The organism is Aureimonas sp. Leaf324, assembly GCF_001423245.1.
GTDB lineage: Bacteria > Pseudomonadota > Alphaproteobacteria > Rhizobiales > Rhizobiaceae > Aureimonas.
Genome location: NZ_LMOH01000027.1, coordinates 1 through 54,843, shown reverse-complemented (window position 1 = coordinate 54,843; position 54,843 = coordinate 1). Strand labels below are relative to the sequence as shown.

The 54,843-nt window shown below is 70.0% G+C and carries 55 protein-coding genes and 1 tRNA gene (1 of these 56 only partly in view); 32 read left to right on the top strand and 24 right to left on the bottom strand.

What is annotated here, in order from left to right:
• The 3 genes from ASF65_RS17170 to ASF65_RS17160 form a co-directional block, all read right to left on the bottom strand.
• Positions 1-197, bottom strand: partial view of an ammonium transporter gene (locus tag ASF65_RS17170; protein ID WP_055891864.1) — the start only. Its footprint begins 1,192 nt before the window's first position; 197 of the gene's 1,389 nt are visible here — the first part of the coding sequence; its start codon is at positions 195-197; the stop codon falls past the left edge of the window.
• 17 nt (positions 198-214) lie between these two features.
• Positions 215-553: a P-II family nitrogen regulator gene (locus tag ASF65_RS17165; protein ID WP_055891859.1), complete on the bottom strand. Its 339-nt coding sequence runs from the start codon at positions 551-553 to the stop codon at positions 215-217.
• Positions 554-804: 251 nt separating this feature from the next.
• Positions 805-1,674 (bottom strand): acyl-CoA thioesterase II, encoded by an 870-nt coding sequence (locus ASF65_RS17160; protein ID WP_055891857.1) that lies wholly within the window; start codon positions 1,672-1,674, stop codon positions 805-807.
• A gap of 167 nt (positions 1,675-1,841) precedes the next feature.
• Between ASF65_RS17160 and ASF65_RS17155 the strand changes: the two genes are divergently transcribed.
• The 8 genes from ASF65_RS17155 to ASF65_RS17120 all read left to right on the top strand — a co-directional run bounded on the left by ASF65_RS17155 (position 1,842) and on the right by ASF65_RS17120 (position 9,794).
• The gene (locus ASF65_RS17155; protein ID WP_055891854.1) at positions 1,842-3,092 is read left to right on the top strand and encodes a ubiquinone biosynthesis hydroxylase; all 1,251 of its coding nucleotides are present in this window, start codon (positions 1,842-1,844) and stop codon (positions 3,090-3,092) included.
• A 177-nt stretch (positions 3,093-3,269) separates the two neighbouring features.
• Positions 3,270-3,608, top strand: coding sequence for a DUF2849 domain-containing protein (locus tag ASF65_RS17150; protein ID WP_055891851.1), 339 nt, complete (start codon positions 3,270-3,272; stop codon positions 3,606-3,608).
• Positions 3,609-3,704: 96 nt separating this feature from the next.
• Positions 3,705-5,390 (top strand): nitrite/sulfite reductase, encoded by a 1,686-nt coding sequence (locus ASF65_RS17145; RefSeq protein ID WP_055891848.1) that lies wholly within the window; start codon positions 3,705-3,707, stop codon positions 5,388-5,390.
• Positions 5,387-5,902 carry a DUF934 domain-containing protein gene (locus tag ASF65_RS17140; RefSeq protein ID WP_055891844.1) on the top strand — a complete coding sequence of 172 codons (516 nt, stop codon included), beginning with the start codon at positions 5,387-5,389 and terminating at the stop codon, positions 5,900-5,902. Before ASF65_RS17145 ends, ASF65_RS17140 begins: the two co-directional genes overlap by 4 nt.
• The gene (locus ASF65_RS17135) at positions 5,899-6,675 is read left to right on the top strand and encodes a phosphoadenylyl-sulfate reductase (RefSeq protein ID WP_055891841.1); all 777 of its coding nucleotides are present in this window, start codon (positions 5,899-5,901) and stop codon (positions 6,673-6,675) included. Before ASF65_RS17140 ends, ASF65_RS17135 begins: the two co-directional genes overlap by 4 nt.
• 71 nt (positions 6,676-6,746) lie before the next feature.
• Complete coding sequence (cysD, locus tag ASF65_RS17130) at positions 6,747-7,649, top strand: sulfate adenylyltransferase subunit CysD (protein WP_055891838.1); 903 nt, start codon at positions 6,747-6,749, stop codon at positions 7,647-7,649.
• On the top strand, positions 7,649-9,421 hold the full coding sequence (cysN, locus tag ASF65_RS17125; RefSeq protein ID WP_055891835.1) for a sulfate adenylyltransferase subunit CysN: 1,773 nt from the start codon (positions 7,649-7,651) through the stop codon (positions 9,419-9,421). The genes cysD and cysN overlap by 1 nt, the downstream gene beginning before the upstream one ends.
• A 109-nt stretch (positions 9,422-9,530) precedes the next feature.
• Positions 9,531-9,794, top strand: coding sequence for a hypothetical protein (locus ASF65_RS17120; RefSeq protein WP_156369365.1), 264 nt, complete (start codon positions 9,531-9,533; stop codon positions 9,792-9,794).
• A 38-nt stretch (positions 9,795-9,832) separates the two neighbouring features.
• On the opposite strand, the gene ASF65_RS17115 is transcribed toward ASF65_RS17120, so the two are convergent.
• Genes ASF65_RS17115 through trxA form a run of 3 tightly spaced genes read right to left on the bottom strand, consistent with a single transcriptional unit; the run spans position 9,833 to position 11,783 of the window.
• Positions 9,833-10,024 (bottom strand): Trm112 family protein, encoded by a 192-nt coding sequence (locus ASF65_RS17115; RefSeq protein ID WP_055891830.1) that lies wholly within the window; start codon positions 10,022-10,024, stop codon positions 9,833-9,835.
• 34 nt (positions 10,025-10,058) lie between these two features.
• Entirely contained in the window at positions 10,059-10,748 is a 690-nt protein-coding gene (locus ASF65_RS17110; RefSeq protein WP_055891826.1) for an LON peptidase substrate-binding domain-containing protein, read from the bottom strand.
• A 60-nt stretch (positions 10,749-10,808) separates the two neighbouring features.
• Positions 10,809-11,783, bottom strand: coding sequence for a thioredoxin (gene trxA / locus ASF65_RS17105; protein ID WP_055891822.1), 975 nt, complete (start codon positions 11,781-11,783; stop codon positions 10,809-10,811).
• Between the two features lie 350 nt (positions 11,784-12,133).
• Here trxA and ASF65_RS17100 point away from each other — a divergent pair.
• A tRNA-Gly gene (locus tag ASF65_RS17100) sits at positions 12,134-12,208 on the top strand.
• A 77-nt stretch (positions 12,209-12,285) separates the two neighbouring features.
• On the opposite strand, the gene ASF65_RS17095 is transcribed toward ASF65_RS17100, so the two are convergent.
• Genes ASF65_RS17095 through ASF65_RS17085 form a run of 3 tightly spaced genes read right to left on the bottom strand, consistent with a single transcriptional unit; the run spans position 12,286 to position 14,108 of the window.
• Positions 12,286-12,987, bottom strand: coding sequence for a TIGR02117 family protein (locus ASF65_RS17095; protein ID WP_055891819.1), 702 nt, complete (start codon positions 12,985-12,987; stop codon positions 12,286-12,288).
• 15 nt (positions 12,988-13,002) lie between these two features.
• A complete protein-coding gene (locus tag ASF65_RS17090; RefSeq protein ID WP_055891816.1) occupies positions 13,003-13,209 on the bottom strand; it encodes a DUF1737 domain-containing protein in 207 nt (68 codons plus the stop codon).
• The gene (locus tag ASF65_RS17085) at positions 13,206-14,108 is read right to left on the bottom strand and encodes a CoA ester lyase (protein ID WP_055892306.1); all 903 of its coding nucleotides are present in this window, start codon (positions 14,106-14,108) and stop codon (positions 13,206-13,208) included. The genes ASF65_RS17090 and ASF65_RS17085 overlap by 4 nt, the downstream gene beginning before the upstream one ends.
• A 120-nt stretch (positions 14,109-14,228) precedes the next feature.
• On the opposite strand from ASF65_RS17085, the gene leuD reads away from it, so the two are divergent.
• Together leuD and leuB are read left to right on the top strand one after the other, a co-directional pair.
• Entirely contained in the window at positions 14,229-14,834 is a 606-nt protein-coding gene (leuD, locus tag ASF65_RS17080) for a 3-isopropylmalate dehydratase small subunit (protein WP_055891813.1), read from the top strand.
• A 43-nt stretch (positions 14,835-14,877) separates the two neighbouring features.
• Positions 14,878-15,993 (top strand): 3-isopropylmalate dehydrogenase, encoded by a 1,116-nt coding sequence (gene leuB / locus ASF65_RS17075; RefSeq protein ID WP_055891811.1) that lies wholly within the window; start codon positions 14,878-14,880, stop codon positions 15,991-15,993.
• 73 nt (positions 15,994-16,066) lie between these two features.
• On the opposite strand, the gene ASF65_RS17070 is transcribed toward leuB, so the two are convergent.
• Positions 16,067-17,722, bottom strand: coding sequence for an MFS transporter (locus ASF65_RS17070; protein WP_055891808.1), 1,656 nt, complete (start codon positions 17,720-17,722; stop codon positions 16,067-16,069).
• Between the two features lie 248 nt (positions 17,723-17,970).
• On the opposite strand from ASF65_RS17070, the gene ASF65_RS22305 reads away from it, so the two are divergent.
• The 4 genes from ASF65_RS22305 (at position 17,971) to ASF65_RS17055 (ending at position 21,358) form a co-directional block, all read left to right on the top strand.
• Positions 17,971-18,096, top strand: coding sequence for a hypothetical protein (locus ASF65_RS22305; RefSeq protein ID WP_280137645.1), 126 nt, complete (start codon positions 17,971-17,973; stop codon positions 18,094-18,096).
• Positions 18,097-18,351: 255 nt separating this feature from the next.
• Positions 18,352-19,383, top strand: a complete 1,032-nt coding sequence (locus tag ASF65_RS17065) for an aspartate-semialdehyde dehydrogenase (RefSeq protein ID WP_055891805.1) — start codon at positions 18,352-18,354, stop codon at positions 19,381-19,383.
• A gap of 157 nt (positions 19,384-19,540) precedes the next feature.
• A complete protein-coding gene (locus tag ASF65_RS17060) occupies positions 19,541-20,542 on the top strand; it encodes an SDR family oxidoreductase (protein WP_055891803.1) in 1,002 nt (333 codons plus the stop codon).
• Positions 20,543-20,692: 150 nt separating this feature from the next.
• A complete protein-coding gene (locus ASF65_RS17055; protein WP_055891802.1) occupies positions 20,693-21,358 on the top strand; it encodes an OmpA family protein in 666 nt (221 codons plus the stop codon).
• A 184-nt stretch (positions 21,359-21,542) separates the two neighbouring features.
• On the opposite strand, the gene ASF65_RS17050 is transcribed toward ASF65_RS17055, so the two are convergent.
• The gene (locus ASF65_RS17050; RefSeq protein WP_082505797.1) at positions 21,543-22,775 is read right to left on the bottom strand and encodes an MFS transporter; all 1,233 of its coding nucleotides are present in this window, start codon (positions 22,773-22,775) and stop codon (positions 21,543-21,545) included.
• A gap of 247 nt (positions 22,776-23,022) precedes the next feature.
• Here ASF65_RS17050 and ASF65_RS17045 point away from each other — a divergent pair, with 247 nt between their 5' ends.
• The 3 genes from ASF65_RS17045 to ASF65_RS17035 all read left to right on the top strand — a co-directional run bounded on the left by ASF65_RS17045 (position 23,023) and on the right by ASF65_RS17035 (position 28,035).
• A complete protein-coding gene (locus tag ASF65_RS17045; RefSeq protein ID WP_055891800.1) occupies positions 23,023-23,535 on the top strand; it encodes a MucR family transcriptional regulator in 513 nt (170 codons plus the stop codon).
• Between the two features lie 195 nt (positions 23,536-23,730).
• Positions 23,731-24,903 carry an efflux RND transporter periplasmic adaptor subunit gene (locus ASF65_RS17040; RefSeq protein ID WP_055891796.1) on the top strand — a complete coding sequence of 391 codons (1,173 nt, stop codon included), beginning with the start codon at positions 23,731-23,733 and terminating at the stop codon, positions 24,901-24,903.
• A gap of 6 nt (positions 24,904-24,909) precedes the next feature.
• Positions 24,910-28,035, top strand: a complete 3,126-nt coding sequence (locus ASF65_RS17035) for an efflux RND transporter permease subunit (protein WP_055891795.1) — start codon at positions 24,910-24,912, stop codon at positions 28,033-28,035.
• Positions 28,036-28,081: 46 nt separating this feature from the next.
• On the opposite strand, the gene ASF65_RS17030 is transcribed toward ASF65_RS17035, so the two are convergent.
• From ASF65_RS17030 to ASF65_RS17015, 4 genes are all read right to left on the bottom strand, one after another.
• Positions 28,082-28,534, bottom strand: coding sequence for a YbaN family protein (locus ASF65_RS17030; protein WP_082505816.1), 453 nt, complete (start codon positions 28,532-28,534; stop codon positions 28,082-28,084).
• 17 nt (positions 28,535-28,551) lie between these two features.
• On the bottom strand, positions 28,552-28,947 hold the full coding sequence (locus tag ASF65_RS17025) for a helix-turn-helix transcriptional regulator (protein WP_156369364.1): 396 nt from the start codon (positions 28,945-28,947) through the stop codon (positions 28,552-28,554).
• A gap of 168 nt (positions 28,948-29,115) precedes the next feature.
• Complete coding sequence (locus ASF65_RS17020) at positions 29,116-29,907, bottom strand: SDR family NAD(P)-dependent oxidoreductase (protein ID WP_055891790.1); 792 nt, start codon at positions 29,905-29,907, stop codon at positions 29,116-29,118.
• Complete coding sequence (locus ASF65_RS17015; protein ID WP_055891787.1) at positions 29,904-31,073, bottom strand: zinc-dependent alcohol dehydrogenase; 1,170 nt, start codon at positions 31,071-31,073, stop codon at positions 29,904-29,906. Before ASF65_RS17015 ends, ASF65_RS17020 begins: the two co-directional genes overlap by 4 nt.
• A 172-nt stretch (positions 31,074-31,245) precedes the next feature.
• On the opposite strand from ASF65_RS17015, the gene ASF65_RS17010 reads away from it, so the two are divergent.
• The 4 genes from ASF65_RS17010 to ASF65_RS16995 all read left to right on the top strand — a co-directional run bounded on the left by ASF65_RS17010 (position 31,246) and on the right by ASF65_RS16995 (position 36,186).
• A complete protein-coding gene (locus ASF65_RS17010) occupies positions 31,246-32,412 on the top strand; it encodes a YihY/virulence factor BrkB family protein (RefSeq protein ID WP_200940074.1) in 1,167 nt (388 codons plus the stop codon).
• An 80-nt stretch (positions 32,413-32,492) separates the two neighbouring features.
• Positions 32,493-33,380 (top strand): ABC transporter substrate-binding protein, encoded by an 888-nt coding sequence (locus ASF65_RS17005; protein WP_055891785.1) that lies wholly within the window; start codon positions 32,493-32,495, stop codon positions 33,378-33,380.
• Positions 33,377-35,386, top strand: a complete 2,010-nt coding sequence (gene fhuB, locus ASF65_RS17000) for a Fe(3+)-hydroxamate ABC transporter permease FhuB (protein WP_055891782.1) — start codon at positions 33,377-33,379, stop codon at positions 35,384-35,386. Before ASF65_RS17005 ends, fhuB begins: the two co-directional genes overlap by 4 nt.
• Positions 35,383-36,186: an ATP-binding cassette domain-containing protein gene (locus tag ASF65_RS16995; protein ID WP_055891779.1), complete on the top strand. Its 804-nt coding sequence runs from the start codon at positions 35,383-35,385 to the stop codon at positions 36,184-36,186. Before fhuB ends, ASF65_RS16995 begins: the two co-directional genes overlap by 4 nt.
• A gap of 11 nt (positions 36,187-36,197) precedes the next feature.
• On the opposite strand, the gene ASF65_RS22165 is transcribed toward ASF65_RS16995, so the two are convergent.
• Positions 36,198-37,040 carry a hypothetical protein gene (locus ASF65_RS22165; protein WP_244486798.1) on the bottom strand — a complete coding sequence of 281 codons (843 nt, stop codon included), beginning with the start codon at positions 37,038-37,040 and terminating at the stop codon, positions 36,198-36,200.
• On the opposite strand from ASF65_RS22165, the gene ASF65_RS16985 reads away from it, so the two are divergent.
• The 6 genes from ASF65_RS16985 (at position 37,030) to eutC (ending at position 42,218) form a co-directional block, all read left to right on the top strand.
• Positions 37,030-37,332: a helix-turn-helix transcriptional regulator gene (locus ASF65_RS16985; RefSeq protein WP_055891774.1), complete on the top strand. Its 303-nt coding sequence runs from the start codon at positions 37,030-37,032 to the stop codon at positions 37,330-37,332. The genes ASF65_RS22165 and ASF65_RS16985 overlap by 11 nt on opposite strands.
• Before the next feature lie 38 nt (positions 37,333-37,370).
• Entirely contained in the window at positions 37,371-37,907 is a 537-nt protein-coding gene (locus tag ASF65_RS16980; RefSeq protein WP_055891771.1) for a metallophosphoesterase family protein, read from the top strand.
• 61 nt (positions 37,908-37,968) lie between these two features.
• On the top strand, positions 37,969-38,976 hold the full coding sequence (locus tag ASF65_RS16975) for an NAD(P)-dependent alcohol dehydrogenase (RefSeq protein ID WP_055891768.1): 1,008 nt from the start codon (positions 37,969-37,971) through the stop codon (positions 38,974-38,976).
• Between the two features lie 128 nt (positions 38,977-39,104).
• Entirely contained in the window at positions 39,105-39,953 is an 849-nt protein-coding gene (locus tag ASF65_RS16970; RefSeq protein ID WP_055891765.1) for a formate/nitrite transporter family protein, read from the top strand.
• Positions 39,954-40,053: 100 nt separating this feature from the next.
• Positions 40,054-41,454 (top strand): ethanolamine ammonia-lyase subunit EutB, encoded by a 1,401-nt coding sequence (locus ASF65_RS16965; protein ID WP_055891763.1) that lies wholly within the window; start codon positions 40,054-40,056, stop codon positions 41,452-41,454.
• A complete protein-coding gene (gene eutC / locus ASF65_RS16960) occupies positions 41,451-42,218 on the top strand; it encodes an ethanolamine ammonia-lyase subunit EutC (protein ID WP_055891760.1) in 768 nt (255 codons plus the stop codon). The genes ASF65_RS16965 and eutC overlap by 4 nt, the downstream gene beginning before the upstream one ends.
• 440 nt (positions 42,219-42,658) lie before the next feature.
• Here eutC and ASF65_RS16955 read toward each other — a convergent pair whose 3' ends face one another.
• Complete coding sequence (locus ASF65_RS16955) at positions 42,659-43,831, bottom strand: acetyl-CoA acetyltransferase (RefSeq protein ID WP_055891757.1); 1,173 nt, start codon at positions 43,829-43,831, stop codon at positions 42,659-42,661.
• Between the two features lie 206 nt (positions 43,832-44,037).
• Here ASF65_RS16955 and ASF65_RS16950 point away from each other — a divergent pair, with 206 nt between their 5' ends.
• On the top strand, positions 44,038-44,277 hold the full coding sequence (locus tag ASF65_RS16950; RefSeq protein WP_055891754.1) for a hypothetical protein: 240 nt from the start codon (positions 44,038-44,040) through the stop codon (positions 44,275-44,277).
• Positions 44,278-44,293: 16 nt separating this feature from the next.
• On the opposite strand, the gene choV is transcribed toward ASF65_RS16950, so the two are convergent.
• The 3 genes from choV to ASF65_RS16935 form a co-directional block, all read right to left on the bottom strand.
• The gene (gene choV / locus ASF65_RS16945; protein WP_055891751.1) at positions 44,294-45,490 is read right to left on the bottom strand and encodes a choline ABC transporter ATP-binding protein; all 1,197 of its coding nucleotides are present in this window, start codon (positions 45,488-45,490) and stop codon (positions 44,294-44,296) included.
• Complete coding sequence (choW, locus tag ASF65_RS16940) at positions 45,487-46,347, bottom strand: choline ABC transporter permease subunit (protein ID WP_055891748.1); 861 nt, start codon at positions 46,345-46,347, stop codon at positions 45,487-45,489. The genes choV and choW overlap by 4 nt, the downstream gene beginning before the upstream one ends.
• 91 nt (positions 46,348-46,438) lie before the next feature.
• The gene (locus ASF65_RS16935; RefSeq protein WP_055891746.1) at positions 46,439-47,386 is read right to left on the bottom strand and encodes a choline ABC transporter substrate-binding protein; all 948 of its coding nucleotides are present in this window, start codon (positions 47,384-47,386) and stop codon (positions 46,439-46,441) included.
• A gap of 362 nt (positions 47,387-47,748) precedes the next feature.
• Between ASF65_RS16935 and betB the strand changes: the two genes are divergently transcribed.
• On the top strand, positions 47,749-49,860 hold the full coding sequence (gene betB / locus ASF65_RS16930; RefSeq protein WP_244486797.1) for a betaine-aldehyde dehydrogenase: 2,112 nt from the start codon (positions 47,749-47,751) through the stop codon (positions 49,858-49,860).
• Positions 49,861-49,876: 16 nt separating this feature from the next.
• Positions 49,877-51,547, top strand: a complete 1,671-nt coding sequence (betA, locus tag ASF65_RS16925) for a choline dehydrogenase (RefSeq protein WP_055891741.1) — start codon at positions 49,877-49,879, stop codon at positions 51,545-51,547.
• A gap of 6 nt (positions 51,548-51,553) precedes the next feature.
• On the opposite strand, the gene ASF65_RS16920 is transcribed toward betA, so the two are convergent.
• On the bottom strand, positions 51,554-51,994 hold the full coding sequence (locus ASF65_RS16920; protein WP_055891740.1) for a DUF1810 domain-containing protein: 441 nt from the start codon (positions 51,992-51,994) through the stop codon (positions 51,554-51,556).
• Positions 51,995-52,019: 25 nt separating this feature from the next.
• Entirely contained in the window at positions 52,020-53,063 is a 1,044-nt protein-coding gene (ftrA, locus tag ASF65_RS16915) for a transcriptional regulator FtrA (RefSeq protein WP_055892298.1), read from the bottom strand.
• Positions 53,064-53,128: 65 nt separating this feature from the next.
• Between ftrA and ASF65_RS16910 the strand changes: the two genes are divergently transcribed.
• Positions 53,129-53,524, top strand: coding sequence for a rhodanese-like domain-containing protein (locus ASF65_RS16910; protein WP_055891738.1), 396 nt, complete (start codon positions 53,129-53,131; stop codon positions 53,522-53,524).
• Between the two features lie 6 nt (positions 53,525-53,530).
• Here the strand turns inward: ASF65_RS16910 and ASF65_RS16905 are convergent, their stop codons facing one another.
• Positions 53,531-54,595 (bottom strand): dipeptidase, encoded by a 1,065-nt coding sequence (locus ASF65_RS16905; RefSeq protein WP_055891736.1) that lies wholly within the window; start codon positions 54,593-54,595, stop codon positions 53,531-53,533.
• A gap of 127 nt (positions 54,596-54,722) precedes the next feature.
• On the bottom strand, positions 54,723-54,843 hold a 121-nt coding region (locus tag ASF65_RS16900; protein ID WP_156369359.1), incomplete at its 5' end, for an SDR family oxidoreductase.

Below are 54,843 nucleotides of genomic sequence, written 5' to 3'. Positions count from 1 at the left end.
ATCATGAAGAGGACGAGGAGCGTCGACACCAGCATCCAGGCGACGTCGCCCTTGTCCATGGCGTCGACGACGGCGGCCGCGGCGTCCGCCGGCACGGTCTCGGGCGCCGGCGCGATGCCGGTCTCCTGCGCGAGGGCGGCGACCGTCGTGAGGCCGGTGAGGGCCAGGGTCGCCAGGGAGGTTTTCAGAAAGCGCATGGTCTCGTCGTCTCCCCTCAGAGCGCGTTCGTGTCGGTTTCGCCGGTGCGGATGCGGACCGCCTGGTCGATGCCGTAGACGAAGATCTTGCCGTCGCCGATCTGGCCGGTCTTGGCGGCGGCCGCGATCACCTCGACCGCGCGGTCCACCATGTCGGTGGGCACCGCCATCTCGATCTTCAGCTTGGGCAGGAAGCTCACGGCGTATTCGGTGCCGCGGTAGATCTCGGTATGGCCCTTCTGCCGACCGTAGCCCTTCACCTCGGTCACCGTGAGGCCCTGGATCCCGACAGCCGTCAGGGCCTCGCGCACCTCGTCGAGCTTGAATGGCTTGATGATCGCCATCACGATTTTCATGTGCACCTCGAATCGTCACGCGGTGGCACGCCCCCGGGCGCTCCGCTGGATTGGGCGGCCCCGAGGCCGGTCGGCCACAGGGTCACGTGAGAGGTGGAAACAAGATGCGTGCCAGATGACCACCGGCCGCGATTTCGCCGCGATTGTGCAGCGCGAAAGGCCGCGGTGCCGCCGGATTGGTCAGCGGCACCGACGGCGTGATCGCTGGATTGCCGCTTGTCGCGGCAGGTGGCGAAACTTTCAGCAGATCGTCAGGCACTCAGGCGGCGGGGCCGGATCAGCCCCTCCTGGGCGACCGAGGCGACGAGCGTGCCGTCCAGCGCGAACAGCGACCCGCGCGTCAGGCCCCGCCCGCCCGACGAGGACGGCGAATCCTGCGAGTAGAGGTGCCAGGCGCCGACATCGACCGGCCGGTGGAACCACATGGCATGGTCGAGGCTCGCCGCCTGGATGCGCTCGTCGAAGACCGACAGGCCGTGCGCGAAGAGCGCGGTGTCGAGAAGCGTCATGTCGGAGAGATAGGCGAGGGCCGCGGCGTTCAGCGCGGGATCGTCGCCGAGCGGCGCGACCGTGCGCACCCAGACCTGTTGGCGCGGCGGCAGCGGCTCGCGCGTCAGATAATGATCGAACGAGACCGGACGGAACTCGATCGGTCGCGGCCGGCTCCAGTAGCGGCGGATCGGCTCGGGCGCGCGGGCGAGGATCTCGGCCGTCAGCTCGGCGGCGGAGGGAAGCTCGTCCGGGCGCGGCACGTCGGGCATCGGCATCTGGTGGTCGAGCCCCTCCTCCACGCGCTGGAACGAGGCCGACAGCGTAAAGATCGCCTCGCCGTGCTGGATGCCGTGGACGATGCGGGTCGTGAACGAGCCGCCGTCGCGGATGCGCGACACCTCGTAGATCACCGGCGCCTTCGGGTTGCCGGGGCGCAGGAAGTAGCCGTGCAGGGAGTGGACGGGGCGCTCGGGCCCCACGGTGCGCTGCGCGGCAACGAGCGCCTGCGCGATCACCTCGCCGCCGAAGGTGCGCTGCCAGCCGACCGAGGAACTGACGCCGCGATAGAGGTTCTCCTCCAGCTTCTCGAGGTCGAGCGCCCGGATCAGCCGGTCCATCGTCTCGTCCATGCCTTCGGCTCCCCTTCGCGCGTCGATCCTTCGCGCGCCTTGTCCGGCATATCGGTCGCGCCCGCAAGGCAGGGCCGCTCGGTTGCCCCGAGGGGGCCGGGCGCCTAGATCAGGGCTCGAGAAAGGGCCGCGCGGCGGCCCCGAGAGATCGAGGGGGCGCCCGTTCCATGTCCGAGACCCAAGCCGCGCCGTCCGCGCCGTCCGCCCACGTCGACATCGTGGTGGCGGGTGCCGGCTATGTCGGCCTCGTCACCGCCGTCGCGATCAAGCAGGCCGCGCCCGAACTCGATGTCCTCGTGGTCGATGCGGCGCCCGCCGGCGTCTGGGAGCGCGACACGCGCGCCTCGGCGATCGCGGCCGCCGCGATCCGCATGCTGACGCGCCTCGGGGCATGGGACGCGATCGCACCCGAGGCCGAGCCGATCCGCGAGATGATCGTGACGGATTCGCGCACGAGCGATCCGGTGCGCCCGGTCTTCCTGACCTTCGGCGGCGAGGCGGAGCCCGGCGAGCCCTTCGCCCACATGGTGCCGAACGTCGCACTGAACGGGGCGCTGCGCGCGCGCGCCGAAGCGCTCGGCATCGCGATCCGCGCCGGCGCGCCGGTCACCGGCATCACGGACCGCCCCGCCTCGATCGCGGTCGAGCTGGGCGCCGAGACCGTCGAGGCGCGGCTTCTGGTGGCGGCCGACGGCGTGCGCTCCAAGATCCGCGACATGGCCGGCATCCGCACGATCCACACCGACTACGGCCAGAGCGGCATCGTCGCGACGGTCGCCCACGAGCGCCCGCACGAGGGCCGCGCCGAGGAGCACTTCCTGCCCGCCGGCCCCTTCGCCATCCTGCCGCTGAAGGGCAACCGCTCCTCGCTGGTCTGGACCGAATCGACCGCCGAGGCCGAGCGTCTCCTGCGCGCCGACGACATGGTGTTCGAGCTGGAGCTGGAGCAGCGCTTCGGCCTGAAGCTCGGGGCCCTCACCGTCGAGGGGCGCCCGCGTGCCTTTCCGCTCGGCCTGACGCTCGCGCGCGACTTCGTGAAGCCCCGCATCGCGCTCGCCGGGGACGCCGCGCACGGCATCCACCCGATCGCCGGCCAGGGGTTGAACCTCGGCTTCAAGGACGCGGCTGCGCTGGCCGAAGTGGTGGTGGATGCCGCCCGGCTCGGCCGCGACATCGGCGCCCTCGACACGCTGGAGCTCTACCAGCGCTGGCGCCGCTTCGACACGGTGCAGATGGGCGTGACCACCGACATCCTGAACCGCCTGTTCTCCAACGACAGCGCGCTGGTGCGCGCGGTGCGCTCCTTCGGCCTGTCGCTCGTCGACCGCGCGCCCTTCGCCAAGCGGCATTTCATCGCGCAGGCGTCGGGCATCACGAGCGGCCCGTCGCCACGCCTCCTGCAGGGGCTGCCGATCTGAACCGACGCCGCACGGGGGACGGCGCGCAAAATCCTTCCCCTCGCGGCCTCCGGATTGGAACGGGCGACGGCGCAACCGCTTGCGCCTTGGCCTATTTAGAACGATGACAGCCTCGCCGCGGCGGATTTCGATCCGCCCGCGGACGGCGTGCGTGGATCGGGCAGCGGGGCGAGGAACATGGCGGGCGACGTCAAGGCGGGCGCGAAGGCGAAGGGGCCGAAGCTTCCGGTCATCATGACCGCCAACGACCTTCTCGAGGGCGAGGTCGTGTTCCTGACCAGGGACGGCTGGAGCCTCGACCCGAAGGCGGCGCTGATCGCCGACGATGCCGACACCGCCGCCTGGATGGAAGCGGAAGGACGCCGGGGCTTTGCCGAGAACCGGATCGTCGACCCCTATCTCGTCGAGGTCACGCGCGATGAAGCCGGGCGGCCGGTCGCCAACCACTTCCGCGAGGCGATCCGCCAGAAGGGCCCGACCATGCTCACGCAGTACGGCAAGCAGGCGGAATTCTAGAAGGTTTTCGGCCGAACGGGGCGGACGCGCCCCGACCAGTCGGATCGGGCGGGGGACCGGGGAGGCTCCCGCGGCAGGACACGAAGGACCAGCGGCATGTATCGTTACGACGAATTCGACGAGCGCTTCGTGCGCGAGCGCGTCGCCCAGTTCCGCCACCAGGTGGAGCGCCGGCTCGACGGCTCCTTGTCGGACGACGAGTTCAAGCCGCTGCGCCTGAAGAACGGGCTCTATCTCCAGCTCCACGCCTACATGCTGCGCGTCGCCGTGCCCTACGGCACGCTGAACTCGAAGCAGATGCGCCAGCTCGCCCTGATCGCCGAGAAGTACGACAAGGGCTACGCGCATTTCACGACGCGCCAGAACCTTCAGTACAACTGGCCGAAGCTGAAGGATGTGCCGGATATTCTCGACCTCCTGGCCGATGTCGAGATGCACTGCATCCAGACCTCCGGCAACTGCATCCGCAATGTGACGGCGGACCAGTTCGCGGGCGTCGCCGCAGACGAGGTCGAGGACCCGCGCCCGACCGCCGAGTTGATCCGGCAGTGGTCGAGCCTCCATCCGGAGTTCTCGTGGCTGCCGCGCAAGTTCAAGATCGCCGTCACCGGCGCGGAACACGACCGCGCGGCGATCAAGGTCCACGACATCGGCATCCGCGTGCTGCGCCACCCGGAAACCCGGGAGATCGGCTACGAGATCATCGTGGGCGGCGGTCTCGGGCGCACGCCGATGATCGGCAAGGTGATCCGCGACTTCCTGCCCAAAGACGAGCTTCTCGCCTATCTGGAAGCCGTGATGCGCGTCTACAACGCGGAAGGACGGCGCGACAACAAGTACAAGGCGCGCGTGAAGATCCTCGTCCACGAGATCGGCACGGACGAGTTCAAGGCGCGCGTCGAGGCCGAGTACGCTGAGCTGAACGGCCCGACGATCAACGCGCCGGAGGAGGAAGTCGAGCGGATCGCCCGCTACTTCGCGCCGCCGGCCTACGAGACGCTGCCCGCGACGTCGCAAGTGCTCGACGCCGCCCGTGCGGCCGATCCCGAGCTCGACCGCTTCGTCGAGCAAAACGGCTTCCCGCACCGCCAGCCCGGCTACATCGCGCTGACCGTGTCGCTGAAGCCGATCGGCGGCGTGCCGGGCGACATGTCGGACGCCGAGATGCGCGCCTTCGCCGACATCGCCGAGCGCTGGTCGTTCGACGAGTTCCGCGTGACGCACATCCAGAACCTCGTGCTGCCGCACGTGAAGCTCGACGACGTGCCGGCGGTCCATGCGGCGCTGAAGGCGGCGGGGCTCGCGACGGCCAATGCCGGCCTCGTGACCGACATCATCGCCTGCCCCGGCCTCGACTACTGCGCGCTGGCGACCGCCCGCTCGATCCCGATCGCGCAGGACATCTCGAACCTCTTCGCGAGCGACGAGCGCCAGAAGGATTTGGGCCCGCTCCAGATCAAGATCTCGGGCTGCATCAACGCCTGCGGCCACCACCATGTCGGCCATATCGGCATTCTCGGCCTCGAGAAGTCGGGCCGCGAGAACTACCAGATCACGGTGGGCGGCGACGCCTCGGAGAACGCGGCGCTCGGCGAGCGCGTCGGCCCCGGCATCGACGGCGACCAGGTGCCCGGAGCGATCGAGGCGCTGGTAGAGGTCTACAAGCGCGAGCGGCAGGGATCGGAGACCTTCATCGACACGGTGAAGCGCGCAGGCCTCGAGCCCTTCAAGGAGGGCTTCACCGCCTATGTCGCCCGCGAGACCGCGGGAGAGCCGGCATGAGCCTTCTTCTCGACGAGACCGGCGCCAAGGCTGAAACCTTCTCGCGCGTCGAGGACGGCGCCGACCTGTCGCTTCATGAGGGCGCGGTGATCGTGCCGCTCACCGCGATCGACCAGGCGATCGCCGACCGGCGCAACACGCCGCTCGGCCTCCATGTCGGCGGCGAGACGCCGGTCTGCGCTCTGGAAGGCTATCTTGGGACGGTCGACCTCATCTCGATCGGCTTCCCGTCCTTCTCGGACGGGCGCGGCCTGTCGCTGGCGAGGCGCCTGCGCCGCGCCGGGTTCAAGGGGACGCTGCGCGCCTCCGGCCCGCTGATCGCCGACCAGTTCCGCGAGGCGCTGGACTGCGGCTTCGACGAGATCGAACTGCCCGACGCCATAGTCGCGCGCCAGCCGGTGGAGCAGTGGATGGCGGCGAAAGACATCGTGCGCGATCACTACCAGACCGGCTACGGCGAGGAGATGAGCATCCTCCAGAAGCGTCTGGCCGCGCAGCGGGAACGGGCATGAGCGCCGCGCTCGACGCCTCGGTCGAGGCGCTGAACGCCGCGTTCCCGGCGATGAGCCCGCTGGAGCGTCTCCAGCACCTGCGCGAGACCGTGACGGGCCGCATCGTCTTCACCACCTCGCTCGGGATCGAGGACCAGATGCTGACGCACCTGATCTTCACCGAGAAGCTCAAGATCGAGGTCGTGACCCTCGACACCGGCCGTCTCTTCCCCGAGACCTACACGCTCTGGCAGGAGACGGAAGACAAGTACGGCCGCCGCATCAAGGCCAAGTACCCGGAAGGAGAGGCGCTCGAGGCGCTGATCGACGATCAGGGCATCAACGGGTTCTACTTCGCGCCGGAAATGCGCAAGGCCTGCTGCGGCGTGCGCAAGGTCGAGCCGCTGAACCGCGCGCTCCAAGGCGCCAGCGCCTGGATCGCGGGCCTGCGCCGCGACCAGTCGGCCAACCGCGAGAGCATGGAATTCGTGAGCGCCGACCACGGGCGCGGGCTGATCAAGGCGAACCCTCTCTTCGACTGGACGCGGGCCGAGATCGCGGCCTTCGCGGCGCGCCACGGTGTTCCCATCAACGCCCTGCACGGCCGCGGCTTCCTGTCGATCGGCTGCGCCCCCTGCACCCGCGCCATCCGGCCCGGCGAGGTGGAGCGCGCCGGACGCTGGTGGTGGGAGGACGAGACCCGGCGCGAATGCGGCCTGCACGTCGATGACCCTGCGGCTGTCAGCGACACGGAGGAGGCAAAGGCCGCCCTCTTCGAGCGGGCCGACATCTGACCTGAGCCGCGATCGATCGGGCAGACCGGTCGATGGATTGTCGGGCTTCGGCCCCTAGGAAAGCCCATGCCATGAAGCACATGACGCATCTGCAGCGCCTGGAAGCGGAATCGATCTTCATCATCCGGGAGGTCGCGGCGACCGCCGAGAACCCGGTGATGCTCTATTCGATCGGCAAGGACTCGGCCGTGATGCTGCATCTGGCCATGAAGGCCTTCGCGCCCGGCAAGCCGCCCTTCCCGCTCCTCCACGTCGACACGACCTGGAAGTTCCGCGAGATGATCGAGTTCCGCGACAGGATCGCACGCGACCTCGGCCTCGACCTCATCGTCCACATCAACGAGGAGGGCGTGAAGGCGGGCGTCAATCCGTTCGATTCGGGCAGCCGCGTCCACACCGACGTGATGAAGACGGAAGGGCTCAAGCAGGCGCTGGCGAAGTACAAGTTCGACGCGGCCTTCGGCGGCGCGCGGCGCGACGAGGAGAAATCACGCGCCAAGGAGCGCATCTTCTCGTTCCGCTCGGCCGAGCACCGCTGGGAGCCGAAGAACCAGCGCCCCGAGCCCTGGCGCCTCTTCAACACCCGCAAGCGGCAGGGCGAGAGCTTCCGCGTGTTCCCCCTGTCGAACTGGACGGAAGCCGACGTCTGGGACTACATCGCGCTCGAAAACATCCCCGTCGTGCCGCTGTATTTTGCCAAGAAGCGGCCGGTCGTGGTGCGTGACGGCATGATCATCATGCGCGACGACGAGCGCATGAAACTCCTGCCCGGCGAGAGCGTCGAGGAGATGACCGTCCGCTTCCGCACGCTCGGCTGCTACCCGCTGACGGGGGCCGTGCGCTCGGAGGCCTCCGACCTCCAGGGAATCATCTCCGAGATGCGCGGCTCGCGCTCGTCGGAGCGCGAGGGCCGGCTGATCGACAAGGACGGCGGCGCCTCGATGGAAGAAAAGAAGCAGGAAGGCTACTTCTGATGAGCGGTGCGCTGAAGACCCAAGACGCCGCCGCCGGCGACGAGATCCTGGCGGCCACCGCCAACGGGCGCGTGCTGGCCGAGGACGAGACCTTCGCGGGCCCCGCGCCCGACGGCGCGGTGGCCGACGCGGCCTCGGGCGAGATCGTCGACCCGCAAGCCGACATGCCGCTTCTCGCCTCGCCCGCCGAATCGCTCCTGCGCTTCATCACCTGCGGCTCGGTCGACGACGGCAAGTCGACCCTGATCGGCCGCCTCCTCTTTGATACGAACTCGGTCTTCGACGACCAGCTCGACACCCTGAAGCGCGACTCCAAGAAGTTCGGCACCACCGGCGAGGATCTCGACTTCGCGCTTCTCGTCGACGGCCTGTCGGCCGAGCGCGAGCAGGGCATCACGATCGACGTCGCCTACCGCTACTTCTCGACCGGCAAGCGCGCCTTCATCATCGCCGACACGCCGGGGCACGAGCAGTACACCCGCAACATGGCGACCGGCGCGAGCCAAGCCGAGCTTGCGGTGATCCTCGTCGACGCGCGCAAGGGCATCCTGCCCCAGACGCGGCGCCACTCGTTCATCACCTCGATGGTCGGCATCAAGTCGGTGATCGTCGCGATCAACAAGATGGACCTCGTCGACTTCGACGAGGCGACCTTCCGGGAGATCGTGAAAGGCTACGAGGCGATCCGCCCGAGTCTGGGCTTCACCAGCGTCACCTACATCCCGCTCTCGGCCAAGAACGGCGACAACCTCGCCTCGCGCTCTGAGCGCGCCCCCTGGTACGAGGGGCCGACGCTGCTGGAAGCCCTGGAGCGCGCCGAGCCCGAGACGCTCCAAGCCGGCTCGCCGCTGTTCCGCCTGCCGGTGCAGTGGGTGAACCGTCCCAACCTCGATTTCCGCGGCTTCTGCGGCACGGTCGCGGGCGGCCGCGTGCGCAAGGGCGACGCCGTCCTTTCGCTGCCGAGCCGCCAGCGCAGCCATGTGCGAGGCATCTTCGGGCCGAACGGCGAGGTCGAGGAGGCCGAGGACGGCGAGGCGATCACGCTGACCCTGACCGACGAGATCGACGCCTCGCGTGGCGACGTGATCGTGCGCGAGGGCGATGCGATCGCGCCGCAGACGCGGCTCGAGGCCGAAATCCTCTGGATGGTGGACCGGCCGCTGATCGCCGGTGCGCGCGTCATCGCCAAGCTCGCCTCGGCGCAGGCACCTGCCACCGTGCGTGCGCTGCGCGAGGCGATCGACATCCATTCCTACCAGCCGCGCGCCGCCAACGCGCTCCTGATGAACGAGATCGGCCGCGTCACCCTCGCCTTCGACAAGCCGCTGGTGGCGACGACCTATGGGGAGAGCCGCGAGCTCGGCGCCTTCATCCTCATCGACCAGCTGACCAACGAGACGGTGGCGCTCGGCATCGTGACCGCGCTGCCCGAGGCGCAGACGACGCTTCTCGGCATGCCGGCCGCCGCTCCCGCGGCCAAGGGCCAGCCGGCCGCGCCGCGCTCCGCCCTCGACCGCGCCAAGGCGGAATGGCTCGGCCCCTCGCTCGCCAGCGACGCCCGGCGCGCACGCGGCGTGACGCTGTTCCGCGGCGCGGCGGCGGTGATGATGGCGGTCATCGCCCTCCTTCTCGGCCTCGCCGTCTGGCAGGCCCTGATCCTCGGCGTCCTCGACTTCGTGCTGCGCCCGTATCTCCGGCGCCTCATGGTGCCGGCCGAGACGGAGGCGCTGCCGGTCGACCCGACCGACGTGCGCGACGGCGCGGGCATCTGAACGAGAAAAGGGCGGGATCACGAGATCCCGCCCTTTTCTACAAAAACTGCCGATGGCACGACCGCGGAACGTCAGGTCAGCTCGCCTCCAGATGAACCGACAGGCGACGATGGACGATTTTCGCAACGGTCCCCAGGTTCGGGTCGCGCGCTTCTATTTGCGATGGGTCATGCTTCCCGCCGCCGCGGGTATCGCGTCGGCCGTCATCATCCAATCGAACTTTTTCGAAGCCCAACAACGTTCCGGTCTTCTGGGTTTTTTCCTAACCGCCCTGCCGGGAACGATCCTGACGGTCATCGCGCTCAGGAAATTCCGCGATGGACAAGCCAAGTCACGTGAGGAATTTCGAAGATACCTCAACAGGAAGCGATAACTCGGTCGGAGCCTCACCGCGTCGGAGGGCAGGCCGCCTCAGTCCAGCGGCCGCGCCTCCGACGGCAGCATGATCGGGATGCCGTTGCGGATGGGATAGGCGAGGCGCGCCGCGCGCGAGACGAGTTCGCCCCGCTCCGCGTCGTAGCTCAGCTGCGCCTTGGTGAGCGGGCAGACCAGAAGCTCCAGAAGCTTCGGGTCCGGCCGGTTGCGTTCGGCCTCGTCCGGCATGCGGCGTCCTTTCCCGTATAAGTGCAGCCGTCGGCTATTGCAGGATCTGCCCGCCGCCGTCGCCCGAATTCTCGCGTGCCAACGAGATTTCGGTGATCGCCACCAGCGTCTCGGCGCGCGTCTTGAGGTCGGGCGCCTCGAGCAGCGCCTGCTTCTCGGCCGCGCCATAGGGCGACATCATCGAGAGCGCGTTGACCAGCGTCTCGTTGGAGGCTTTCGACACCGAGTCCCAGTCGGCCTGCAGCTGGTTCGCCTCGAGATACATCCGGAAGGCCTTCAGGAGACCCTCGCGATCCACCTCGTCGGCGCCCTCGCCAGGATCGAGATCGGCCGAGAACGGCGCGATGCGGCAGAGGCGGAACGGCTCGCGGCCGGCCATCTCCTCCAGAACGCGGAACCGCGCGATGCCCTGCAGGCTGATGACGTAGCGACCGTCGCCGCTTTCGGAGAACGAGGTGAGGCGGCCGAGACAGCCGACGGCGCACAGCTCCGGCTCGCCGTCGGAGCGCAACGCCCCGTCGAGGCGCGGCTGGATCATCCCGATCACCCGGTCGCCCGCGATCGCATGGTCGAGCATGGCGAGGTAGCGCGGCTCGAAGATGTTGAGCGGCATCTGCCCGCCCGGCAGAAGCAGGGCGCCCGTCAGCGGAAACACGGGCACGATCTCGGGCAGATCCTGCTCGGTGCGATAATTGACGTTTCCGACCTGAACCACGGCTGGCATCCTTCTTCGCGTCCTCGCCCAAGTGGCGCAGCGCCGGGCTGCGCCAAGTGCGGCGGTTGGTCAGCGGAACAGGAGCGAGGACAGCTTGCGCCGACCGTCCTTGGTCGCCGGGTCCGTCGGCCCCCAGGCCTCGAAGAATTCGAGGAGCTTGCGGCGCGCCCCGTCGTCCTCGAACGTCCGGTCCCGCTTCACGATCTCGAGAAGCTGGTCGGCCGCGCCCGCCCGGTCGCCCTTGGCCTGCGCGATGAGGGCGAGGTCGTAGCGCGCCTGATGGTCGTCCGGGTTCGCGGCCAGACGGCTTTCGAGCGCCGCCGCGTCGCCGAGCCCCGCGATTTCCTCCTGAAGCTTCAGCCGCGCACGCACGGTCGCGAAGGCCGGATCGTCGAGAACCGACGGCGGCATCGCGTCGGCGAGCGACTGCGCGCGCGCCGTGTCGCCGGCCGCGAGATAGCATTCGGCAAGCCCGGCGGCGGCCTTGGCGTTCTCCGGGTCGTGCTGGAGCACGGCGCCGAAGAGCTGCGAGGCCTGCGCCGCATTGCCGGCGGCGAGGAACCCGGCCGCCTGCTCCAGCGCCTCTGCGAGCGGATCGCTGCCCGGCGCCGCCCGGCCGGCCGTCAGGCGGTCGATGAAGGCCTTCACCTCGCTCTCGGGCAGCGCGCCCATGAAGCCGTCCACCGGCTGGCCGTCGACGAAGGCGAAGACCGCGGGGATCGACTGGACGCCGAGCTGCCCGGCGATCGAGGGGTGCTCGTCGATGTTCATCTTCACGAGCTTGACGCGGCCGCCCGCCGCCTGCACCGCGCGCTCCAGAACCGGCGTCAGCTGCTTGCACGGCCCGCACCAGGGCGCCCAGAAGTCGACGAGGACCGGCTGGTTGCGCGATTCGCGCACCACGTCGGCCGAGAACGCGGCGGTGGTCGTGTCCTTCACGAGCTCGCCGACCGGCGCCGCGTTCCGCCCGCTGTCGCCAAGGCCTGCGGCGGTGGTCTGGGCGCCATATCCGCCGAGCTGCGAGGCGTAGGGGTTGTTGCTCATCGAGACCGTCCGCGTGGCTTGCGGTCCGCCACCGGCCGGGCGTTCGCGCGCCGCCGGCTGGGACCCACTTTGAAAACGTCGTTCCCGGACGATCCCTGAGGCCGTCCGGTCCCGTTCGGGATGACAGGTCGCAATATCGTGCGCAAGCGCCGCCCCATCAAGGCGCGCGCGGCAACGCGCATCGCGGGTCCGGCGGGGCTTTCGGCCCCACGCGGCAGGCGCCCGGCCGGGCCGTCTCGCAGGCCGTCGCATCCTCGTCATTTTCCCTGTTGCAATCCTCCGCCGGTTGGGCCATAAGCCGCTCACCGCAGACGCCGAGGCGACAGTCCAACGGCGGAAGCGAGGAGCGGGCGGGCGTAGCTCAGGGGTAGAGCACAACCTTGCCAAGGTTGGGGTCGTGGGTTCGAATCCCATCGCCCGCTCCATTTATCTTCCATCACAGTCCGAGTTACGATCGCAGACAGGCGAATGGTCTATTGGCGGTTTGTCGAGGCTGCACGCGTCAGGGCGCGGCGGTCGGCTCGTGCAGCGTCAAGCTCCACAGGAGAAGCGGCGGAAGGGGCGTCCAGAGGCCTGTGCGCACGCCGGCGGCGCGCAAGGCGGCGGCGGTCCAGGTGTTGCAGCCGAGAAGAAGGTTGAACGGCCCCCGCGCCTCGTAGAAATGGTCGAACGCGCCGTAGGCGGCATCTGGGATCGGCTGCGGCGTGCCGTCCGGGCCGGGTTCGAAGCTGTCGGCGACGGCCTCGAGGAGCGCGGCGAAGGCGGCGTCCCCGAGGTCGAGACGGACAAGACCGGGCCGGTCGCCCTCGACACGGCCGCCGAGCGCGACGTGCAGGACGGATCGGTCGATCGTTGCCGAGCGCCAGACGGCATTGGCGGTCAGGTCGCCCCAGGTCGGCGTCTGCGTGTAGAAGGCGCGGCCGCCCCATCCGACGGCGATGGTGCCGAGCGCGGGATGGCCGAGGTCGAGCCCGTCGCGCGCGAGGAAGGCGAAGCGCTCCAACACCTCCGGCGTCGCCGGCAGGAGGATGTCGGTGTGGATCGGGTTGGCCGCGAGATAGATCGCATGACGCCCCGCGGACCCGCCGGGCGGAGGGAACGACACCGCGGCCGGCCGGGGCACGACGAGCCCCAGCACCATCAGCCCAAGGACCACGGTGACGAAGGCGGTCAGCGCGGCGAAGGCGCTCCGCAGCGCGGCCACGCCCGCTCCCAAGATTTACTGCTCGCCGAGCTTCATCGACGGATCGTAGTCCTTGCCCTCGACGACCTTGGTTATCGGCTGCGCGCATTTCATCACGCCCTCCTTGGCGTCGAAGGCATAGGCCGGGCTGCCCGCCAGTTCCCAGCCCTTGGACAGGGCGAGGCTGACGCGGTGGCAGAAGGCCGAATCGTCGGGACCGGTCAGGAGACGGTAGAGTTTCATCGGGTCGGGCCTTTTCGGGTTCGGATGGCGGCGACGCGGGCGAGCAGCGCCTCCGCCTGCAGGAGATGAAGACGCTCCACCATCCGGCCATCGAGGCGGATGACGCCGCGCCCGCGATGGGCCGGCTCGGCGAAGGCCGCGACGATCGCCTCGGCCGCCGCGATCTCGTCCGGCGTCGGCCCGAAGGCCGCGTCCGCCGGGCCGATCTGCGACGGGTGGATCAGCGTCTTGCCGCAGAAGCCGAGGCGTCGGCCGGCCGAGCATTCGGCCGAAAAGCCGTCGAGGTCGGCGAAATCGTTGTAGACCCCGTCGAGGACCGGCACCCTGTGCGCATGGCCGGCGACGAGGATCGGACCGATCCAGGGCATCAGCTCGGGCCGCCCCGGCGAAAGGAGAAGCCCGGCCGCCGAGACGAGGTCGTTCGGCCCGACCACCAGCGCGCCGAGCGGACGCGACAGCGCGGCGCCCGCGATCGCGCCGGCCTTCAGAACACCCATCGGTGTCTCGACCATCGCCCAAAGGGCGAGCGTCGGCGGCGCGTCGCAATGCTGGAGCGCGATGTCCGCCTGTTCCAGCGCCTCGGGGCCTTCGACCTTGGGCAGGAGGATCGCGTCCGCCCGCACCGCGCAGGCCATCAGGAGGTCCTCCGTGCCGGCCGGCGTGTCGAGCGGGTTGATCCGGACGACGCGGAGGGGACCGCCGGCGGTCTGACGGCCTCGGCTCGCCAGATGGCCCCGCAGACGCTCGCGCGCCTCGCCCTTCTCGCCCTCGGCGGCCGAATCCTCAAGGTCGAAGATCAGCGCGTCGACGGCGAGCGAGGCCGACTTCTCGAGCGCGCGCGCATGGGCGGCCGGCACGAAGAGGGCGGAGCGCAGGAGCGCGGCGGGGGCGCGGGTCATCGACCCTCCCTGCCCGATCGCACGCGCGCGTTCAAGCGGGCGCGACGAGGCTTTTGCCTCGGCGTCGAAGGGTGTATCGAGGCCCGACCGCCAGCCTGACGAGGAAAGGACGCGTTTCCCATGCAGAAGTTCGACCATCTGACGGGCGTCGCCGCGCCGCTTCCGATCCTCAATGTCGACACCGACATGATCATCCCAAAGGACTATCTGAAGACGATCAAGCGCACCGGGCTCGGCGTCGGCCTCTTCGCCAACATCCGCTACAAGGAGGACGGCTCGGAGGACGAGACCTTCGTTCTCAACAAGCCGGCCTACCGCCAGGCCGAGATTCTGGTGGCCGGCGACAATTTCGGCTGCGGGTCGAGCCGCGAGCACGCCCCGTGGGCGCTCCTCGACTTTGGCATCCGCTGCGTGATCTCCACGTCGTTCGCCGACATCTTCTACAACAACTGCTTCAAGAACGGCATCCTGCCGATCCGCGTCTCCCAAGACGAGCTCGACGCCCTGATGGGCGACGCCGGCAAGGGCGCGAACGCGAAGCTAACGGTGGACCTCGAAGCCCAGGAAATCCGCCGCCCGGACGGCGGGGTCGTCCGCTTCGACATCGATCCGTTCCGCAAGCACTGCCTCCTCAACGGGCTCGACGACATCGGCCTGACGCTGGAGCAGGAGGGCGGCATCACCTCGTTCGAGACGAAGCTCGCCGAAACGCGCCCCTGGGCCTGACGCACCTTCGAGCCCGCTCCCTGCCCGATCGAAAGGACCCTTCATGACGACGCACAAGCTCCTCCTCCTGCCCGGCGACGGCATCGGACCCGAAGCCATGGCCGAGGTCGGCAAGATCGTCGCCGTCCTGAACGGGGCCGGCGGCGACCGCTTCGAGACGGAGGAGGCGCTCGTCGGGGGCGCGGCGATCGACGCGCACGGCGTGCCGATCACGGATGCCGACATGGACCGTGCGCTCGCGGCGGACGCCGTGCTCTTCGGCGCCGTCGGCGGCCCGAAATGGGACGGCGTTCCTTACGAGATCCGCCCCGAGGCGGGCCTCCTGCGGCTTCGCAAGGACATGGCGCTGTTTGCCAACCTGCGGCCCGCCATCTGCTATCCCGCGCTCGCCGAAGCCTCGTCCCTGAAGCGCGAGCTCGTCGACGGGCTCGACATCCTGATCCTGCGCGAGCTCACCGGCGGCGTCTATTTCGGAAGCCCGAAGGAGATCATCGACCTCGGGGAGGGCCAGAAGCGCGGCATCGATACGCAGGTCTACGAGACCTACGAGATCGAGCGCATCGCCAGAGCCGCGTTCGAGGCCGCCCGCACGCGGCATGGCAAGGTCACCTCCATGGAGAAGCGCAACGTCATGAAGACGGGCGTCCTGTGGAACGGGGTGGTGAGCCGCATCGGGCGCGACGAGTATCCGGACGTGCGCCTCGAACACATGCTGGCGGATGCCGGCGGCATGCAGCTCGTGCGTGCGCCCAAGCAGTTCGACGTCATCGTCACCGACAATCTCTTCGGCGATATGCTCTCCGACATCGCGGCGATGCTCACCGGCTCGCTCGGCATGCTGCCCTCGGCCTCGCTGGGTGCGCCCGACGCCGCCACGGGCAAACGCCGCGCGCTCTACGAGCCGGTGCACGGCTCGGCGCCGGACATCGCCGGACAGGGCATCGCCAACCCGATCGCGATGATCGCCTCCTTCGCGATGATGCTGCGCTACTCCTTTGCGCTGACGCGCGAGGCCGACGCGCTGGAAGCTTCGATCGCGGCGGTTCTGGAATCGGGCACGCGCACCGGCGACATCATGGCGCCCGGCTGCCGGCAGGTCGGCACCGCCGAGATGGGCGATGCGGTCGCCGCCGAGTTCAAGCGCCGCCTCGCGGCCTGATCCTTTCGATCATCCGAAAAAGAAAGGGCCCCGGCATCGCTGCCGGGGCCCTTTTTCATGTGGGTCGTCCGCGTCAGTCGGCGAGGTCGACGCCCTTCTTCTCGCGCACGAAGAGGAGGCCGATCGCGACGGTGAGCAGTGCGAAGATCACCGGGTACCAGAGCCCCGCGAAGATATCGCCGGTCGAGGCGACGATCGCGAACGAGGTGGCCGGCAGGAGGCCGCCGAACCAGCCGTTGCCGATGTGGTAGGGCAAGGACATGGCGGTGTAGCGGATGCGCGTCGGGAAGAACTCGACGAGCGCGGCGGCGATCGGGCCGTAGACGATGGTCACGTAGATCACCATCACCGTGAGGATCGCGATCACCTTCAGGGCTTGGCCGTTGCCGAGCGCCGAGAAGAAGCCGTCGATCTTCACCTTGGCCGGGTCCGTGGCAGCGGGGTAGCCGGCCGCGACCATCGCGGGCGCGAGCGCCTCGGTGAAGGCCTTGGCGTCGGTGAAGGCGATCGGCGTGCCGCCGTTGACGACGAGCTGCGCCGGGGTGCCGGCGGGCGCATCGACCTGCGTGTAGCGGAAGGCCTGCTGCGACATGGTGCGGCGCATGACGTCGCAAGGCGTCGTGAACGTGCGAATGCCGACCGGGTCGAACAGCGAGCCGCAGGTGGCGGGATCGGCGACGACTTCGGCGCGCACGTTTGCGATGGCGCTGGAGTAGGTCGGGTTCGCGGCCTGCGTCAGCGCGCTGAACAGCGGGAAGTAGGTGGCCGCCGCCAGAAGGCAGCCCGCCAGGATCACCGGCTTGCGGCCGATCCGGTCCGACAGCGCGCCGAAGATCAGGAAGCCGGGCGTGGCGATGATCAGCGCCCAGGCGATCAGGACGTTGGCGGTCAGAAGGTCGATCTTCAACACCGTCTGCAGGAAGAACAGCGCGTAGAACTGGCCGGTGTACCAGACCACCGCCTGGCCGATCACGAGGCCGAACAGCGCGATCAGCACGATCTTGCCGTTCTTCCAGTTGCCGAAGGCCTCCGACAGCGGCGCCTTGGACTGGGTGCCCTCCTCCTTCATCTTCTGGAAGATCGGCGATTCATGCATCTGCAGGCGGATGTAGATCGAGATCAGGAGAAGAATGATCGACAGGAGGAAGGGAATGCGCCAGCCGCCCTCGAGCCCGAAGAACAGGGGCTGCGAGGTCTGGAACGCGTCCTCGCCCATGTTGAGGCGCAGCGTCACGATCACGGCGAGCGACAGGAGAAGGCCCATCGTGGCCGTGGTCTGGATCCAGGCGGTGTAGAAGCCGCGCCGGTTGCGCGGCGAATGCTCGGCGACATAGACCACCGCGCCGCCGTATTCGCCGCCGAGCGCGAGACCTTGCGCCATGCGCAGCGCGACGAGGATGATGGGCGCCGCGACGCCGATCTGGTCGTAGCTCGGCAGAAGGCCGACCGCGAAGGTCGACAGGCCCATGATCAGGATGGTGAGGAGGAACGTGTACTTGCGGCCGACGAGATCGCCGAGCCGGCCGAACACGAGCGCGCCGAACGGGCGGACCAGGAAGCCGGCGGCGAACGTCAGCAGCGCGAAGATCGCCTGCGTCGCCGGCGGGAACTGCGAGAAGAACTGCTTGCCGATGATCGCGGCGAGCGTTCCGTAGAGATAGAAGTCGTACCACTCGAAGACTGTGCCGAGCGAGGAGGCGATGATCACCTTCCGCTCCCGCTTCGTCATGGGTTTGCGTTCGGACGCCGCGTCGGCGTTCGTCGGGTAACTCGTCACGCCCTTGCCCTCCCAGGCCGCGTTGGTGCGGCGACGCCTCTTGGGGCGCCTTAGGGGAAACGTTACCGAATTCTGACGGAAAGGGAAGTTGCAAACGTCCTTTCGCCACAATCACAGGAATGTCATCCCGGTCGCGCGCGATGGAACCGATGCCGGGGACCCGCATTCATCTCCCAACTCAACTGATCGGGAGCATCCCCATGATCCGCAGCATCCTTAAGGCCCTCTTCGTCGGCTGGGTCACCAAGAAGGTCACGCAGCGCGCCGCCCGCGATACCGTGCGCCCCCGTCCGATGGGCGGCGCCTATCCGGACCGTCGCATCTGACGCCAGGCGTCCGCTTTGACGGATCGCGGCCGGCACCTTCGGGGGCCGGCCGTTTTTGTTGGCCGCCTCCCTCCCGGACGCCGCATCCCGGCGATTGACTTCACCGCGCCGAGAGCGCATGAGCCTTGCCCATGTCCGCGCTCACCCTGACCAAAACCACGATCATTATCTGACCGCTCGTCCCGCTTGCCCCCGGGACGGGGCGACAGGAGCGTGACTTCAGGTTCTCGGGGCGAAGAACTGGCGGGTTTCAAGATGGGCTACAAGGTGGCTGTGGTCGGCGCGACGGGCAATGTCGGCCGCGAGATGCTCAATATCCTCGACGAGCGCGGCTTTCCGGCCGACGAAGTGGTGGCGCTGGCCTCGCGCCGCAGCCAGGGCACCGAGGTGTCCTACGGCGACAAGACCCTCAAGGTGAAGGCACTCGAGAACTACGACTGGGCGGGCACCGACATCTGCCTGATGTCGGCCGGCGGCTCCGTCGCCAAGGAGTGGGCGCCGCGCATCGCGCAGGCCGGCTGCGTCGTGATCGATAACTCCTCCGCCTTCCGCTACGACGCCGACGTGCCGCTGATCGTGCCGGAGGTGAACGCCGACGCCGTCACCGGCTTCACCAAGCGCAACATCATCGCCAATCCGAACTGCTCGACCGCCCAGCTCGTCGTGGCGCTGAAGCCGCTGCACGACAAGGCGACGATCAAGCGCGTCGTCGTCTCGACCTATCAGTCGGTCTCGGGCGCCGGCAAGGAAGGCATGGACGAGCTCTTCGAGCAGAGCCGCGCCGTCTTCGTCGCCGACCCGGTGACCGCCAGGAAGTTCACCAAGCGCATCGCCTTCAACGTCATTCCCCATATCGACGTTTTCATGGAAGACGGCTCGACCAAGGAAGAGTGGAAGGTGATGGTCGAGACCAAGAAGATGCTCGACCCGAAGATCAAGGTCACCTGCACCGCCGTGCGCGTGCCGGTCTTCATCGGGCATTCCGAGGCGGTCAATATCGAGTTCGAGAACCCGATCACCGCCGATGAGGCGCGTGAGATCCTGCGCGAGGCGCCCGGCTGCCTCGTGATCGACAAGCAGGAGGACGGCGGCTACGTCACGCCGATCGACACCGCCGGCGAGGACGCGACCTATATCAGCCGCATCCGCGAAGACCAGACGCTGGAGAACGGCCTCAACTTGTGGGTCGTCGCCGACAACCTGCGCAAGGGCGCCGCGCTCAACGCGATCCAGATCGCCGAGCTCCTCGTGAACCGCAAGTTGATCGGCCAGCGAAAGGCCGCCTGACGCCGCTTCCGCCCGAACGGATCGAGGCCGGTCTCCCATAGAGGAGGCCGGCCTTTTTCGTGGGGCGGCTCGCCCGATCGGCAGTCGGCCACGATTTGCGCACCGAACGGCCCGCACCGTCCGGGCGTTCGTCCTGTGATCCAACGGGAAACGCAACATGACCGGTCATCGGCGCACGCTTTGGGGAATGGTGGTGGTGCTGACGGGCGCGAGCTCGGGCATCGGCCGGGCGACGGCGCTGGAGGCCGCCCGTCGCGGCGCGCGCCTCGCTCTCGTGGCACGCGGGCAGGAGGAACTCGCCGCCGTGCGCGCCGAGGTCGAAGCGCTGGGGGCCGAGGCGATCGACCTGCCGGTGGATGTCTCCTCCGACGAGGCCGTGCGCAGCGCGGCCGAAGCGGTGGTCGCGCGGTTCGGACGCTTCGATGCCTGGATCAACAATGCGGGCGTCGCCGCCTACGCGACGCTCACCGACCTGCCGCTCGCCGATCACCGGCGCCTCTTCGAGACCAACTACTGGGGCACGGTCCACGGCTCGCTCGCAGCCGTCGCCCATTTCCGCTCGCGGCCGGGCCGCGGCCGCCTCGTCAATGTCGGCTCGGTCAACGGCGACGTGCCGGTGCCGCTGCTCAGCGCCTACTCCGCCTCGAAGCACGCCGTCAAAGGGTTCACCGACGCGCTGCGCATGGAGCTTCTGGCCGCCGGCGACCGGATCGACGTCGTGCAGATCAAGCCGTCGGGCATCGCCAGCGCCCTGCCCCACCACGCGCGCAACCACCTCACCGCCGAGCCGCGCGTCATGCCGCCGCTCTACGCGCCCGAACTCGTGGCCACATCCATCTGCGACGCGCTGGCGCGGCCCGTGCGCGAGATCACGATCGGCCTTCCCGGCGGTCTCCTGCGCCTCGGCATGGCGGTGGCTCCCGGCCTCACCGACCGCGTCATCGCCGCCGTCGTACCGCCCCTCACCCACTCGCGCCATCCCCTGACGCCGACCGACAATCTCGACCGGCCGACCGAGGGCGGCCGTATCCATTCCCCCTATACAAGCGGCATCCCGGTCAGCCCCTACACCGCGCTCCAGCCGCACGGCACGGTGCTCAAGATCGCCGGCCTGTCGCTCGGAGCGCTTTGGCTTCTCGCCCGGCGGCGGCGGCGATGACACGGCCGGGGCATTTATTTTCAGGCCGGAGGCGAAAGCGGGTCGTCAGCCCCAATCCAGCCCAGACTGTTTTCTAGCCCTTTCCTCACGACCATCGAGGGCCTCCCACCGCACGAGGAGCCCCGAACCATCGGAAGGCTGGAACTCGTCATGAAGAAGCTCATCCTCGCCGCCGTCGCGTCGGCCAGCCTTTTGGCCGGCTGCACCACCGACCCCTATACCGGCGAGCAGAAGATCTCGAACACCGCGGGCGGCCTCGGCATCGGCGCCGGCGCGGGCGCGCTCGGCGGCTATCTCGTCGGCCGCGCGACGGGCGCCGACCCCGGCCGCGCCGCGCTGATCGGGGCCGGCATCGGCGCCATCGGCGGCGGCGGCATCGGCGCCTACATGGACCGCCAGGAGGCCGACCTGCGCGCCCAGCTGCAGGGCACCGGCGTCTCCGTCACCCGCCAGGGCGACCGGATCATCCTCAACATGCCCTCCAACATCACCTTCGACACCAACGAGGACCAGGTCCGCTCGGAATTCTACCCGACGCTCCAGTCCGTCGCGATCGTCCTCAACAAGTACGACCGCTCGATCGTCGACGTCGCCGGCAACACCGACAATGTCGGCGGCGAAGGCTACAACTTCGCCCTGTCGCAGCGCCGCGCCTCCTCGGTCTCGCAGTTCCTCGCGAGCCAGGGCGTCAACCCGCGCCGCCTCAACACGCAGGGCTACGGCATGAGCCGCCCGATCGCCTCCAACGCCACGGAAGCCGGCCGCGCCCAGAACCGCCGCGTTGAGATCTCGATTTCGCCGCTCGAAGCCGGCTGATCGAACGGGGCGTTAGTGGGAGACGCAGGGGTTTCACCCCTGCCCCCACCAGGGGAATGATTCCCCTGGACCCCCATCTCTCGTGACATGGAAAAGGGGGCCGATGGCCCCCTTTTCCATGTCAAAAAGAAAGAAGGGTCCGGGAATTCTTTCCCGGATGGGGTTCGGGGCGATAGCCCCGCCGTTACCCCCGCGATGCCCGCCCGTCCATCCGCCAGCTGACGGCCGCGACGCCGAGCGCCGACAAGGCCAGCGCGGCGGAGGCGAGCGGCAGGGCGTCGTAGCCGAGTCCGGCGGAGATCATCATCGCGCCGAGCCAGGCGCCGAAGGCGTTGCCGAGGTTGAAGGCGCTCTGGTTGATGGTGGAGGCGAGATTGCGCGCCCCTTGCGATGTCGCGACGATGCGCATCTGGATCGGCGAGGTGAGGCCGAAGACCACCATGCCCCAGAGGAGCATCAGGGCGACCATGACGACGGGGCTCGACGCGAAGACGTGGATGCCGACGAGGATCGCGGCCATGGCGGCGAAGAGCCCCATGATCGAGGGCATGAGCTTCCAGTCGGCGAGTTTGGCGCCCGCGAGGTTGCCGATGGTCATGCCGGTGCCGAGCACGAAGAGGAGGTAGGGAACGCTGGTCTCGGCAAGCCCCGTCACGCCGACGAGCAGCGGCGCGATATAGGTGTAGAGCACGAAGAGCGCCGAGGAGGCGAGGACGCTCAAGGACATGGCGAGCAGCACGGGCGGGCGCACGAGGGCGCGCAGTTCCTCCGCGAAGCGCACGCCGGGGCGCGGCCGGCTGACCGGCACGAACAGGAAGATCATCGCGGCGGTCGCGGCCGCAAGCGCGCTGACGACGAAGAAGGCGGAGCGCCAGCCGAAGGCCTGGCCGATGACGGTACCGAGCGGCACGCCGAAGACGTTGGCGAGCGTCATGCCGACGAAGAGCATGGAGATCGCCTGCGCCTCCTTGCCGGGCCGGGCGATCTCGGCGGCGAGCACTGCGCCGATGCCGAAGAAGGCGCCGTGGGCGAGCGCGGTGAAGAGGCGCGCGGCCATCAAGAGCGTGTAGGTCGGCGCCAGCGCGCAGGCGAGGTTGCCGGCGAAGAACACCAGCGCCAGCAGGAACAGCGTGCGCCGGCGCTCCCAGCGCGAGGTGAGGACGGCCAAGAGCGGCGCGCCGAACACGACGCCGAGCGCATAGCCGGTGACGAGGAGGCCGGCCTGCGGGATCGAGACGCCGAGATCCGTCGCCATCGTGGGCAGGAGCCCCATGATCCCGAACTCGCCCGCGCCGATCACGAAGGAGCCGAGCGACAGCGAGGCGAGCGCGAGGCCGACACGCGGCGCGGCACCGGCGCGGTCATGCGCCTGCGTCAGGTCGGCCGGGCGGACGGCGGGGGCGGACGGGTGGGTCATGGATCAATCACTCATGCGAATCAGCCGCAGGCTGACCACGAATCGGTATCGTGCACCATGTCCCGAATTGCATGTCAGGCATGCGAAGACGGGCCCGGCTCCGCGGCCACGTCGTCGAAGGTCTTGATATCGGCGATATTGGACAACTACGGGACGATCATCCAACAGCGATGTTATTTCGGGCCGCGGCGACTGGACCAATATACGCGACTACGTTATTTGTTCGCAAAACTTCGAGAGGATCAAAATGGACAGCAGTAAGGACGTCTCGCGTCGGGCTTTGACGGCTCAGATCGTCAAGGCCTATGTCAGCAAGAACCATGTGACGCGTGACGACCTGGCGCCCCTGATCGGCATCGTCTACGCCTCGCTCGATTTCGATGCTGCCAAGGAGCCGGAAGCGGCACCGGCCGCACCGCTGGTGCCGGCGGTTCCGGTCAAGAAGTCGGTGACGCCGGACTATCTGATCTGCCTCGAGGACGGCAAGCAGTTCAAGTCGCTGAAGCGCCACCTGAAGACGCATTACGACCTGACCCCCGAGGCCTACCGCCAGAAGTGGGGCCTCGCGCCGGACTATCCGATGGTCGCAGCCAACTACGCCGCCAAGCGATCCGAGCTGGCCAAGAGCATCGGCCTCGGCCGCAAGGCCGCGCCCGAGATGGAGCCCGAGGTCGAGGAGGCGCCGGCCCCCGTCGAGGTGGAGGCCGAGAAGCCCGCCAAGCGCCGCCGCACCACCAAGAAGGCGGCCACCGCCGAATAAGTCTGATGCCTGCGGGCCGGCGCCGAGCCGGCCCGCGACTCGACCGACCGACCGATGCCCGTCGCATCGCCGCCCGGGACCGTCCGGGCGGGGGTCACCATCGGGTGATGCGACATCGCGCCCGCCTCGCGTGTGGGAACGATTGCCCCTCCCGCCGATTGCGCCACGACGCACACGGCCGGAGACGACCCCCAGATGAAGCCGCTTTCCACCGCGTTCGCCATCTTGCTCGTCGCAGCCGGAGGGCTCGCAGCGACCGCCTATGGTTTCGGCTGGCCGGAGCCTGTGGCCGCGCTCCTGCCCGGCGCGACCGCGGAGGCCGAGGCGGAGGAGCGCGAGGAGCCGCCGACGCCGGTGGTGCTGGCGAAGGCGGGGCTCGCCGACATCGCCCTGACGCTCGAAGCCGTCGGCGACACGGTGGCGCGCGAAAGTGTGACCGTCTCGGCGCGCGTGTCGGGCCGCGTGCAGGAGATCGCCTTCACCGACGGGCAGGACGTGGCCGAGGGCGACATCCTCGTGCGCCTCGATCCGGCCGACGCCGAGGATCAGGTGCGCGTCGCGGAAGCGGCGGCCGACGAGGCGCGTCAGGCCTTCGGGCGCGCCGCGCAGCTGGCGCAGGACGGCACGGGGCCGCGCGCCGTCGCCAACGATCTGCAGCGGCAGGCGGAGGCCGCGCAAGCCCAGGTCGCCTCGGCGCGCGAGCGGCTCGACGACTACAACATCCGCGCCCCCTTCGCCGGGCGCCTCGGCCTTCGCAACATCAGCCTCGGCGCCCTGATCCAGCCGGGCGCCGAGGTGGCGCTGCTCGATGCCGTCGATCCGATCGAGATTCGCTTCACCGTGCCCGAGCGCTATCTCGGCGAGATCCGCATGGGCGCGCCGGTCGAGGCGACGTCGGTCGCCTTCCCCGACGAGCGGTTCCGCGGCGAGATCAAGGCGATCGCGAGCCGCGTCGATCCGGCGCTGCGCACCGTGATGATCGAGGCGAGCGTGCCGAACGGCGACGAGAAGCTCTTGCCGGGTATGCTGATGAACGTGACCGTGGAGACCGGCCAGCGCGAGGACGCCGTCGTGGTGCCTCCGCTCGCGGTTCAGGTCGAGGGCGCGAACCATTTCGTCTTTGCCGCGAACGACGGCAAGGCCGAGCGCGTCGAGGTGCAGATCGGCCAGCGGGATGCCGACCAGGTCGAGCTCGTCGAAGGGCTGGAGGCCGGGCGGCAGGTCGTGGTCGAGGGTTTCCAGGACCTTACCTCCGGCCAGGCGATCGAGCCGAAGGACGCGGGCGAGGGCGATACGCCGCCCGCGCGCGACGGCCCGGAGACGGGCCCCGGCGAAGCCCAGGCCGTCACCCCGGCCGCACGGGGCTGATCGTCCATGCGCCTCCTCGACAGCGTCATCACCCGGCCGATCCTGGCCGCCTCGTTCAACCTCCTCCTGATCGCCGTCGGCATCGGCGCGATCCTCTCCCTGCCGATCCGAGAGTTCCCCGACGTCGACCCGCCGTCCGTCACGGTGAACACGATCTACCGGGGCGCACAGGCCGAGGTGGTGGAGCGCGAGGTGACGCGCATCATCGAGGAGAACCTGTCGGGCATCGCCGGCATCCGGCAGATCCGCTCGACGACGCGCGACGAGAACTCCGACATCGACCTCGAATTCGTGGCGGGCACCGACATCGACGCCGCGGCCGCCGACGTGCGCGATAAGGTCTCGGCAGTGCGCAACGACCTGCCGGACCTCGTCGAGGAACCGGTGATCGAGAAGGCCTCGGCCGACGACCAGCCGATGATGTACCTGACGGTGCGCTCGGACGAGCTCGACACCGCCGCCCTCACCGACATCGTCGACCGGACGGTGGTGGACGCGATCGGTGCCGTGTCCGGCGTGTCCCAGGTCCAGATCGGCGGCGAGAAGCGCTATGCCATGCGCATCTGGCTCGACCGGCGCGCCATGGCCGCGCGCGGTGTGACCGCCTCCGACGTCTCGGCGCGGCTCGAGGCCGAGAATGTCGAGCTGCCGGCGGGCGAACTCGAGACCGCGACGCAGGCGATCACCCTGCGCGCCGACACGCGCTTCTCCTCGGCCGACGAGTTCCGCGAGTTGTCGCTCGTCGACCGGCAGGGCAACCGGGTGCGGCTCGGCGACATCGCCACCGTCGAGGTCGGCGTCGAGGACCGCAACTCCGGCTTTCGCGTCGACGGACAGGACGCGATCTCGCTCGGCGTCGTGCGCCAGTCCAACGCCAACACGCTGGAAATCGCGCAAGGCGTGATCGAGGAACTCGATTCGGTGCGCGACCAGATTCCGGATTCGGTCGAGATCGCGGTCGGCTACAACGAGGCCGTCTTCATCCGCGAGAACCTGAAGAACGTCGCCTCGACGCTGATCCAGACGATCGCGGTGATCGTGGTCGTGATCTTCGTCTTTCTCGGCTCGGTGCGCTCCACCATCATTCCCGCCGCGACGATCCCCGCTTCGATCATCCCGGCCGCGATCGTCGCCGTGGCGATGGGCTTCTCGCTCAACACCCTGACGATCCTGGCCGTCATCCTCGCGATCAGCCTGTGCACCGACGACGCCGTCGTCATCATGGAGAACATCCGCCGCCGCCAGCAGCAGGGCGAGCCGCTGCTCCTGGCCGCCGCGCGCGCGACGCGGCAGGTGGGCTTTGCCGTCTTTGCGAGCGCGCTGGTGCTGATCGCGGTGATCCTGCCGCTCGCCTTCCTCGGCGGCAATGTCGGCCTCCTGTTCCGCGAGTTCGCGGTGGTCCTCGCCGCGATCGTCGGGTTCTCGACCACCGCGGCGCTGACGCTGGCGCCGATGCTGTCGTCGAAGCTCTTCACCACGCGCACCGAGCCGACGCGCATGGAGCGCTTCGTTGGGGACCGGCTCGACCGGCTCGGCAACGCCTACAAGCGCGTGCTCGGCACCGCGGTCCGCCATGTCTGGCTGACGCTTCTCGCCGGCCTTGCCTTTGCCGGCATCGGCGCCTTCGCCTTCACCGTGGTGCCGAGCGAGCTGGCGCCCGACGAGGACCGCGGCGCGATCATCGTGCGCGCGGAAGGGCCGGAGGGCGCTTCGCCCGCCTATATGTCGGAAAAAATGCGCAGCCTCGAGACCGTGGTGCGCGAGACCAACGGCGAGGACGGGCCGATGCGCGCGATCCTCACCGTCCTGTCGCCCGGCCGCACGGGCCAGGGCCAGCCGACGGTCGGCATCCTCATCGTCCAGCTGAAGGACTGGTCCGAGCGCGAGGAGACGCAAATGGCCTTCCAGCAGCGGCTTCAGGAGGCCCTGCCGGCGGTGACCGGCGTGCGCGCCTTCGCGATCAACCCGAACGGCCTCGGCATCGGCCGCGGGCGCCCGCTCTCGATGGTGGTGAAGGGCCCGGACCGCGACGTCCTCGACGCGTGGTCGCAGGCGATCGTCGAGAAAGGCCGCTCGATCCCCGGCCTCATCAATCTCGATTCGGACTACGACGACACCAAGCCGCAGGTGCGCGTCTCGGTCGATCGCTCGCGCGCCTCGGCGCTCGGCGTCGACGCGAGAGGCATCGGCGAGACGCTGCAGATCATGTTCGGCGAGGCGGAGATCACCCGCTATATCGAGCGCGGCGAGGAATACGAGGTTATCCTCCAGGCGCGCGCCGAGGACCGGCTGACGCCGTCCGACATCGACAACGTCTTCGTGCGCTCCGGCCAGGGCGAGCTGATCCCCTTGTCGAGCGTCGTGATCCGCGAGGAGGTCGGCACGGTGCGCGAGCTGGAGCGACTCGATCGACAGCCCTCGATCACCATCGGCGCCAACCTCGCGCCCTCGCTCTCGCTCGGCGACGCGCTGGCGCAGTTGGAGGCGATCGCAGTGGAGACACAGCCGACGGGCACCGAGATCGCCTATACCGGCCAGAGCCTCGACTTCCAGGAGACGGGGTCGGCGGTCCTCTTCATCATGCTGATGATCCTCGTCCTCGTCTATCTCCTGCTCGCCGGCCAGTTCGAGAGCTTCGTCCACCCGTTCGTGATCCTGATGGCGGCCCCCGCCGCGCTCGCCGGCGGCGTCCTGATCCTCTGGGCGATGGGGCAGACGCTCAACATCTACAGCCAGATCGCGATGCTGCTCCTGATCGGCCTCGTCGCCAAGAACGCGATCCTTCTCGTGGAGTTCGCCAACCAGCTTCGCGAAGAGGGCGCCGAGCCGTTCGAGGCGGCCGTGGAAGCCGCGGGCCAGCGGCTGCGGCCGATCCTGATGACGACGCTCGCCACCATCATCGGCGCGGTGCCGCTGCTTCTGGAATCGGGCGCGGGCGCCGAGGCGCGCACCACGGTCGGCGCGGTGATCGCCGCCGGCACGACGCTCGGCACCTTCCTGACGCTCTTCGTGGTGCCGGCGCTCTACGTTCTCCTGTCGCGCTTCTCGCCGCCGCGCAACGCGCTGGAGGCCGAACTCGAGAAGCTCGAGCGCGAGAACCCCGCCGGGGGCGACGTCCAGCCGGCGGAGTGAGCCGCCTGCCCCGCACGCGGCGCGAGGGCGGGTGCGGCGCCCCCCGTCAACGGGACGGGCGCGTCACGAGGTAGGTCGCGACACAGACGAGGATCGCGCCGACGCTGGCGAGCACCGGCGCCGGAGCGCCGGACGCCCAAAGGATGGCAAGGCTCGAGGCCATCGACAGGCAGGCCAGGAGCTTGGCGCGCGGCGGCACGACGCGCCGGGCGCGCCAGTTGCCGAGCATCGGCCCGAGGCGGGGGTGGGTCTCGATGCGCGCGGCCAGTTCCGGCGAGCCGCGCGCGGCCGCCCAGGCGGCCAGAAGGAGAAACGGGGTGGCCGGCAATCCCGGCAGGACGACGCCCGCAACGGCCAGCGCCAGCGCCGTCGAGGCGAGCATGCGGTAGGCGAGACGCTTCAGGCGACCGCCCCGTGCCGCACCGGAAGCATCCGGTGGCGCGGATACGCAGGCCGCCGGCGGCTCCGTCGAGGCGTCCCGGTCCGGCTGGTCCCGCATCGACACGCGCCCATGGCTCAGGTGGTGACGTTCGCCTCGTCGGCAGCCTTGGCGCGAGACGAAAAGTCGATATCGAGAACCTCGATCAGGCTCCGAAGATGGTGTCGGACCTCGGGGCTGCCGATCCGGTCGAGCGCAGCGGCCAGTGTCGGCTCGCCGTCCATGGTGACGGGCTCGCCGGACCCGTCGCCGTCGAGCCCCCGGAAGAAGTACCCCGGTTCCACGGCCAGAAGCAGCGACAGGTGATAGAGCCGGCTGGCGCTCAGCCGGTTCTCGCCGCTCTCGTATTTCCGGATCTGCTGGTAGGTCAGCCCCATGCTGCGCCCGACCTGCCCCAGCGTCATGCGACGCATTTCGCGGGCTGCGCGCAGACGGCTTCCGATGCGAATATCGATGGGATCTTTGTTCGGCACGCTCAACTCTTCACACAGCGGACGAGGCCCGACTCTCGTGCCAGACTTCTCCGGGCGCCCATGTCTAACCGTCCATCAGGGGGTTATTCAACCGGCCGAGATCAATTGGGGCACGAAATAAGAGGTTGGGCCCCTTTCGATGCCGACCGGTCCTTCGGAATGCCGCCCTTACCCTTTCGTTCCCGGCTGCGCGATCTTTCTGTGCTGCTCTGCCAGGAGCCCCGAGGGAGTGATCGCGGCGAGCGTCGTCGCCAGCTTGTTCTTCCAGCCGCTGACGACGTCGCCGCGCCCCGACATCATCGCGTCGAAGCCCGCCTTGGCGACCGCGGCGGCATCGTCCTTGGGTCCTTGTCCCATGGCGGTGTCCATGAGGCCGGCCCTGCGGAAGAACTCGGTGTCGGTCGGTCCCGGCATCAGGCAGGACACCGTGACGCCCGTATCCTTCAGCTCGTTGCGCAGCGCGAAGGCGAAGCTGTCGATGAAGCTCTTCGTGCCGTTGTAGACCGCCTGGAAGGCGCCCGGCATGAAGCCCGCGATCGAGCCGGTGAGGAGGATATGCCCTCGCCCGGCCGCGCGCATGTCCCGGCCGATCCGATGGATCACCTCGATCGTGCCGGTGATGTTGGTGTCGACGACGCGCCGGGCGGCGTCGAAGTCCTGGTCGAGGAAGGCCTGCCCGAGGCCGCGTCCCGCGTTGGCGAGAAGCGCCTCGACCGGGCGCCCATGCAGGGTTTCGCAGAGGGCCGCGACGCCCTCGCGCGTCGCAAGGTCCGCCTCCACCGCGTCGACCCGGGCGCCGAGCGCCCGGAGTTCCTCGGCGGCGTTGCGGATCTGCGGCTCGTCGGCCGCGACCACGAGGTCGAAGCCGTTGCGCGCGCAGAGCTTGGCAAGTTCCAGCCCGATGCCCGTCGAGGCCCCGGTGACCACGGCGAGCGGGCGGCCGTTCGCGGATACGCTCATGGCTTCAGCACCACCTTGACGCAGCCGTCCTGCTTGTCGCGGAAGGTCTTGTAGAGGTCCGGCCCCTCGTCCAGGCTCGCCCGGTGCGTGATGATGAAGGACGGGTCGATCTGCCCCTCCTCGATGCGCTGGAGCAGGATCGGCAGGTAGCGCTGCACCGGCGTCTGCGCCATGCGGAAGGTGAGGCCGCGGTTGATCGCCGAGCCCATCGGGATCTTGTCGAGGAAGCCGCCGTAGACGCCGACGATCGACACGGTGCCGAAGTTGCGCGTGCAGTGGATCGCCTGCCGAAGGACGTGCGGGCGGTCGGTGCCCATGAAGGTCGCCTGCTTGACCCGGTCGATCACCGCATCGAACGAGCCCGAGCCGTGGGCCTCCGAGCCGACCGCATCGATCGAGGCGTCGACGCCGCGCCCGTTCGTCAGCTCCTGGATGCGCTCGAAGATGTCCTCGTCCAGGAAGTCGAGGACGATGGCCCCGCTCTCTGCCGCGATCGCCTTGCGCTCGGGCACCGTGTCGATCGCGATGACGCGGCCCGCGCCCAGCATGAAGGCGCTCTTGATCGCCATCTGGCCGACCGGACCGCAGCCCCAGACCGCGATCGTATCGCCCTCCTGGATGTTGCAGAAGTCGGCCGCCATGTAGCCGGTCGGGAAGATGTCGGACAGGAACAGGACCTGTTCGTCGGTTAGGTGCGAGGGCACCTTGATCGGCCCGACATCGGCATAGGGCACGCGCAGGTATTCCGCCTGGCCGCCCGCGAAGCCGCCGAGAAGGTGCGAATAGCCGAAGAGGCCCGCGGGCGAATGGCCCCAGGCCTTGGCGGCGAGCTCCTTGTTGGGGTTGGAGCGCTCGCAGCCGGAATAGAAGCCGCGCTGGCAGAAGAAGCATTCGCCGCAGGAAATGGTGAAGGGCACGACGACCCGGTCGCCGACCTTGAGCTTCGACACGCCCGAGCCGGTCTCGACCACCTCGCCCATGGTCTCGTGCCCGAGAATGTCGCCCGACTTCATGCCGGGGATGACGCCGTCGTAGATGTGCAGGTCCGAGCCGCAGATGGCGCAGGCCGTCACCTTGATGACGACGTCACCGGCGTCCTCGATCGTCGGATCGGGGACGCTCTCGCAGCGGATGTCGCTCTTGCCGTGCCAGGTCAGGGCTTTCATCGCTCGCTTCCTTGCCAAGTTGCTGTCCGGGGGGAAGGCAATGGCGTCCGCGCGCGTTCCGGGTTCGCGGCCCACTGTTCGCTTAGGTGCGTATCGTTAGGCGGCTGGCGGGAGCGCCGGTTTTCGCAGGGATCGGAAGGCGGTCCGCGGCGTTTCGGGCGCGGGGATTTGCATGAGAGACGAGAGGGGACAGGCCATGGCGTTTTCCGCCCGCCGCCGCAGCCGGCATCGCATCGGAACCGGCGAGGTCGTCGTCGGCCTCGCTTCGCTGGGACTGCTCGGCGCCTTGGGAATGCTGGCGCGCCGCGAGGGTGCCGGCGAGCGCCGGGACGAGACGGGCGAGGGCTTTCGCTCCGAAGGCGCCGGCCATGCCGACACGTCGGCGGCCGTGGTGGAGCGCGGACGCGGCCGAGAGGCGAGCCATCCCGGCGAGATTCCGGCGCGCGGCTGGATCGACGTCCTGTGGCGCACGGTGCTCGAGTTTTCCGCCGACCGGCTGATGCTGGTCTCGGCGGGCGTTACCTTCTACGTCCTTCTCGCGCTGTTTCCCGCGATCACCGCGATGGTCTCGATCTACGGCCTGTTCACCGACGCCTCGAACTTCGGCGACCAGATGCGCCTGCTGTCCGGCTTCCTGCCGGGCGGCGCGATGGACATCATCGGCGAGCAGATGGCGCGCGTCGCCTCCAAGGGCGAGACCAAGCTCGGCCTCGGTCTCGTGTTCGGGCTCGGCCTCGCGCTGTGGAGCGCCAATGCGGGGATGAAGACGCTCTTCGACGCGCTCAACATCGTCTACGAAGAGGAGGAGGCCCGCGGCTTCGTCCGCCTGACGCTGGTCTCCCTGTTCTTCACGCTGTGCGCGATCGTGTTCCTGATCCTGGCGCTCGCCGCCGTCGTGCTCCTGCCGATCGCGCTCGAGTTCGTCGGCCTCGGCGGCATCGAGCCGTGGCTTCTCGTCCTGCGCTGGCCGCTGCTTCTCGTGGTCGTCGCGGGAGGCTTGTCGATCGTCTACCGCTACGGCCCGAGCCGCGAGCGGGCGCGCTGGCGCTGGATCACGCCGGGCGCGGGACTGGCGGCGGTGCTTTGGGTGATCTTCTCGATCGCCTTCTCCTGGTACGCGCAGAACTTCGGCAGCTACGACGAGACCTACGGGTCGCTCGGCGCTGCGATCGGCTTCATGACCTGGATCTGGGTGTCGACGATGGTGGTGCTGGTCGGCGCCGAGCTCGACGCCGAACTCGAACATCAGACGGCGCGCGATTCCACCACGAGCCCGGCGCGACCGATGGGCGAGCGCGGCGCGCGCATGGCCGACACGCTGGGCGAGGCGCGCGGCTAAGGCTCTGGCGGCGCGGCCTTGCGCCGGGCGTGGCCGAGCGCTAGTGGAAAGGTGACTGAAGAACTCCACAAATTGGGCCGATGCTGCCGTTCTCCCTCCACCGCCGGGCCTTCCTGTCCGCACTCGTTGCCGCCAGCTGCCTGCCCGGCGTCGCAGCCGAGGCCGCCACCGCCTTTCCCCGGCGCGTTGCCTGCTTCGACTATGCGCTCGCCGAACTCCTGCTTCTTCTCGGCGTCGAGCCGATCGCGGTGATGTCGGCGGCGGACTGGTCGGTCTGGACCGGTGAGCCGCCGCTGCCCGCTGGCGTCGCCGATCTCGGCGCCTCGCAGGAGCCCAACCTCGAACGGCTGGCGGCGCTGAAGCCCGACCTCATCCTGTCGACCGACTACACCGCGATGGCCGAGGCCGCCGCCGCGCGCATCGCGCCGGTGGAGCGGCTGACGATCTACGGCGCGGGCGGCGAGCCCCTGCCCCGCGCCCGCGAGGTGCTGCTGACGCTCGGCCGGCGGCTCGGCCTCGAGGACCGCGCCGTGGCCGCGCTCGCCACCTTCGACGCGGAACTCGCCGGCCTGTCCCGGCGCCTGCCGGCGAACCCGCCGCCGCTTCTCATCGTCGCCTTCACGGACACGCGCCACGCCCGCGTCTTCGGCCGGGCCAGCCTGTTCGGCAACGCAATCGAAGAGCTGGGCCTTGCCAACGCCTATCCCGGCACGGTGAACCCGTGGGGCTTTGCCACCGTCGGCGTGGAAGCGCTGGCGCCCTACGGCGACGCGCTTCTCCTGTCGGTCGACCCGGCCCCCGCCGACACCTGGCCGACGCTGGAGCGCAGCCCGATCTGGACCGAGCTGCCCTTCGTTCGCGAGGGCCGCGTCCGGCGGATCGCTCCCGTCCTCACCTTCGGCGCGGTTTCGGCGGCGGCGCGCTGCGCAAGGCTCGTCACGCAGGCGCTGGTCGCGGAAGCGGCATGAGCGCAGGAACCCTGCCCCGCCCGCGCGGCGGCCTCGTCCTCGCGCTTCTCGCGCTGCCCGCCCTGGCGCTCGCCGCCTATGTCGTGTCCGGCCCGCTCGGCGCCGCGCTCGACGCACCGGTGGGCGCATCTTACGACATCGAGCGCATGCTGCTCCTGCACGCCACCCTGCCGCGGCTTGCGATGGCGGTCCTGTGCGGCGGGGCGCTCGCCGCCTCCGGCGCGTTCCTGCAGCAGGCCCTGCGCAATCCGCTGGCTTCGCCGACGACGCTCGGCGTCGAGGCCGGCGGGCGGCTGGCGCTCGCCGTCGCCACGCTCATGGCCCCGGCCCTCTTCGGCTGGGGCCGCGATCTCGTGACGCTCGCCGGCTGCGGGCTGTCGACGCTGCTCGTCTTCGCGCTGGTGCGCCGCCGCCACTTCGCCGCGGTCTCGCTGATCCTCGCCGGCCTCGTGGTCGGGCTCTATGCCGGCGCCCTGTCGGCGCTCTTGACGCTGCTCAACGACCGCTACCTCGCCAGCCTCTTCATCTGGGGCTCGGGCTCGCTGTCGCAGCAGAGTTGGGACCCGTTCCTGTCGCTTCTCCTGCGCCTCGCGCTCCTCGTGCCGCCGGCCCTTCTCCTCGTGCGCCCGATGAGCCTCCTCGATCTCGACGACGCCAACGCACGCGCGCGCGGCCTCGACCCGGCGCGCCTGCGCGCGCTCGCCGTGTTCCTGTCGGTCGCGATCTCGGCCTTCACGGTCAGCGCCGTCGGCGTGATCGGCTTCATCGGCCTCGTCGCGCCGCTCCTCGCGCGTCTGTCCGGTGCCCGCACCTTCGCCGCGCGGCTGGCGCTGTCGACGGGGCTCGGCGCGGCGATCCTGCTTCTGACCGACGCCGCGCTGCAGGCCGTGCCGGGGCCGCTCGGCACGTTCCTGCCGACCGGCGCGGTCACCGCGATCGTCGGCGCGCCGCTTCTCCTCCTGCTCCTGCCGCGGCTCGTCGCCGCCGACCGCGCGCCGATCCCGGCGGACGGTGCCCTTCGCCCGGCGGCGGGTGGGCCGGCGCATCCGCGCGCGCGGCTCGCCGCCATCGCCATCGCCCTTCTCGCGCTCGGCCTTCTCGCGCTGTTCATCGGGCCCCATCCGGCGACGGGCGCATGGGGCGTACTGCCGCCGTCGCTGTTTGCGGACATCCTGCCGCTGCGCTGGCCGCGCATGGTGGGCGCGGGTGCGGCGGGCGCGATGCTCGGCACCGCCGGCCTCCTGCTCCAGCGCCTCACCGGCAACGAGATGGCGAGCCCCGAAGTGCTGGGCGTCAGCGCCGGCGCGGCGTTCGCGGCGGCCATGGTGCTCTTCCTTCTCCCGGCACCGGGGACGGCCGCGATGGGTGCGGCGGCGGTCGCCGGCAGCCTCGCCGTCCTGATGGCGGTCCTCGCCTTCGGCCGGCGCTCGGGCTTTCAGCCGGAACGCGTGCTTCTGGCCGGCATCGCCCTCAACGCGCTGCTCGATGCCGTGGTCGGGCTTCTGTCGGCCGGCGGCGACCCCCGCGCGCTGATGCTGCTCGGCTGGATGGCCGGCTCGACCAGCGGCCTCACCCCCCAGGCAGCCATCGCGGCCGGCGCGGGCGCCGCCATCCTCGTATCGATTGCCGCGCTGGCCGCGCGGCCGCTCGCCATCCTGCCGCTCGGGGCCCCTGTGTCGCGTGCGCTCGGCCTGCCGCTCGCGCGCACGCGCCTCGCGCTCTTCGCGCTGGCCGCGATGCTCACGGCCGCCGCGACGCCGATCGCCGGGCCGCTGACCTTCGTCGGGCTGATGGCGCCCCATCTCGCGCGGCTCGTCGGCGTCCACCGTCCGCTCGCCGCGCTCGGCGTCAGCGCCCTGTCGGGAGCGGCGATCCTCGTCGTCGCCGACTGGCTCGGCCGCAGCCTCGCCTTTCCCTGGACCCTGCCGACCGGCATCGTCGCGGCGCTCGTCGGCGCGCCGTGTCTGATGCTGCTCCTCGCCCGCCGAAGGACCGCCGCGCGATGACCCAAGCCTCGAACGGCCCCCGAACCGCCCTCGGCTACACGATCGAGGGCGCGTCGTTCGCGGTCGCCGGCCGCACGCTGCTGCATCCCCTCGACCTCGACCTCGCGCCGGGCCGCGTCGTCGGGCTCGTCGGCCACAACGGCTCGGGCAAGTCGACGCTCCTGAAGCTCATGGCCCGGCAGGAGCGGCCGACCGCCGGCCGCATCCGCTTCGGGACGCGCGACCTCGCCGCGTGGGGCGAGCGCGATTTCGCCCGCCACGTCGCCTATCTGCCGCAGACGACGCCGCCCGCGCCCGGCCTCACCGTGCGCGACCTCGCCGCCCTCGGGCGCTATCCCTGGCACGGACCCTTCGGCCGCTTCACCGACACCGACCGCGCCCGTGTCGAGGCGGCGCTTGCGGCCACCGGGATGCTGGCGCTGGCCGAGCGCGCGGTGGACGCCCTGTCGGGCGGCGAGCGCCAGCGCGCCTGGCTCGCCATGCTGGTCGCCCAGGACGCCGGCTGCCTTCTCCTCGACGAGCCGATCTCGGCGCTCGACGTCGCCCACCAGATCGAGGTTCTCGGCCTCGTGCGATCCTTGAGCCGTTCACACGGCGTCGGCGTCGTCGTGGTCCTCCACGACATCAACATGGCCGCCCGCTTCTGCGACGAGATCGTGGCGCTGAAGGCGGGGCGGCTCGTCGCGCGCGGCGGCCCGGGGGACGTCGTCACCGCGCCGGCCCTCGAGGCCATCTACGGTCTGCCGATGGCGATCCTCCGTCATCCCGGCCGGCCGGATCCGGTCGCCGTCCCCCTGTGACCACAAACGCCTTAAATTCCTGCAACTTTGACAGGTAGCCTTAATGCGGCCATCAACCCCAGCGTGGTATGCAACCGCAGAGCCTCTCCACAGACGCGCCACGACTGGACGCGTCGGGAAGAAGGCCGAAAAGGGCATCGAGGCACGTGCAGGACAGGTCGGAGCCGAGCGACGACGGAAGGGATGATCCCGCCCCGCGGGAGATCGCACCGGCCGATGCCGAAGAGTGGCTCAACCATCATGTCCACGGTTTCGAAGCGCTCGAGCATCTGAACGATCAGGCTCGCATGCCGATGCAGTTCCGGCCCACCGGCCGCGAGGCGCCGCAGGTCGACATCGACGGGATCCGCTCGCCACGTCTGGCGATCTGGTCGGTGCAATCGTCCACCGGCTTCGAGAGCGTGCCGTCCCAGGGTCTCGACCTCTACTCCATCCGCATCCCGCTGCGGGGCGGTGTGGTGCGTCGCACCGCCGGCCGCGAGTTCGAGACGGTGGTCGGCACCGCGACGATCCTCTCGGCCGCCGAGATCGTCGCCAACCGCTTCCTGCCGGGCTCCGACATCCTCAACTGTTCCGTCGGCGCGTCGGATCTGCGCGCGCGCTACGACCAACTCGAAGGGGACCGGCCTCCCGCCTTCCAGCTCCAGCCGTCGATCCATTTGGAAGGTCCGCGCCTCGGGGCGCTGGTGCACACGATCCGCCAGATCGGCGACCACCTGGGAACGCCGGCCGCCAAGCTGACCGCGCCGCTCCTGATGGATCTTCTCCTCAACCAGATCCTCACCTCCTGGCCGCGGCAAGGCGGAGCCCCTGGACGGCCCGTCGCGGGCGGCGGACAAGGCGGTGGACTTCATCGAGGCCCATCTCGCCGAGCCGATGACGATCGGCAGCGTCGCCGCGGCGGCCGGCGTCGGCCTGCGCACGCTGCAGTCGGCCTTCCGGGCGCGGACCGGCCGGACGCCGCTCGGCTACATCCTCGACCGGCGGCTGGAGAACGCCCATCTCGACCTCCTGGCCAACGAAGGGCGCCTGACGGTCTCGCAGATCGCCTATCGCTGGGGTTTTCTCCACATGGGCGAGTTCGCGCGCCGCTACCGCGAGCGCTACGGAGAGCCGCCCTCGCGCACCGGTCGGCGCAGCGCCTGACGCGCGCCGTCTGGGCACTGCCGCCCTAGATCGCGGCGATGATCTTCTTCACGGCCGACACCCATTTCAACGACCCGCGCGTCCTGCGCATCGACCGCCGGCCGTTCGCCGATCTCGCCGCCCACGACGCCGCTCTGATCGCCGCCTGGAACGCGGTCGTCGGTTCCGGCGACGAGGTTTGGCACCTCGGCGACTTCGCGCGGGGGCCGAGCGATCTGAAGGACACGCTTCTCGACCGGCTGAACGGTGTGAAGCACCTCGTCATCGGCAACAACGACGATGCCGCGACGCGCGACAATCCGCGCTGGCAAAGCGTCCAGGCCTATGCCGAGCTCACCGTCGACGGCCGGCCGCTCGTCCTCTGCCACTATGCGTTCCGCACCTGGAACGGCATGGGCAAGGGCGCGATCGACCTCCACGGCCACTCCCACGCCCGGCTGAAGCCGATCCCGCGCCAGTACGACGTCGGCGTCGACGCCTTTCCGTTCCGTCCCGTCGCGCTCGACGAGATTCTCGCCTCGCGCCGGCGCGGCCGCCCGGCTCCACGCGACGTTTCCCCCTCGCCAGCGTCCTGACGGTTCATATGTAGGCCGAACGGTCCGTTGGAGGCCGGCAGGACGACGTGGAGATGCGACGATGAAGGCGATGGCGTTGAGGGCACCCGGCGGGCTGGATCGGATCGTGGCCGAGGACCGTCCCGATCCCGGCCAGCCGGGACCCGGCGAGATCCGCGTCGCCCTGCATGGCGGTTCGCTGAACTACCACGACCTGTCGGTCGCGACCGGCAGGATGAAGGCGGACGATGGCCGCATTCTTCTGGCCGACGGCGCCGGCATCGTGGAGAGCGTCGGCGAGGGCGTGTCGGAGTTCGCGCCGGGCGACCTCGTGGTCTCCTGCTTCTTTCCGGACTGGCAGGACGGAGCACCAACCGTCGGCGACTTCGCCCGCACGCCGGGCGACGGCATCGACGGGTTCGCACGAGACGTCGCGGTCCTGCCGGCGACCGCCTTCACCAAGGCGCCGAAGGGCTACGACGCGGTCGAGGCCGCGACCATCACCACCGCCGGCCTGACGGCCTGGCGCGCGCTGGTCGGCGACGCCGGGCTGAAGGCCGGCGACACGGTGCTGCTGCTCGGCACCGGCGGCGTGTCGATCTGGGCGCTGCAGATCGCCCGGATGTTCGGCGCGCGCGTCGCGATCACCTCGTCGTCGGACGAGAAGCTCGAGCGCGCCCGCCAGCTCGGCGCCGAGTTCACCCTGAACTACCGCTCCGAGCCCGAATGGGGCCGCCGCATCCGCGACTGGACCGGCGGCGCGGGCGTCGACCACGTGGTCGAGGTCGGCGGGCCCGGCACCCTCGCGCAGTCGATCGAGGCGGTGCGGATCGGCGGCCACATCGCACTGATCGGCGTCCTGACAGGGTTTTCCGGCGAGATCCCGACCGGCGCCTTCATGACCAAGCAGGCGCGGCTGCAGGGCCTCATCGTCGGCAACCGCCGCCAGCAGCAGGACTTCGTGCGGGCGCTCGAGGCGAACGGCGTGCGCCCGGTCGTCGACCGCCGCTTCGCGCTGGCCGACCTCGCCGAGGCCTTCCGCCACGAGGAGGGCGCGAGCCACTTCGGCAAGATCGGCATCGAGTGGTAGCATCGACCCTCGAGGAGACGGTGCGCGGCCTTGCGGCGCGCATCTTCCCCGGCGGCCCCCGGCATCCATTTCCCGGCTGACGAACGGGCGCGTGTCTCGTCCCGCCAGCGCAAGGATGGAGCGCACCCATGTCCGACGAGAAGTCCGCCACCACGATCGACGACGCCGCGCCGCCCGAGACGGCGAAGAACGCCCTCGCCTATCTCGCCGCCAAGGTGAAGAAGCCGACCGGCGACGTGTTCCTTCTGGCGGTGCTGGCCGGCGCCTTCATCGCCTTCGGGGCGATCCTCTATCTCGTCATTGGCGCTGGCGAGGGCTTTTCCGGACCGCGCCATCTCCTGTCCGGCCTCGGCTTTTCCGTCGGGCTCGTCCTCGTCACGGTGGCCGGCGCCGAGCTCTTCACCGGCGACACGATGCTGGTGATCCAGCGCGTGCGCGACCGGCTCGATCGCGGCACGATGTGGCGCTTCTGGGGTGTGGTCTATGCCGGCAATCTCGCCGGCGCGCTTCTGGTCGCGATCCTCTTCGTGATCGCCGGAGGCCATCTGGCGGGCGACGGCGCGGTCGGCCTCGCGTCGCTGGAAACCGCGGCGGGAAAGGTCGAGAAGGGCGTCCTCCAGCTCGTCGCCAGCGGCATCCTCGCCAACATGCTCGTCTGCCTCGCGGTCTGGATGGCGCAAGCCGCGCGCACGGTGCCCGGCAAGATCCTGGCGATCGTCGGCCCCGTCACCGCCTTCGTCGCCGCCGGCTTCGAGCACTCCGTCGCCAACATGTCGATCATTCCGATCGCGCTCTTCGTGAAGGGCTTTGCGGGGCCGGACTTCTGGGCCGCCGCCGGCACCGACCCGTCGGCCTTCGCGGCGCTCGGCGTCCTCGGCTTCCTGAAGAACCTCCTGTTCGCGACGATCGGCAACATCCTCGGCGGCGGCTCGGTCGGTCTCGCCTACTGGTACGCCTACCTGCGAAAGGTCGGCTGACCGCATCGCCCCGTCTTGTCGGAGCGGGGGCGGGGCGCCTACCATCGGCCATGGGCGCCACCGGGCGCCGCCGCCGATCGCCGCCACGGAGAGCCGACGCATGCCCTTCTCGCACACGGTGGAGAGCACGGTCTTCCGCTTCGGGACGCTGGCCGATCTTCTCGCCAAGGCGACGCCCCATCGCTCGGGCGACGCGCTGGCGGGGATCGCGGCGTCCGGCCCCGTCGAGCGCCTCGCCGCCCAGATGGCGCTCGCCGACACGCCGCTGAAGACCTTCCGCGCCGAGCCGCTCCTTTCGGACGAGGGGGACGAGGTCACCGACCTTATCGACCGTCAGTTCGACGAGGCGGCCTTCGCGCCCGTCGCCGCGCTCACCGTCGGCGCCTTCCGCGAATGGCTGCTGGCCGCCGACGGCGAGGCGATCGCGGCGCTCGGCCCCGGACTGACGCCCGAGATGACGGCGGCCGTCTCGAAGATCTGCCGCCTGCAGGACCTCGTCGCGATCGCCGCCAAGCGCCGAGTCGTCACCCGCTTCCGCTCGACGATCGGGCTCCAAGGCCGCCTGTCGACGCGCAACCAGCCGAACCATCCGACCGACGATTCCCTCGGCATCCTCGCCTCGGCGCTGGACGGGCTCCTGATGGGCTCGGGCGATGCGGTGATCGGCGTCAATCCGGCGACCGACACGGTGGACGACTACGTCCGCGTCGTCTCGCTCCTCGAGGAGTTGCGCACGCGCCTCGCCGTGCCGACGCAAGCGTGCTGCCTCGGCCACGTCACGGTCGCGATCGAGGCGATGGCCCGGCGCGCGCCGGTCGACCTCGTGTTCCAGTCGGTCGCCGGCTCGCAGAAGGCCAATGCCGGCTTCGGCGTCGATCTGGCCGTCCTGCGCGAGGCGGCGGACGCGGGGCGCGCCCTCGGCCGCTGCCCGCCCGGCGGCCAGTTCCTGTATTTCGAGACCGGCCAGGGCTCGGCGCTCTCGGCCGACGCCCATTTCGGCATCGACCAGCAGACGATGGAAGCGCGGGCCTATGCCGTGGCGCGCGAATTCGATCCGCTCCTCGTCAACACGGTGGTCGGCTTCATCGGGCCGGAATACCTTTTCAACGGCCGAGAGATCATCCGCGCCGGGCTCGAGGACCACTTCTGCGGCAAGCTCCTCGGCCTGCCGATGGGCGTCGACGTCTGCTACACCAACCATGCCGACGCCGACGGCGACGACATGGACGCGCTCCTGACGCTGCTGGTCGCGGCCGGCGTCAACTTCGTGATCACCGTGCCCGGTGCCGACGACATCATGCTGAACTACCAGTCGCTCTCGCACCACGATGCCGCCTTCGCGCGGCAGACGCTCGGGCGGCCGCCGGCGCCCGAGTTCGAGCGCTGGCTCGCCGAGACCGGCATCCTCGACGCCCGCGGCCGGCTCGGCGGCTCGCGCGCGCTGCTCGACGATCTCGCGGGCCGCCTGCCGCTTCTCGCGGCATCCGGACGGGCGGCATGAGCGCGGGCGACCGGCCCGTCCCGGCGGGCCCGCGCCCGCTCGACCTCCGGCGGCTGACGGGTGCGCGCGTCGCGCTCGGCGAGGCGGGCGGCGGGATGCCGACGAGCGCGCAGCAGCGCTTCCTTCTCGACCACGCACGCGCCCGCGAGGCGGTGTGGACCGAGGTCGACTGGCCTGAGGTTCGGGCCCGGCTCGGCGACGGCGGTCTGGCGACCGTCGATGTGGCCAGCCGCGTCGGCGACCGGGCGGAATATCTGCGCCGCCCCGATCTCGGCCGACGCCTGTCGGAGGACGGACGGGCGCGGCTCGCGGCCGAGCCGACGGGCGCCGACGTCGCGCTGGTGATCGCCGACGGCCTGTCGGCGACGGCGGTGACGCTGAACGCCGCGCCGCTTGCGCTGCGCATCGCCGCGGCGGCGGCCGAGCGGGGCTGGCGGCTGGCGCCCATCGCCCTCGCGCATCAGGCGCGCGTCGCGCTCGGCGACGAGGTCGGCGCGGCGCTCGGCGCGCGGGCCGTGGTGCTTCTGGTCGGCGAGCGGCCCGGCCTCTCGGCGGCCGACAGCCTCGGCGTCTACATCACCCACGCGCCGGCGCCCGGCACGCCGGACTCGCGCCGCAACTGCATCTCCAACGTGCGCGAGGGTGGGCTGCCCGTGGAGACCGCCGCCGCGCAGGTCGCCGATCTCCTGGCGCGGATGTTCGAGCAAGGCCGCAGCGGGGTGGAGCTGCGACGCGACGCGGCGACGCTTCTGCCGAGCGGGTGACCCCGCAAGGCAGGCTCGGACATCGATGAGTTGGAAACTGTCCTTCGCCGTGCGAAGATGCAGCGCTGCGGAAGGGCAACCTGACGGGCGCAGCCAAGCCCAACCGGGAGTCGACACCGGCTTCCGGTTGGGTGGTTTGCGCGGGGTGGCGCGACCCCGATCCGGCGGCGGAAAAGATAGCTGGACGCCCGGTCGGGCGCCCAGCCATAGGCACCTGCTCGCGAAGGGACGGGAGCCAGCAGGCGCTTCTCGTAAACACGGGTTAACGTCTACGCCCTGCCACATGAACGCCAGATGAACCGGAACCACCGCCTTCGAGCCAACGGGCGAAAGCTCGGGAAGCGGTCGATGCGGACGCCCTCCGCAGCCGGTTCAGCCCGCCGCGGCCGGACGCCTCCGGCAAGCGCCGGACCGGCCGTGACGCGCCGCGGGCTCCTCCGTCAGCGCACGCGCTCGAGGATCGAGACGTAGCTCGCGACCGCCGCCCCGCCCATGTTGAAGACGCCGGCGCGGGCAGCGCCCTCGATCTGCATCCCGCCCGCCTCGCCGCAAAGCTGCATGGCGGCCATCGCATGCATCGAGACGCCCGTCGCGCCGATCGGATGGCCTTTCGACTTGAGGCCGCCGGACGGGTTGACCGGCAGACGCCCGCCCTTGCTCGTGGTTCCCTCGCGCACGACGCGCCAGCCCTCGCCCGGAACGGCGAGCCCCATCGCCTCGTATTCGATCAGCTCGGCGATGGTGAAGCAGTCGTGCGTCTCGACGAAATCGAGGTCGTCCAGCGACAGGCCGGAGGCGCCGAGCGCCTGAGCCCAGGCCCGCCGCGGTCCGTCGAACGTCGTCGGGTCGCGGCGCGACATGGCGAGGATGTCGTTGGTGTGGGCGCGGGCCCGAAATCCCACCGCCCGCTGCAGATCGGCGGCGACGTCGGGATGGGCGATGACGAGCGCCGCCGCCCCGTCCGAGATGAGCGAGCAGTCGGTCCGCCGCAAGGGCGCCGCGACATAGGGGTTCTTGTCCGACACCGTGTTGCAGAACTCGACCGAGACGTCTTTCCGCATGTGGGCATAGGGGTTGAGGAGCCCGTTGGCGTGGTTCTTGGCCGCGATCATCGCGAGCTCCTCCGACCGGTCGCCGTAGCGCTGGAAATAGCCCTGCGCGATCCGCCCGAAGAGGCCGGCGAAGCCGCCCTCGACATCGGCCTCCTCCTCGCGGAACGAGGCGGAGAGGAGAATGTCGCCGGCGCGCGCCGTCGGAACGCCGGTCATCTTCTCCGCGCCGACGACGAGCGCGATGCGGCCGCGGCCCGACGCGACGAAATCCATCGCGGAATAGAGCGCCGCCGAGCCGGTGGCGCAGGCGTTCTCGGTGCGCATGGCGGGCGTGCGAGCCAGCGCCTCGGCGCCCATGCCGACGAGCGCGGCCTGGAAGTCCTGGCCCGAGAAGCCGTTGTTGAAGACGCCGACGAACAGGGCGTCGATGTCCTCCGGCTGCAATCCGGCATGGGTCAGCGCCGGCAGGGCCACCTCGGCCATGAGGTCGCGCGTGTCGCGGGCGTCGTCCCGCTTGCCGAACTGCGAATGGGCCCAGCCGACGATCTGCGGTTCGATCATGATGCGGTCTCCTCCCGTGTCGGCGGGCGAAGCCGCCCGCGCGATGGGGAAAGCATACCTCCGATCGGGGCCGGCACCAGCGGCAAAACCGGGACGCCGCACCGGGCGTTCGAACGGCGTGCCCGAAAAATCGCGGCGCACGGACGCCGCCACGCGAACGTTTCGCGCGCCAGCGTCTTTACCCGTCGATGACACGGGAGACAGCGATGGACATTTCGGACGACGAGCGCGAATTCCTGCGCGGCATGCGCGCCCTGACGATCGGCGACGACGGGCACGAGGTCTTCGTCGGCCTCGACGCCGCCGAGAGCGAGGAGTTCTGGGCGCTCACCCGGCGCAACGAATCGGGCGAGGACATGAACGCCGTGCCGCGCTTCAAGGAGCTGCGTGACCGGCACGAGGCGGCGCGCCTCGAGATCGTCGAGGGCCGCGCCAGCCTCGATTGACCGGGGTCCGCCCGTCTCAGGCCGGGCCGGAGCGCTGGAGGAGGCCGCGATAGATCTCCTCGTCGCCGCAGAGGCCCGCCAGGCGCCCGAGTTCGTCGACCAGCAGGATCGGGTGGTTGGTCTGGCGCTTCAGGGCGATCGCCGCGCGCAGCTTGAGGTCGGCCGGCGCCACGATCACGTCGCACGGGCGGTCGACGCGGCCCTCCAGCGCGTCGGCATGGCCGAGCGTGCCGGCACCAGCGCCGATCCGCACCCCGGCCGGCCGGTCGGCGGCGTCGAGCTCGACCCGGATCGCGCCGTCGCGGTCGAGAAGCACCGCGTCGCCGTCGCGCCGCAGCGTGCCGGCCGGGCGCATCAGCGCCGAGCCGCGCAGGACGTTGAGCGGGTTCATGTGCCGCACGAACTCGGCGACATAAGGGGTGGCGGGCGACAGGAGGATGTCCTCCGCGCTGCCCTGCTGCACGATGCGCGCGTCCTGCATGATGGCGATGCGGTTGCCGAGCTTCATCGCCTCGTCGAGATCGTGGCTGACGAAGAGGATCGTCTTGCGGATCGACGTCTGGAGTTCCAGGAGTTCGTCCTGCAGCTTGGTGCGGATCAGCGGGTCGAGCGCCGAGAACGGCTCGTCCATCAGGAGGATGTCGGCGTCGGTCGCGAAGGCGCGCGCGAGGCCGACGCGCTGCTGCATGCCGCCCGACAGCTCGTGCGCATACTTGTCGGCCCACTGCGTGAGGCCGACCATGGCGAGCTTCTCGTCCACGATGCGCCGGCGCTCGGCAGCCGACATGCCCTGCAGTTCCAGCCCGAGCCCGGCGTTCTCGCGCACCGTGCGCCAAGGCAGGAGCGCGAACTGCTGGAACACCATGGAGACGGTGTGGGTGCGAAGGTCGCGCAACGTCGCCTCGTCGCAGGTCCCGACATCCACCGGCCGCCCACGATGGCGCACGATCGTGCGCCCGCGCGACATCGTGTTGAGGCGGTTGACGGCGCGCAGGATCGTCGACTTGCCCGAGCCCGACAGGCCCATGAGGACGCAGATCTCGCCCGGCTGGATCGTCAGGTTGACGCCCGCCGCGCCGAGGATGGCGCCCGTCGCCTTGAGGATCTCGTCGCGTGTCGCGCCCTTGTCGAGCATGGCGATGGCCTGGCCGCCCCGGTCGCCGAAGACGATGTCGACGTCGCGGAACTCGATCGCGGGAAGCGTGTCGCTCATGCCCGTGCTCCCCTGGCGGCGCGGCGCGCGGGCGCCTTGCAGATGCGGTCGAGGAGGATCGCGAGGATCACGATGCAGAGTCCCGCCTCGAAGCCCATGGCGATGTTGACCGTGTTGAGCGCGCGCACCACCGGCTTGCCGAGACCGTCGGCGCCGACGAGCGCGGCGATCACCACCATCGACAGGCTCAGCATGATGCACTGGGTGATGCCGGCCATGATGGTCGGCAGCGCGTAGGGAAGTTCCACCTTGAAGAGGAGCTGGCGCTTGGTCGCCCCGAAGGCGCTCGCCGCCTCGCGCAAGGGTCCCGGCACGGTGGTGAAGCCGAGATGCGTCAGGCGGATCGGCGCGGGGATCGCGAAGATCACGGTCGAGATCAGGCCCGGCACGACGCCGAGGCCGAAGAGCACCAGCGTCGGGATGAGGTAGACGAAGGTCGGGATCGTCTGCATCAGGTCGAGGAGCGGGCGCAGCGCCTGGTAGAGCCAGGGGCGGTGCGCCGCCGCGATGCCGATCGGCACGCCGATGAGGACGCAGGCCAGCGTCGCGCAGAAGACGAGCGACAGCGTCTGGATCATGTCGGCCCAGTAGCCGAGGTTGATGATGAGAAGCAGCGAGAGGACGGCGAAGGCGACGAGCGCCAGCGACCGATGCAGGGCATAGGCGCCCGCCGCGACCAGCGCGATGAAGAGGAGCGGCGGGATCGCCTCAAGGCCGGTGGTCAATCCGCCGATCAGGAATTCGAGGCTGACCGAGATCGCGTCGAACAGCCCTTGCGCGTTGGTGGTGAGCGCGTCGACGAAGGCGCGCAGCCAGGCCCCGAGCGGAATCTTGTGGTCGACGAGCCATTGCGTCATGCGGCCTCGGGGTTCGCGCGAGAAGGAGGGGACGGCAGCCGGGAGGCGGATGATCGACCCGCCGCCCGTGTTTCACGAGGTGCGGTGTCCCTCAGCCGCCGAACGCCTGGCTGAGCGCCACCTCGGCCGGCTGCCCGTCGAAGGTGGTGACGCCGGCCAGCCACGGCTTCCAAGCGTCGGGATGGGCGGCGAGCCAGGCCTTGGCGGCCTTTTCCGGCGCCTCGCCCCCGTCGAGGATCGCGCCCATGATCTCGTTCTCCATCGGCAGCGAGAACACGAGGTTGGCGAAGAGCTTGCCAAGGTTCGGGCAGTCGGTCGACAGACCCTTGCGCGTCAGCGTGTAGATCGTCGCCCCGCCGTAGTTCGGCCCGAACACCTCGTCGCCGCCCGAGAGGTAGGACAGCTGGAAATTGGCGTTCATCGGATGCGGCTCCCATCCGAGGAAGACGATCGGCTTCTTCGAGCGCGTCTCGCGCGCGACCTGGGCCAGCATGCCCTGCTCGGAGGATTCCACCAGCTCGAAGCCCTTCAGGCCGAACTGGTCCTTGTCGATCATGCCCTGGATCAGGCGGTTGCCGTCGTTGCCGGGCTCGATGCCGTAGAGCTTGCCGTCCAGCTGGTCGCGGAACTTGGCGATGTCGCCGAAGGATTTCAGCCCGGCGTCGAAGAGGTAGGTCGGAACGGCAAGCGTGTATTTCGCGCCCTCGAGATTGGCGCGGATGATCTCGATCGAGCCCTCCGCGCGGTAGGGCGCGAGATCGGCCTCCATGGTCGGCATCCAGTTGCCGAGGAAGACGTCGATGTCGCGGTTCTTCAGCGAGGCGAAGGTGACCGGCAGGGCGAGAACGTCGGTGCGGGGCTGATAGCCGAGCCCCTCGAGGACCGCGGAGGCGGCGGCGGTGGTCGCGGTGATGTCGGTCCAGCCGACGTCGGCAAAGCGCACCGCGCGGCACGAGGCCGGATCGGCGGCGTGGGTCGCGGTCGCCCAGAGGAGAAGAGCGGTCAGCCCGGTCAGAACGAGGGAACGCGATGACGCCATTGGGGTCTTCTCCTGATGTGACGGGCCCATGCCCCGGCACCGTTGATAGCAGATGGACGGACCTGCGGACCATTCCATCCATCGAACCATGACGGGAATTGAGAACGGGCTTTCCGCACCTGTCAAGCGCCAGTTGAACGTCCGTTCAATTCTTTTCGGGTTCGATCTGTTTCTGTCGCGACAGGAGGCAACCTGCCCTTTTCCTGATCTTATCCGCCTGGTGACTGGGCATTGAAGAGCGCATCGACAGCATCGACCGTGGATCGCGATGCCCGCACGAGGGGATTGCATTCCACCGCTTTTCGTTCGATTGAATGATTGATCAATCCTGCCGTCCGATGCTTGCGCCGGAGACCCCCCGCATGACCCGCCTTTCCATCGCCCCCCGCTTCGGCTCCGAGGACCAGCGGCGCCGGCAGCTGATCGAGGCGACGATCGAGGCGCTGGCCGATGTCGGCTTCGCCGCCGCGAGCCTGTCGGAGATCGCGGGCCGCGCCGGCGTCGCGCCCTCGCTCGTCTCGCACTATTTCGGCGACAAGGACGGGCTTCTCGAAGCGACGCTGCGGCACCTCGCCTCGCGCGTCTCGGACGGCACACGCTGGCGGCTGAAGCGCGCCGAGACGCCGCGCGAGCGCATCCAGAGCGTGATCGACGCCAACCTCGCGCCGGAAGAGTTCGACGGGCGCACGGGGTCCGTGTGGCTCGCCTTCTGGGGTCAGGTCCTCCATTCCGCGCGGCTGAAGCGCGTGCAGCGCGTCTACCAGCAGCGCATGCTTTCCAACCTGCGTCACGACCTGAAGAGGCTGGTGGCGGCCGACGATGCCGCGCGCATCGCGGTGGCGATCGCCGCCGTGATCGACGGCCTGTGGCTGCGGTCCTCCTTGTCGGACGCCGGCGAGGCCGACAGCACGCTGGCCCGCGCCATCGCGACGAGCTTCACCGACGCGCAGATCGCCGAGGCGCGGCCGCTCAGCACCGGCGAGCGGGCGAAGGCGCCGCCGCGCGCCGCCGGCGCCCCGGTGCTGACGAGCCATGTCGCAGGCGCCTATCTTCCCTGGCGCGAGGGCACCGAAACCTTCGCCACCGTCAATCCAGCGACCGGCGAGACGATCGCCGAGATCGCGATGGCCGGCGAGGCCGAGGTGGAGGCGACGGTCGCCGCGGCCCGCGAGGCGCAGCGCACCTGGGGCGCGATGACCGGGGCCGAGCGCGGCCGCATCCTCAACCGCGTCGCCATGCGGCTTCGCGAGCGCAACGAGGAGCTCGCGCTTCTCGAAACCCGCGACACCGGCAAGCCGATCCAGGAGACGATCGCCGTCGACGTCCTGTCGGGCGCCGACTGCATCGAGTACTTCGCTGGGCTCGCCGCCGGCATCGCGGGCGAGCATGTCGATCTCGGGCCCGCCGCCTTCGGCTATGTCCGGCGCGAGCCGCTGGGGCTCGTCGCCGGCATCGGCGCCTGGAACTATCCGCTGCAGATCGCCTGCTGGAAGGCCGCCCCGGCGCTCGCCGCCGGCAACGCTTTCATCTTCAAGCCGGCCGAGCTGACGCCGCTGACCGCCCTGAAGCTCGCCGAGGTGATGACCGAGTGCGGCGTGCCGCCCGGCGTCTTCAACGTCCTGCAGGGCGACGGGCGCACCGGGCGCCTCCTGTCGCGCCATCCCGGCATCGCCAAGATCTCGCTGACCGGCGAGGTCGGCACCGGCAAGAAGGTGATGGCGGACGCCGCCACCACCCTGAAGCAGGTGACGCTGGAACTCGGCGGCAAGTCGCCGCTGATCGTCTTTCCCGACGCCGATCTCGACGACGCCGTGGGCGGGGCGATGCTCGCCAACTTCTATTCCGCCGGCGAGGTCTGCTCCAACGGCACGCGCGTCTTCGTGCACGAGGACGTGCGCGAGGCCTTCCTCGAGAAGCTCGCCTCGCGCACCCGCGCCATGGTGGTCGGCGATCCCGCCGATCCCGCGACGCAGGTCGGCGCGCTGATCTCGCAGACGCACATGAACAAGGTCCTCTCCTACATCGAGGAGGGGCGGCGCGGCGGCGCGAAGCTCCTGTGCGGCGGCAACCGGGTGATCGCCGACGCGCTCGGCCGGGGCTACTTCGTCGAGCCGACGATCTTTGACGGGTGCCGCGACGACATGACGATCGTGCGGGAGGAGATCTTCGGCCCGGTGATGACCGTTCTGTCGTTCCAGGGCGAGGACGAGGTGGTGGCGCGCGCCAACGACACGCGCTTCGGGCTGGCCGCCGGCGTCTTCACGCGCGACCTTGCGCGCGCCCACCGCGTCGTCGCCCGGCTCGAGGCCGGCACGACCTGGATCAACACCTACAACATCACGCCGATCGAGCTGCCCTTCGGCGGTGCCAAGGAATCCGGCCTCGGGCGCGAGAACGGGCGCGCCGCGCTCCTCGCGCATACGCAGGCAAAGAGCGTCTACGTCAATCTCGGTCGCGTCGACGCGCCCTACTGATCCGGAGCGAGGGGCGATGGAGATCGAACAGTTCGACTACGTGATCGTCGGCGCCGGCTCGGCCGGCTGCGTCCTCGCCAACCGGCTGACCGAGGATGGGAAAAGCACCGTCCTTGTCCTCGAGTTCGGCGGATCGGACCGCTCGGTGCTGATCCAGATGCCGAGCGCGCTGTCGATCCCGATGAACATGCGGAAATACAACTGGGGCTACGAGTCCGAGCCCGAGCCCCATCTCAACGGCCGCCGGATGAACTGCCCGCGCGGCAAGGTGCTCGGCGGCTCGTCCTCGATCAACGGCATGGTCTACGTGCGCGGCGCGCCGGCCGACTTCGACCGCTGGGAAGCCCAAGGCGCGACCGGCTGGGGCTACCCGGACGTCCTTCCCTATTTCCGCCGCGCCGAGAACCGGCGCGCGGGGGGCGACCCCTATCGCGGCGGCGAGGGCGCGCTCCACACGACCTACGGCACGCTCGCCAACCCGCTCTACGACGCGTTCGTCAGGGCGGCGGGCGAAGCCGGCCACGCGCTGAACGAGGACATCAACGGCGCGACGCAGGAAGGCTTCGGCCGGATGGACATGACCGTCCACAACGGCCGCCGCTGGTCCACCGCCAACGCCTACCTGAAGCCCGCGCTCGGGCGGTCGAACCTCAAGGTCGTCACCCACGCGCTCGTCGAGCGCGTCCTCTTCGACGGGCGCACGGCGTCCGGCGTCGCCTTCCGTGTCGGCGATGTGGCGCGCCAGGCGCTGGCACGCCGCGAGGTCATTCTTGCCGCCGGGTCGATCAACAGCCCGAAGCTCCTGAAGCTCTCCGGCGTCGGACCCGGCGCCGAGCTGAAGAGCCACGGCATTGCGGTCGTCGCCGACCGGCGCGGCGTCGGCGAGAACCTGCAGGACCACCTCGAATTCTACTTCCAGGTCGCCTGCCGCGAGCCGATCACGCTCTTCTCCGCCATGTCGCCCTTTGCCAAGGGCTCGATCGGCGCGCGCTGGCTCTTCACCAAGCGGGGCCTCGGCGCGACCAACCATTTCGAGAGCTGCGGCTTCATCCGCTCGCGGCCCGACGTCGAGCATGCCGACATCCAGTATCACTTCCTGCCGCTCGCCGTGACCTATGACGGGCGGGGCCTCGCCTCCGAGCACGGGTTCCAGGCGCATGTCGGGCCGATGCGCTCGAAGTCGCGCGGGCACGTGCGCCTCGCCTCGGCCGATCCGGCGGCGCCGCCGCGCATCCTCTTCAACTACATGAGCCACCCCGACGACTGGGCGGAGATGCGCGCCTGCGTGCGCCTGACGCGCGAGATCTTCGCGCAGCCCTCGTTCGACCGCTATCGCGGGCGCGAGATCCAGCCGGGCGAGGCGGTGCAGAGCGACGAGGAGATCGACCGCTTCGTCACCGAGCATGTCGAGAGCGCCTACCACCCGTCCTGCACCTGCCGGATGGGCGCGGGCGACGATCCGCTGGCGGTGGTGGACCCCGAGACGCGGGTGATCGGCACCGAGCGCCTGCGCGTCGTCGACAGCTCCATCATGCCCTCGATCACCACCGGCAACCTCAACGCGCCGACGATCATGATCGCGGAGAAAGCCTCCGACATCATCCGCGAGCGCGAGGCGCTGCCGCGCGCCGATGTGCCCTACGAGCGCGTCGCCTACCTGCCGATGCCGGCGCAGGCCGCCCTCTAACGGACCTCAGCCGGGACCGGCCCGGCCGTCGAGGATGGCAATGGTCGCCGGGTCCTCGCGGCCTCGGAAGAACCCCGCCAGGGCCTCGGCGAAGACCGCCTCGCCGCCCGACGCGCGGGCGAACAGCGTCATGCTGGAGTGGAACTTCAGGTCGTCGGGCGGACCGAAGACGCTTAGGGCCGAGCGGCCGCGGTGCCGGTTCGCGAGGTCCGTGCATTGCCGGAGGCGGGGCCCGAGAACGGGATGGGCGAGGAACGCTTCCGCCTCGGCGAGCGATCGAATGGCATAGTGCCGGGCGGTCGGGCTGCGGCCGAGGCCCGCAACTTGCGGAAACACGAACCACATCCAGTGGCTGCGTTTCCGCCCGTCACGCAACTCGTTCTCGACCGTATGGATGACAGGCGCCTGCGCGTCCAGAAACCGTTGGAGGTTGTGAGGGTCGTCCATGTCGTGTCTCCCGGCGTCGTCCGGTTCAACGCGAAAGGCGTACCCACGGCTCCCTGCCACCCCGGTCGTTGCGTGACGCCGGCAAAGAACCGGTGCCGAACTGCGCCTGATAGGCTTTCGGGCTGATCCCGACGCGCCTTGCGAAATGGTGGCGCATCGTGTCCGCGGTCCCGAAACCGGTGGCGGCCGCGATCTCCTCCAGCCCATGCTGCCGCGCGACGAGGAGATGCTTGGCCGCTTCCACCCGCTCGCCCGCCAGCCATTCGCCGGGCGGCATGCCCACGGCCTCCTGGAAGCGCCGCGCGAAGGTGCGGAGGCTCATGCGGGAGGCATCGGCCATGCGCTCGACCGTCCAGGGATGAGCGAGGTCGGCGCGCACCGCGTCGAGAAGCGGTGCGACGGCGCCCGCGCGTGGCGCCGGGACGGGCCGCTCGAGGAACTGCGCCTGTCCGCCGCCGCGATGGGCCGGCATCACCAGCCGGCGCGCCACCGAGTTGGCGGCGGCATCGCCGAAATCCTCGCGCACGATCGCGATCAGGAGGTCGATGCCCGCCGCGCTGCCCGCCGAGGTGTGGATGCGCCCATGCGAGCGGTAGAGCGAGGCGTCGTCCACCGTGATGCTGGGATGAAGCGCGCGCAAGGCCTCCGCGTAGCGCCAGTGGGTGGTCGCCGTCCCGCCGTCGAGAAGGCCCGTGGCGGCCAGCACGAAGGCGCCCGAACAGATCGAGACGAGCCGCGCGCCCCGCTCGTGCGCCGCCCGAAGCCGCTCGGCGAGCGCATCCGGCACCGCGACCCCTGCCCCCTTCCAGCCCGGCACGACGACGATGTCGGCCGCGTCCACGAGAGCGATCCCGTGGTCCGCCTGAAGCGCGAAGCCGCCATGGGCGCGCAGCGGCCCCGCCTCCACCGCCGCGCTCGCGAAGCGATACCAGCCCTCCCCCATCTCGGGACGGGGTAGGCCGAAGACTTCGGCGACGATGCCGAACTCGAAGGTGCAGAGACCATCGTAGAGAAGTGCGACGACGAGGGGGCCGGCGGTGTTTGGCATGATCTGCCCGTACTCTGTCATCCCTGCCAATGGCAAGCGCCGGCGGCTTGCGGCGATATGGCGGCATCCCCTTGAAGGAGGTTTCCATGCCGTCCAACGTCACCGCCGTTCCCGCCGCCCCGAGCGCGCTGGCGCACGAGCATTTCGCCGCCGCCTTCCGCTTCGAGACCGACTGCTGGGACGTCCACGACGCCCTGTCGCGCGGGCCCGACTTCGTGCTTCTCGACGTGCGCGGGCCCGCCCAGTTCGAAGCCGGGCACGTGCCGGGCGCGATCCACCTGCCGCATGGCAAGATCGTCCGCTCGCGGCTGGAGGCCTATCCGCCGGACACGCTCTTCGTCACCTATTGCGCCGGCCCCCATTGCAACGGGGCGGCGCGCGGGGCGCTGCGGCTCGCCGAACTCGGCCGCCCGGTCAAGATCATGGCGGGCGGCATCACCGGCTGGATCGACGAGGGCTTCGCCCTCGCGACCGGGGCGTAGGGGCGCTCAGGCGCCCCAGGTCCGCCGCAGCACCGACAGCCAGTTGCGCCAGGCGATGCGCTCGACGAGCTCGCGCCCGTAGCCCGCCGCCATCATCGCGTCCAGGAGGCGCGGCAGGCCGGCGGCCGAACCGACCGCGCTCGGGATCGTCGCCCCGTCGAAGTCGGAGCCGAGCGCCACGCCCTCCTCGCCGAGATGCCGCAGGAGGTGGTCGAGGTGGCGCAGCATCGGGTCGAGGCCGATCGTCTCGTCCATGCCGCCGTCGCCGAGAAACGCGGTCGCGAAGTTCAGGCCGACCAGCCCGCCCGTCTCGCGGATGACGCCGAGCTGCCGGTCGGTGAGGTTGCGGCTGTGCGGCGTCACCGCGTGGGCGTTGCAGTGGGTGGCGACCAGCGGCGCGTCCGAGAGGGCAGCCACGTCGTCGAAACCCTTCTCGTTGAGATGGGAGCAGTCGACGAGGATGCGCAGCGCGTTGCAACGCTCGACCAGCCGCCGGCCGGCTTCCGACAGGCCCGGCCCGGTGTCGGGCGAAGAGGGGAAGCGCATCGGCACGCCGTCGCCGAAGACGTTCGGCCGGCTCCACAGGGGGCCGACCGAGCGCAGGCCGGCGGCATGGAGCACGTCGAGCATGTCGAGGTCGGCATCGATCGCCTCCGCGCCCTCGATGTGGAGGACGGCGGCGAAGTTGCCGCGCCCGATCGCCGCCTCGATCTCGCCGGCCGTCCGGCAGACCGTGAAGCGCCCGCCGGACGTGCGCTCGAGGCGCAGGAGGATCGCGATCATCCGCAGCGTCGTCTCGCGCGCGTCGGCAAGGCTCGGCGTTTCGGGAAAGGGCAGCGCGTAAGGGGGCACGCGCATCGCATCGGACAGCGAGGCGTCCATGTGCGAGGGCGGGAACACGGCAAAGAGACCGCCGACGAGCCCACCTTCGGCCGCCAGCGCCATGTCGATATGGCCGCCGGCACCCCCCTCGAAGAAGCACCGCTCGGCCTCGCCGGTCGCGTCCTCCATCAGGCGGAGCAGCGTGTCGTTATGGCCGTCGAAGACGGGAATGCGGGGGGTGTCTGGCAAGGCGGCAGTCCTCGAGGAGCGTGTGCGGCCTACGCAGGAGATCGCCCCGCCCCGGCCGCCGTCGCTCTCCTCGTATCACCGCTCGGCCCCATGCGCACGCGGCACCGGGCGCCGGCCGAACGGCGCCTCAGAGCGTCGCCAGCACGCCCCCGTCGACATAGACGATCTGCCCGTTGACGAAGGCGGAGGCGTCGGAGGCGAGGAAGATGCAGGCGCCCTGCAGTTCCTCCACCTTGCCCCAGCGCCCG

Excerpts from the sequence above, each read along its gene's own strand:
- betB (WP_244486797.1), top strand. The coding sequence starts at position 47,749 with ATGACCCGCCTTTCCATCGCCCCCCGCTTCGGCTCCGAGGACCAGCGG.
- ASF65_RS22165 (WP_244486798.1), bottom strand. The coding sequence starts at position 37,040 with ATGAAGTCCACCGCCTTGTCCGCCGCCCGCGACGGGCCGTCCAGGGGC.
- ASF65_RS17030 (WP_082505816.1), bottom strand. The coding sequence starts at position 28,534 with ATGCGGGACCAGCCGGACCGGGACGCCTCGACGGAGCCGCCGGCGGCC.
- ASF65_RS17005 (WP_055891785.1), top strand. The coding sequence starts at position 32,493 with ATGCTGCCGTTCTCCCTCCACCGCCGGGCCTTCCTGTCCGCACTCGTT.
- ASF65_RS17090 (WP_055891816.1), bottom strand. The coding sequence starts at position 13,209 with ATGAAACTCTACCGTCTCCTGACCGGTCCCGACGATTCGGCCTTCTGC.
- ASF65_RS17160 (WP_055891857.1), bottom strand. The coding sequence starts at position 1,674 with ATGGACGAGACGATGGACCGGCTGATCCGGGCGCTCGACCTCGAGAAG.
- ASF65_RS17115 (WP_055891830.1), bottom strand. The coding sequence starts at position 10,024 with ATGCCGGACGAGGCCGAACGCAACCGGCCGGACCCGAAGCTTCTGGAG.
- betA (WP_055891741.1), top strand. The coding sequence starts at position 49,877 with ATGGAGATCGAACAGTTCGACTACGTGATCGTCGGCGCCGGCTCGGCC.
- ASF65_RS17055 (WP_055891802.1), top strand. The coding sequence starts at position 20,693 with ATGAAGAAGCTCATCCTCGCCGCCGTCGCGTCGGCCAGCCTTTTGGCC.
- ASF65_RS17150 (WP_055891851.1), top strand. The coding sequence starts at position 3,270 with ATGGCGGGCGACGTCAAGGCGGGCGCGAAGGCGAAGGGGCCGAAGCTT.
- ASF65_RS17035 (WP_055891795.1), top strand. The coding sequence starts at position 24,910 with ATGCGCCTCCTCGACAGCGTCATCACCCGGCCGATCCTGGCCGCCTCG.
- ASF65_RS16995 (WP_055891779.1), top strand. The coding sequence starts at position 35,383 with ATGACCCAAGCCTCGAACGGCCCCCGAACCGCCCTCGGCTACACGATC.
- ASF65_RS16965 (WP_055891763.1), top strand. The coding sequence starts at position 40,054 with ATGCCCTTCTCGCACACGGTGGAGAGCACGGTCTTCCGCTTCGGGACG.
- ASF65_RS17145 (WP_055891848.1), top strand. The coding sequence starts at position 3,705 with ATGTATCGTTACGACGAATTCGACGAGCGCTTCGTGCGCGAGCGCGTC.
- cysN (WP_055891835.1), top strand. The coding sequence starts at position 7,649 with ATGAGCGGTGCGCTGAAGACCCAAGACGCCGCCGCCGGCGACGAGATC.
- ASF65_RS22305 (WP_280137645.1), top strand. The coding sequence starts at position 17,971 with ATGATCCGCAGCATCCTTAAGGCCCTCTTCGTCGGCTGGGTCACCAAG.
- ASF65_RS16920 (WP_055891740.1), bottom strand. The coding sequence starts at position 51,994 with ATGGACGACCCTCACAACCTCCAACGGTTTCTGGACGCGCAGGCGCCT.
- ASF65_RS16935 (WP_055891746.1), bottom strand. The coding sequence starts at position 47,386 with ATGGCGTCATCGCGTTCCCTCGTTCTGACCGGGCTGACCGCTCTTCTC.
- ASF65_RS17060 (WP_055891803.1), top strand. The coding sequence starts at position 19,541 with ATGACCGGTCATCGGCGCACGCTTTGGGGAATGGTGGTGGTGCTGACG.
- ASF65_RS17120 (WP_156369365.1), top strand. The coding sequence starts at position 9,531 with ATGGACGATTTTCGCAACGGTCCCCAGGTTCGGGTCGCGCGCTTCTAT.
- ASF65_RS17040 (WP_055891796.1), top strand. The coding sequence starts at position 23,731 with ATGAAGCCGCTTTCCACCGCGTTCGCCATCTTGCTCGTCGCAGCCGGA.
- trxA (WP_055891822.1), bottom strand. The coding sequence starts at position 11,783 with ATGAGCAACAACCCCTACGCCTCGCAGCTCGGCGGATATGGCGCCCAG.
- eutC (WP_055891760.1), top strand. The coding sequence starts at position 41,451 with ATGAGCGCGGGCGACCGGCCCGTCCCGGCGGGCCCGCGCCCGCTCGAC.
- ASF65_RS17070 (WP_055891808.1), bottom strand. The coding sequence starts at position 17,722 with ATGACGAAGCGGGAGCGGAAGGTGATCATCGCCTCCTCGCTCGGCACA.
- ftrA (WP_055892298.1), bottom strand. The coding sequence starts at position 53,063 with ATGACAGAGTACGGGCAGATCATGCCAAACACCGCCGGCCCCCTCGTC.
- choW (WP_055891748.1), bottom strand. The coding sequence starts at position 46,347 with ATGACGCAATGGCTCGTCGACCACAAGATTCCGCTCGGGGCCTGGCTG.
- ASF65_RS17045 (WP_055891800.1), top strand. The coding sequence starts at position 23,023 with ATGGACAGCAGTAAGGACGTCTCGCGTCGGGCTTTGACGGCTCAGATC.
- ASF65_RS17010 (WP_200940074.1), top strand. The coding sequence starts at position 31,246 with ATGAGAGACGAGAGGGGACAGGCCATGGCGTTTTCCGCCCGCCGCCGC.
- ASF65_RS16975 (WP_055891768.1), top strand. The coding sequence starts at position 37,969 with ATGAAGGCGATGGCGTTGAGGGCACCCGGCGGGCTGGATCGGATCGTG.
- ASF65_RS17065 (WP_055891805.1), top strand. The coding sequence starts at position 18,352 with ATGGGCTACAAGGTGGCTGTGGTCGGCGCGACGGGCAATGTCGGCCGC.
- ASF65_RS17165 (WP_055891859.1), bottom strand. The coding sequence starts at position 553 with ATGAAAATCGTGATGGCGATCATCAAGCCATTCAAGCTCGACGAGGTG.
- ASF65_RS16980 (WP_055891771.1), top strand. The coding sequence starts at position 37,371 with ATGATCTTCTTCACGGCCGACACCCATTTCAACGACCCGCGCGTCCTG.
- ASF65_RS17135 (WP_055891841.1), top strand. The coding sequence starts at position 5,899 with ATGAGCGCCGCGCTCGACGCCTCGGTCGAGGCGCTGAACGCCGCGTTC.
- leuB (WP_055891811.1), top strand. The coding sequence starts at position 14,878 with ATGACGACGCACAAGCTCCTCCTCCTGCCCGGCGACGGCATCGGACCC.
- ASF65_RS16970 (WP_055891765.1), top strand. The coding sequence starts at position 39,105 with ATGTCCGACGAGAAGTCCGCCACCACGATCGACGACGCCGCGCCGCCC.
- ASF65_RS17015 (WP_055891787.1), bottom strand. The coding sequence starts at position 31,073 with ATGAAAGCCCTGACCTGGCACGGCAAGAGCGACATCCGCTGCGAGAGC.
- ASF65_RS16910 (WP_055891738.1), top strand. The coding sequence starts at position 53,129 with ATGCCGTCCAACGTCACCGCCGTTCCCGCCGCCCCGAGCGCGCTGGCG.
- cysD (WP_055891838.1), top strand. The coding sequence starts at position 6,747 with ATGAAGCACATGACGCATCTGCAGCGCCTGGAAGCGGAATCGATCTTC.
- ASF65_RS17110 (WP_055891826.1), bottom strand. The coding sequence starts at position 10,748 with ATGCCAGCCGTGGTTCAGGTCGGAAACGTCAATTATCGCACCGAGCAG.
- ASF65_RS17020 (WP_055891790.1), bottom strand. The coding sequence starts at position 29,907 with ATGAGCGTATCCGCGAACGGCCGCCCGCTCGCCGTGGTCACCGGGGCC.
- ASF65_RS17050 (WP_082505797.1), bottom strand. The coding sequence starts at position 22,775 with ATGACCCACCCGTCCGCCCCCGCCGTCCGCCCGGCCGACCTGACGCAG.
- ASF65_RS17140 (WP_055891844.1), top strand. The coding sequence starts at position 5,387 with ATGAGCCTTCTTCTCGACGAGACCGGCGCCAAGGCTGAAACCTTCTCG.
- fhuB (WP_055891782.1), top strand. The coding sequence starts at position 33,377 with ATGAGCGCAGGAACCCTGCCCCGCCCGCGCGGCGGCCTCGTCCTCGCG.
- ASF65_RS16950 (WP_055891754.1), top strand. The coding sequence starts at position 44,038 with ATGGACATTTCGGACGACGAGCGCGAATTCCTGCGCGGCATGCGCGCC.
- choV (WP_055891751.1), bottom strand. The coding sequence starts at position 45,490 with ATGAGCGACACGCTTCCCGCGATCGAGTTCCGCGACGTCGACATCGTC.
- ASF65_RS16955 (WP_055891757.1), bottom strand. The coding sequence starts at position 43,831 with ATGATCGAACCGCAGATCGTCGGCTGGGCCCATTCGCAGTTCGGCAAG.
- ASF65_RS17155 (WP_055891854.1), top strand. The coding sequence starts at position 1,842 with ATGTCCGAGACCCAAGCCGCGCCGTCCGCGCCGTCCGCCCACGTCGAC.
- ASF65_RS17085 (WP_055892306.1), bottom strand. The coding sequence starts at position 14,108 with ATGACCCGCGCCCCCGCCGCGCTCCTGCGCTCCGCCCTCTTCGTGCCG.
- leuD (WP_055891813.1), top strand. The coding sequence starts at position 14,229 with ATGCAGAAGTTCGACCATCTGACGGGCGTCGCCGCGCCGCTTCCGATC.